Raw genomic sequence first — 57,671 nt, 5'->3', positions numbered from 1 at the left:
TCGGGTATGGGCAGCGGACGCTTCTCGATGGCCGCGGCCATCACCTCGGGGAACAGATCGGGGGTGCAGGCGAACGCCGGCGCGCCCAGCGAGGCCAGCGCCGCCGCGTGCTCCCGGTCGTAGGCGGGCGCCCCCTCGTCGGAGAGGGCGAGCAGCGTCACGAACTGCACGCCGGACGCCTTCATCGCGGCGACCCGCTTCAGCATCTCGTCGCGTATCCCTCCCTCGTAGAGGTCGGAGATGAGGACGACGACGGTCTCGGCGGGGCGGGTGATCTGCGACTGGCAGTAGGCGAGCGCGCGGTTGATGTCGGTGCCGCCGCCGAGCTGCGTACCGAAGAGGACGTCGACCGGGTCGTCGAGCTGGTCGGTGAGGTCCACGACGGCCGTGTCGAAGACGACGAGCCGGGTCTGGATCGACCGCATGGACGCCAGCACGGCGCCGAAGACGGAGGCGTACACGACGGACGCGGCCATCGAGCCCGACTGGTCGATGCAGAGGACGACCTCCTTCTTCACGGACTGCGAGGCCCGTCCGTACCCGATGAGCCGCTCGGGCACGATCGTGCGGTACTCCGGCAGGTAGTGCTTGAGGTTGGCCGCGATCGTGCGGTTCCAGTCGATGTCGTGGTGGCGGGGCCGGCTGATGCGGGCGCTGCGGTCGAGGGCGCCGGTGAGGGTGGCGCGGGTGCGCGTCGCGAGCTTCTTCTCCAGCTCCTCTACGACCTTGCGGACCACCGCGCGGGCCGTCTCCTTCGTCGTCTCCGGCATCGCCTTGTTCAGCGAGAGCAGCGTGCCGACGAGGTGCACGTCCGCCTCGACCGCCTCCAGCATCTCCGGTTCGAGGAGCAGCGTGGACAGGCCGAGGCGGTCGATGGCGTCGCGCTGCATGACCTGGACGACGGAGGACGGGAAGTACGTGCGGATGTCGCCGAGCCAGCGGGCGACGGACGGGGCGGACGCGCCGAGTCCCGCGCTCCGGTTGCCGCCGTTGTTCTGTGGCCGGGCTCCTGCGCCGCCGCCCGAGCCGTACAGGGCGGTGAGGGCGCCGTCCATCGCGGCATCCCGGCCCGTCAGCTGGCACCCTGTGCCCTCGGCCGCGTCGCCGCCGAGGACGAGCCGCCAGCGCCGCAGGCGTTCGTCACCAGTGGTCGTGTCCGTACCGATCGTCATGTCGCCACCTTCACTGTGAACCGGGGCTCTGTACCGGGGCTGTGTACCGGGGCTGTGTACCGGGGCTCTGTACTGGGGCTCTGTACCGGCCCGCCTTCTCGTCTGCCTTGTGCGGTGTGCACGCGACCGCGGGTGCGTCGTGGCTCGTCGCGCAGTTCCCCGCGCCCCTGAAGGCGCACTCCGTGCGCTCCAGGCAGCGAGGCCGGGACGCGGCCTGATGAGAGGCGCGGCCCTTGGCCCGTGCGCCGGCACAGGGACGCGACCCCCGCCACCCGCACGGAGATGGCGCACGAAGTGCGCGTCTCAGGGGCGCGGGGAACGGCGCGAGGCAGGGCCACGTCCCGCACCCGGCGACGCACCCCGAACACCCCGGACACCCCGAACACCCCGGACACCCCGAACACCCCACCCGAAAGCCGCGACCGGCACTCGGCCGAACAATTCCGCCGCCCCCCGGTCATCCGCCCGCCCCCAACAACATCCGCACCACCGGCACCACCGCATCGGCCCGTTCCAGATCCAGCTCATCCGCGAACCCGGGCGGCAAGCCCCCCGTGGCCGGGGCCGAAGTCGCCGGACCACGCCGGACCAGCTCCCCGAGCGTGCGCCGGACCCCGGACTCGTACGCCGAGAAGGTGCGCCGCAGCAGAGGCAGCACGTCGGTGAACGCGTCCGGCTCCACCCCCACCAGCCACGCGTCGACGAGGCCGAGCAGTCGCTCGTCGTGGACCAGGAGGAGGCCACCGCCGGAGCCGCCGCCGACGAACCCCTCGATCCAGGCGGCCGCCTCCCCCGGCGGGGTGCCGGGGGAGAGGGCGAGGCCCATGAGCCGGGCCGCGCCCTCGTCCTCCAGGGCGCCTTCGTCGAGCAGGATGCGAGCGCAGCGCCCGCGCACCACGCCGGCCACGCTGTCCCGCGCGGCAAGCGTGTTGAGCACGGAGCGCCAGCGGACGCGCAGTTCGGCGTCGTCGAGGAGGCCGATGGCGGAGTGCACCGCGTCGACATGGCCGCGCATCTCCTCGGCGGCGTCGGTGTCGAGGTTGGCGCAGGCCGGGGGCAGCCCGACGAAGATCCGCCGGGCGAGCCCGGTGGCGACCCCGGCGAGGGCCCCGGTGCCGGTGCCGCGCACGTCGCCGTAGCGCAGGGCGCGGACCAGTGCGGGCAGGGCCTGGGCGAGATGGCCGACGTCGGCGTCCAGGGCGGCGCGGTCGGCGAGGACCCGCATGACGACCGGCAGCGCGTCCGGCAGCTCGGCCAGCAGACACCGCTCGGCGAGCGCCGTCACATCGGCGAGGGCGGTGGCGGAAACGGCGTCCGCGGCGGCCTTGGCATCGGCGGCAGCGATGACGGTCGTCCCCCAGATCCCGGCCTCGGCGACCCGCACGGACAGCTCGGGCTCCCACCGAAGGCGCCAGGTCTCGCGGAAAGTTCCGGTGGAGCCGCGGGCCGATCTGGCGGGTTCGCCCCAGGGGACTCCGAGAAGCCGAAGCCGGTGCAGCAGACGGCTCCGCGCGACATCCGTGTCCCCACGAAGGTCGAGGTCCAACTCCCGCTCCGCGGCAGCGGGTTTGAGCCGCAGGCCGCGCTGGAGGCGGCTGAGGTCCCGCTGCAACGGCACGGCGGGCGCGGCGTCGGGCACCTCTCCGAGCACGTCACCGACGACGAGCTTGTCGTGGATGAGCGCGAGCGGGACGTCGGACCCCTCGCACAGCACGGCCCGCACCGCGTCGGTGGTCTCCGTGAGCCCGGCCAGCGGCCGCCCGCGCATCGCCGCGAGGCTCTCCGCGAGCCGTACCGCCTCGATGACGTGGGCGGACGACACGATGCGGTCCTCGTCGCGCAGCAGCCCGGCGACCTTGGTCAGCCACCGCTCCACGGGCCGGTCCGGGGCGCTGAACAGATGCCCGTACCAGCCCGGCGATTCGATCCCGGCGCCGTAGCCGCCCGCGCGGGCGAGCCTGCGGTGGGTCCACGGCACCCAGGTCATGTCGACCTTGGCCTTGGGCAGCCCCTTGAGCAAGGCGCGGTCGGAGGCGACGGTGGTCTTCTGCCGCAGTGCGGGCACGTGCCACGCCCCGCACACCACGGCGACGTCCTCCCCGAACTCCTTCACCGCAGCGCGCACTTGCAGCCGCATGTAAGCCTCGCGCACGAGATCGCGTCCGTGCCCGCCGTCCCCGAGCTCCTCCCGCAGCGCCCCCATGGCCTCACCGAGCGCGGCGAAGGCGTCGCCTTCCCGGTGCTCGACGACGTCCTCCCACCACCGCTCCGCGTCGTCGTACCCGGCGGTCTCGGCGAGGACGCGCAACGGATCGACGCGCACGTCCTCCTCCGCACCCTCCTCCGCACCGTCCTCCGCTCCCGCCCCCTTGTCCTTCTCCTCGGCGTCCCGCATCGCCAGGGTGTGCGCGGCGGGCAGGTCGATGAAGCGGACCTGCGCCCCGTGCTCCAGGGCCCAGCGGAGGGCGACCCACTCGGGCGAGAACTCGGCGAACGGCCAGAACGCCGACTTACCCGGCTCGTCGACCACGTGCGCGAGCAGCGCGACGGGCGGCCGCATGTCCTCCTCGGCGGCGAGCGGCGCCAGCGCGTCGGCCTCGGGCGGCCCCTCGATGAGCACGACCCTCGGCCCTGCCGTGTCCAGGGCACGGCGCACGGCGCGCGCGGAGCCGGGCCCGTGGTGCCGGACGCCGAGCAGCAGCGGCCCTGTCATGCGCTCACCTCGCGGCAGGCCCGGTAGAAGTCCTTCCACCCGTCCCGCTCGCGGACCACGGCCTCCAGGTACTCCTGCCAGACCACACGGTCGGCCGCCGGATCGCGGACGACGGCGCCCAGAATCCCGGCGGCGACGTCCGAGGACCGCAGCACACCGTCCCCGAAGTGAGCGGACAGCGCGAGCCCGCTGGTGACGACGGAGATCGCCTCGGCCGTGGACAGAGTCCCGCTCGGCGACTTCACCTTCGTACGCCCGTCCGCGGTGATCCCGTCCCGCAACTCACGGAAAACGGTGACGACCCGCCGGATCTCGTCAATGCCGTCGGGACCGCTGGGCAACCCCAGCCCACGCCCGACCTGCTCGACCCGGCGCGAGACGATGTCGACCTCGTCCTCCACACTCGCCGGCAGCGGCAGCACCACGGTGTTGAACCGCCGCCGCAACGCGCTCGAGAGGTCATTGACGCCCCGGTCCCGGTCATTGGCCGTGGCGATCAGATTGAACCCGCGCACGGCCTGCACCTCCTGCCCCAACTCCGGTATCGGCAGCGTCTTCTCGGACAGGATGGTGATGAGCGTGTCCTGTACATCGGCGGGGATCCGGGTCAGCTCCTCGACCCGCGCCGTCATGCCGTCCGCCATGGCCCGCATGACAGGGCTCGGGACCAGCGCGTCCCGGCTCGGCCCGTTGGCCAGCAGCTGCGCGTAGTTCCACCCGTACCGAATCGACTCTTCCGGTGTGCCGGCCGTGCCCTGCACCAGCAGCGTGGAGTCCCCGCTGACAGCGGCGGCGAGGTGCTCGGACACCCAGGTCTTGGCGGTCCCGGGGACCCCGAGCAGCAGCAGCGCGCGGTCGGTCGCCAGCGTCGTCACGGCGACCTCGACGATGCGCCGGGGCCCCACGTACTTGGGCGTGATCACCGTCCCGTCCGCCAGCGTGCCACCGAGCAGATACGTGGCGACGGCCCAGGGCGAAAGGCGCCAGCGGGCAGGCCGGGGCCGGTCGTCCCGGGCGGCCAGCGCCGCGAGTTCAGCGGCGAACGCGTCCTCGGCGTGCGCCCGCAGCACCTCTCCCCCGGCCTGCTCGCCGGCCCGGTCCTCGACGGAAACGGTCATGGCTTCCCACCCCTCGACTAGCGCAACTCGAACCATTCACGACGAGATCCGATCCCCCTCGCCGAGCAACTGGTCCCACGGTGCACCACGCCACTGACAATCGCCGTGGCGAACACGATCACCGCAGGTCAGCCGGTTCCCCAACGGAATTGTCAGTGGCGGGACCTACCGTCGAAGACATGACTCAGCAGGGGGTGCGCTGGACGACGGACCAGGTGCTGGCACTGGCGCCTGACGCCTCGTCACGCAAAGCGGGAAGCAGGCTCGGAGTGGCCGGACCCTGGTCGGAGACCGGGAGTTCCACCGAGGGGGCGGTGTGGGGACTGTGCAAGGGAAGCGGCAGCAAGCCGTACCAGACGATCGTGGACACGGGTGGGACGGGCCCGGCGTACAAGTGCTCGTGCCCGAGCCGGAAGTTCCCGTGCAAGCACGCACTGGGCCTGCTCCTGCTCTGGGCGGCGGACGACGCGCACGTACCACCGGAGCAGACACCACCGGAGTGGACGGAACAGTGGCTGGAGTCCCGCAAGAAGAGGACGCAGCCCAGACCACCCAATCCCGAAGCAGCCACCACATCCACCACGGCCACCAACCATGAGGCGGCACAGCGCAGAGCGGAGCGCCGAGCCCAGCGGATCACCGCAGGCGCCACAGAGTTGGAACAACGCCTGACCGACCTGCTCCGGGGCGGACTGGCGCAGGCGGAGCAAGCGGGATACGGCCTGTGGGAGGAGACGGCCGCCCGCATGGTGGACGCACAGGCGCCGGGACTGGCGGCCCGCGTACGCGAGTTGGGCACGATCCCCGCCTCGGGCCCCGGCTGGCCGATGCGGCTCCTGGAGGAATGCGCCCTGCTGCACCTCCTGACCCAGGCCTGGCAGAACCGGGCAACACTCCCAGAAGACCTGGCAACAACGGTCCGCACCCGCATAGGCCTACCAGCCACACCCATCACAACGCCCCTACGGGACCACTGGCTGATCCTGTCCCAGTACGACACGGCTGACGGCCACCTCACCACCCGCCGCATCTGGCTGCACGGCGAGAGGACGAACCGCACAGCCCTGCTCCTCTCCTTCGGGGCAGCGGGCCGCGCCCCGTCCCTGGCACTCCCGACGGGCCTGACTCTGGACGCGGACATCGCCCCCCACCCGGGAGCGGGCGTCCTCCGCGCAGACCTGGGCACCCACCACACGCCCCCGGCACCGACCACCACCCGCCCGGAGGGCAAGCGCATAGCCCAGGCCCTCACGGCCTACGGCCAGGCTCTGACGACAGACCCATGGCTGGAGTCGTGGCCGATGACACTGACGAACGTCATACCGATCAGAACAGAGGACGGACATGTCTGGCAGCTGATGGACGCGACCGACAAGACGGCCCTCCCCGTACCCACCCGCACCCCGTCACCCCCCGACCTCTGGCGCCTGATGGCCCTGTCGGGCGGCGCCCCGCTGACGGTGTTCGGGGAGTGCGGCCACAAGGGCTTCACCCCGTTGTCGGCCTGGACACACCAGTCGCCCGAGGTCATATCCCTGCACTGATCGTGCACCGAACGTGAGCAACCGCGTTCCCGCACCCGCCCGCCGACGGGAGGGGACGTGCCGGTGTGCCCCCGCAGGACACCGCAGGAACCCAGCACAGGACGACGCGCCCATGGCGGACAGCGGGCGACGGGACCGATCCGGCCGAGGAGGCACACCGGCACGGCCCCGCCCCACGACACGACGGACGGCGCACGACGAAGCGGAGGAAAACGGCCGATGCCAGAAACAACGACCCCCCACCCGACCTGGGACGACCTGGTGACCACGGCGCTGCTCGGCACGGACCGCCGCCCGTCCACCACCCCGAAAGACCTCCTGGACGAGGCAGCGCTCCAGACCGTACGACGCCGGGCGGGCCTGCGCCCGTCCCCCGCCGCGACCCCGCCCACCCCCGCGGCAGCGGACCCGCGTCCCCCACTGCCACCACTCGCCCGCAACCGCCTCGCCATGCTCCTGACCGACCGCCCGGGCACCGGCACCACCCGCCGAGGCGCCACCCCCGACCTCCTCGAACTCCTCCCCCAGTGGCTGGCCACAGCGAACAGCCACGGTTACGCAGCCCCACCCGAACTGCTCCCGGCCCTCCTCGACGCGGCCCGCGGCCGTACGGACCTCCGCCCCGGCGCCCTCGCCTTCTCGGGCCCCCGCGCCCTGTGGCTGGCCCGCTCCAACCCGGACTGGAAGTTCGCCCTGCGAGCGACCCCGGGTTCGGGCGCGACACTGCCGCCCCCGGACGAGCCCGACCAAGTACAACGCCTCTGGCAGCAGGGCCTGTTCGCAGAGAGAGTGGCCCTGCTCGCCACAGTCCGCGCGCACGACCCCGAAGCGGCCCGCACCCTGCTCGAGAACACCTGGAACACGGAGCGCGCCGAGGACCGCCTCATGTTCCTCGACTCACTGCGCACGGGCCTGGCCGACGCGGACGAGCCGTTCCTGGAGCAGGCCCTGACCGACCGCAGCCGCAACGTGAGGGCGACGGCCGCCGAGCTGCTCTCCGCGCTGCCGCGTTCGGCGCTCGCGGGACGCATGGCGGACCGGGCGCTGTCCTGCGTGGCGCTCGACCGTACGACGGGCACGGTCGTCGTCGAGGCCCCGCACGAGTGCGACGCGGCGATGGAGCGCGACGGCCTGGTGGCCAAACCGCCCGCGGGCCGGGGTGAACGGTCATGGTGGCTCGGCCAGCTGATCGAGGCCGCGCCGTTGGACCGCTGGCCGGCGAGGCTGGGCGGCCGCACCCCGGAAGAGATCGTGGCGCTGCCGGTGGCGGACGACTGGCGGAACGAACTGCACGCGGCATGGTGCAGAGCGGCGGTGCGCCAGCGCGACATCGGCTGGTCGCGGGCGCTGCTCGGCACGCCGACGGCGCCGGACGCGGCGGGCCCCGGCGCGGTGTCCCTTGCCGAGCGCTCGAAGCTGCTCGCGGCGCTGCCGTCGTCGGAGCGGGCGGAGTGGGTCGCCGGGTTCATCGCGGCGCACGGCCTGTCCGAGGCGTTCCAGCTGCTCGGGGTGTGCGCCACGCCCTGGGCGCACCCGCTCGGCGGCGCCGTCGTGGACGCGCTGAACATCGCGCGGGACGCGGGCAGTTACCCCTGGAGCTTCAGCGGCGTGATGGGCCTGGCGGAGCGGTGCCTGGACCCGGAGGAGGCCGTACGCCTGGAGAGCCTGACGGCAACCGTGGAGGAGACGGAGGACGCGGCCCCCGGCGCGGGCAGCTACTGGTCGGAGGCGTTCCAGCGCCTCCTTGGCACGCTGCGCCTGCGCCGGACGATGCGAGAGGAGCTGCAACCGCGCAGAACATGACCGGAACCGCCCCGACCCGAACCGCCCCGACCCCGAAGCGACTCGACCCCGAACTCGACCCGACCAGAACCAACTCGACCCGGCACCGACAACGTCGGGCCTTCTCCCGGCGGGGCTACGCCTCGGCGGGCTGCCTGACGTTGGCCCGGACCCAGTCCACGATGGAGGCGGTGGTGGCACCAGGGGTGAAGATCTCGGCGACGCCCTGTTCCTTCAGCGGCGGGATGTCGGCCTCGGGGATGATGCCGCCGCCGAAGACCTGGATGTCGGCGGCGTCGCGCTCCTTGAGCAGTTCGATGACGCGGGCGAAGAGGGTGTTGTGGGCGCCGGAGAGGATGGAGAGACCGATGGCGTCGGCGTCCTCCTGGATGGCGGTGTCCACGATCTGCTCGGGCGTCTGGTGCAGGCCGGTGTAGATGACCTCCATACCGGCGTCGCGCAGCGCCCGCGCGATCACCTTGGCCCCGCGATCGTGGCCGTCGAGCCCCGGCTTCGCGACGACCACGCGGATCGGACCGGCTGCCACACCCATCACTGCCTCCATGAAGTGACTGACCCCCGGACCTTGGTACCCGGGCCGAGGGGTCCGGATACCCATCCGGGACATCCGAAGTGAACGAACGTTATCCACAGCATCCCGCAAGGGGCAGTTTCACGGTGCACGGGGAGGGGGAAATCACACAAAGGGACATGTTCACTGCGCGCCGCAACCGTTCCGGCCGGCACATCGTCTTTTCCGGAACAGGCGCGAGGGGAGCCGTTTCGGGGCCGCCGCGCCATCGCGCCGCCAGCCGTACGACACGCCCGCGGGACTCACTTCACCCGGCTCCCCATCGAGTGCACACGGGGGACAGAGGCGCCCTCCGCGTGCCGACGGGAGGCTGACCTATGCAGGTCACGAGGAGTTCGCCCTTTCGCCCGCTCTGCCGGGTGCTGCCGGTAAGACTGGCCGGGCTTTCGATCGCCCTGCTGAAGGCGACCGCCCTCGAGCTGGCGATCCTCGCGGGCCATCTGCTCTTCTACCCGTCGGGCATCCTCCCGGAACGAAGGTACCCGGGGCCGCCCGCCCACCCGGAGCTCCAGAACCCGGACACCCCGGACGCCCAAGGCACCCCGGACGCCAAAGGCACCCCGGATGCCCAGGACATTACGGACGCCCGAGCGGACGGCACCCCGGTCCTCCTCCTGCACGGCTTCATCGACAACCGCTCCGTCTTCGTCCTGCTGCGCCGCAGCCTGGCCCAGCACGGCAGGCACCAGGTCGAGTCGCTCAACTACTCGCCGCTGACCTGCGACATACGGACGGCGGCGGCGCTGCTGGCCCGGCACGTGGAGGAGCTCTGCGAGCGGACGGGCCAGGAGCGGATCGACGTGGTGGGCCACAGTCTGGGCGGACTGATAGCGCGTTATTACGTGCAGCGGCTGGGCGGCGACGAGCGGATCCGCACCTTGGTCACGCTCGGCACGCCGCACGCCGGCACCAGGGTCGCACCGCTCGCGGACGCACACCCGATCGTGCGGCAGATGCGCCCCGGTTCGTCGGTGATCGAGGAGTTGAAGCGGCCCGCGCCCGGCTGCCGTACGCGCTTCGTGAGCTTCTGGAGCGACCTCGACCAGTTGATGGTGCCGCTGAAGACGGCGTGCGTGGACCACGAGGACCTGCTCGCGCAGAACGTGCGGGTGACGGGGATCGGACACCTGGCCCTCCCGGTCCACCCGGCGGTCGCGACCGGCATCCGCCAGGCGCTCGACGCCGCCCCGACGCGCAAGGGAGGCGCCGCCGCCGACTCGGTCGGCGGCCTGACGGTGGCCTGACGGTGGCCTGAAGGCGATGCGCTGAAGACACCTGTCCGGGCGGGCAAATGCGACGAATCGTCGAACGGGGCTCGAACTCAGAACCAACACTGCGCCCACAGTTCACCGAAAGGCGGCTGATTGCCCGATTACGCGGGGCATGAAACCTGCCGAAGATTGTCGCGCCCTCGTACCGCCGGGTACAGTCGCCGACACTGCTCTGGCAGCCCCTGTTGTCGAGGCGAAAGAGAAGTTGGTGAACGACCGTCATCCGTCGGGGACCGCGCACTACGCGGCGTTCGACGGGCACTCCACGACCAGCTTCGGCACCGACCCCCTCTTCGGTGACTTCCCGGGCGACACCCCGTACAACGCGGCGTCGTACGACACGGGTTCCCACGAATCGGGCTTCTACCACACGGGCCAGTGGCCGACTTCCTCGTACGACACATCGGCGTACGCCCACGGCACAAGCAGTTACGACACAGCCAGTTACGACACAGGCGGTTACGACACAGGCAGCTTCGAAGCGGGCGGCTTCGAGACGGGCAGTTACGACACGACCGCCATCTGGGCGGTGAGCGAGCAGCAGCACACCGGCCAGTGGCAGGCCCAGCCCTACGACACGCAGGTCTACGGCGGGCAGCCCGACGCCACCCAGACCTTCGAGGCGCCGTTCTTCGGGGCGACGGCCTACGACACGGGCGCGTACGACGCCACGGTGTGGAACTCGGCAGAGTCCACCGGCCTCACCGACACTGACACCGACACCGACACCGGCGCACACGCCTACGTGCCGGACCAGTACAGCCCCGCCGAATACCCGGCCGCACATGACGATCAGCACGACGACGAGCCGGACCTGGAGCCCGCACCGGAGCCCGGCCCAGAGCCCGAGCCCGGGCCCACGCCCCGCGCGGCGAACCGTTCAGCCACCCGTTCGAGGCGCCGTACCCCCGCCAAGCGCTCCGCGCTGCTGACGATCGCGGTGCCGTCGGTGTGCGTGGTCGGGGTCGCGGGGATCGCGGCAGCGTCGGTGGGCGGCGGCGGGGACGAAGGGGGCCAGGCGCAGGCGGCGTCGGCGCCCGACGCGAAACCAGTACAACCGGCCGTCGCCAACAACCAGCTGGACACGCAGCTGAAGGATCTCTCCGCGGACGCGGGTGACTTCGCCGACCGGGCGAGCCGCACGCAGGAGCGGATCGACCTGAAGGCGAAGCAGGAGCAGGACCGCAGAAACGCCGCCGAGGAGGCCGCGCGCAAGGAGGCGGCGCGCCCCAAGTTCGCGCTGCCGGTGAAGCGGCAGGGGCTGAGCGCCTACTTCGGCCAGGCCGGTATCAACTGGATGTCCGTGCACACGGGCATCGACTTCCCCGTCTGGTACGGGACGCCGGTGATGGCGGCGACCGACGGGACCGTGCGCACGCAGATCAACTCCGCGTACGGGAACATGGCGATAGTCACCGCGAAGGACGGTACGGAGACGTGGTACTGCCACCTCTCCTCGTACACCGTGACGAACGGGCCGGTGAAGGCCGGTGACGTGATCGCGCACTCGGGCAAGTCCGGCAACTCGACCGGACCGCACCTGCACTTCGAGGTGCGGCCGAACGGCGGCGCCGCGATCGACCCCCTGCCGTGGCTTCGCAGCCACGGCCTGGACCCGACGTAGCAGGACCAGTAACCGGAACAGAGAGCCTTACAACTTCTCGACCGGCGCGTACCGCAGCAGCAGCCGCTTCGGCTTCGGGTCGCCGAAGTCGATCGTCGCCTCCGCGTTCCCTCCCGAGCCGCCGACGCCGACGACCGTGCCGAGGCCGAACTGGTCGTGGGTGACGCGGTCACCGACGGCCAGGGAGACGACCGGCTTCTCGTTGGCGCGGCGCGTGGCGAACGCCGGTGTCGTACGGGAGCGCGACGAGGACAGCGACGCGGCGATGCCGCCCCCGATCCCCTTCGTGGAGGGCGCGGGCGCGGAGCCGCCCTTGCGCTTCCACTCCAGGTGCGTGTCCGGGATCTCCTCCAGGAAGCGGGAGGGCGGGTTGTACGAGGGCTGGCCCCAGGCGCTGCGCATGGAGGAGCGCGTCAGGTACAGCCGCTCCCGCGCGCGCGTGATGCCGACGTAGGCGAGGCGGCGCTCCTCCTCCAGCTCCTTGGTCTGGCCGAGGGAGCGCATGTGCGGGAAGACGCCGTCCTCCATGCCGGTCAGGAAGACGACGGGGAATTCGAGGCCCTTGGCGGTGTGCAGGGTCATCAGGGTGATGACGCCGCTGCCGTCGTCCTCCTCGTCGGGGATCTGGTCGGAGTCGGCGACGAGCGCGACCCGCTCCAGGAAGGCGGAGAGGTCGGCGCCTCCGGTCTCTCCCTCTCCCTCGCCCGTACCCTCGGCGTCCGTGTCCGCCTGCGCGGACTCCTGCTCGAACTCCAGGGCGACGGCCGCGAGTTCCTGGAGGTTCTCGATGCGGGTCTCGTCCTGCGGGTCGGTGGAGGACTGCAGCTCGGCGAGGTACCCGGTGCGTTCGAGGACGGCCTCGAGGACGGTGGCCGGTCCGGCGCCGGACTCCACGATGGTCCGCAGGTCCTCCATGAGGGTGTTGAACCGCTTCACGGCGTTGGTCGAGCGGGCCGCCATGCCGTACGCCTCGTCGACGCGGCGCAGCGCCTGCGGGAAGGAGATCTTCTCGCGCTGGGAGAGGGCGTCGATCATGGCTTCGGCGCGGTCGCCGATGCCGCGCTTCGGCACGTTCAGGATGCGGCGCAGCGGGACGGAGTCCTCGGGGTTGGCCAGGACGCGCAGGTAGGCGAGGACGTCCCGGACCTCCTTGCGCTCGTAGAAGCGGACGCCGCCGACGACCTTGTAGGGCAGGCCGACGCGGATGAAGATCTCTTCGAAGACACGGGACTGCGCGTTGGTGCGGTAGAAGACGGCGACGTCCCCGGCCTTGGCCTCGCCGGCGTCGGTGAGCCGGTCGATCTCCTCGGCGACGAACTGGGCCTCGTCGTGCTCGGTGTCCGCGACGTAGCCGGTGATCTGGGAGCCGGCGCCCGCGTTGGTCCAGAGGTTCTTGGGGCGGCGCGACTCGTTGCGCTCGATCACCGCGTTGGCCGCGCTGAGGATCGTCTGGGTGGAGCGGTAGTTCTGTTCCAGGAGGATCGTCGTCGCGTCCGTGTAGTCCTCCTCGAACTGGAGGATGTTGCGGATGGTGGCGCCGCGGAAGGCGTAGATCGACTGGTCGGCGTCGCCGACGACGCAGAGCTCGGCGGGGTCGGCGTCCTCCCCCTCCGTGGGCCCGACCAGCTCGCGCACCAGCGCGTACTGCGCGTGGTTGGTGTCCTGGTACTCGTCGACCAGGACGTGGCGGAAGCGGCGCCGGTAGTGCTCGGCGACGTCGGGGAACGCGCGCAGCAGGTTGACCGTGGTCATGATCAGGTCGTCGAAGTCGAGGGCGTTCGCCTCGCGCAGCCGCGACTGGTACATCGCGTACGCCTGGGCGACGGACTTCTCGAAACCGTCGGCCGCGGTCTTGGCGAAGTCCTCCTCGTCGATCAGCTCGTTCTTCAGGTTCGAGATCTTGGCGCTGAAGGACTTCGGCGGGAACTTCTTCGGGTCGAGGTCCAGGTCGCGGCAGACCAGGGCCATGAGCCGCTTGCTGTCGGCGGCGTCGTAGATCGAGAACGACGAGGTGAAGCCGAGCTTCTTCGACTCGCGGCGCAGGATGCGCACGCAGGCGCTGTGGAAGGTGGAGACCCACATCGCGTTGGCCCGGGGGCCCACCAGGGACTCGACGCGCTCCTTCATCTCGCCCGCGGCCTTGTTGGTGAAGGTGATCGCGAGGATCTGGCCGGGGTGCACACCGCGCTCGGCGAGGAGGTAGGCGATGCGGTGGGTGAGGACGCGGGTCTTGCCGGAACCGGCGCCCGCGACGATGAGCAGGGGCGAGCCTCCGTGCACGACGGCCGCCCGCTGGTTCTCGTTCAGCCCGTCGAGCAGCGCCGCCGGGTCGAGGGCAGGGCGGGGCGCGCCGCCGCGGTAGTACTCGTCCCTGGCCGGGGGCGCGTCGAACTTCCCGCCGAACAGATCGTCCGGGATCGGCTCGGGCTCCGGTCCTTCGTGCTCGCTGTCGGGCGGCGGCGGGGGCCCATCGGTCCGGTTCTGGAGGCCCGCCAGGAAGCTGTCGTCAAAGAGGCTGCTCATCGCCGTACGAGTCTAGGCGGACCCACTGACACCCCGCCCCCTCCTTCAGGACTCGGCGCCTCACTGTCGCCAAGGTCACGAAAATGTATCGGGCATATCGAACAACGTCCTTCACAGCAGCAACACGAGTTGGCTACGGTGCTGCGCGGGCAGTCCGTCCCCACGACCGCGAGCGCCGCGGCGAGCGGGCAGCCCCCGCCGAGTCCCGTACGCCGTGAGGCAGGGAACCGGGGACCCACCGACCTTGGGGTGAATCGGCCCGAAGGCCCGTCGTCGACGTCAGCGACAACGACAGCGGGCAGCCGGCCGTAGGGCAGCCTTCCGTACGCCCGAACCCGACAGCTAACCCGGTAGGCGGACCACGGAAGGAGTCGCCAGCCTTGGCGTCGCACCGCAAGCCGCGCACGCGCTCCCGGATGACCGGTGGCCTGCGCACCACCCCCGCGGTCGGGATCACGACCGCCGCCCTCACCTCGGTCGCCCTCCTCTCGCAGACCGCGCAGGCAGCGCCCGCGCCGGCGAAGCCGAGCCTCGAAGAGGTGCGGAAGAAGGTCGACAGCCTGTACCGGCAGGCCGAGACCGCCACGCAGAAGTACAACGCCGCCAAGGAGCAGGCCGACAGCAAGAAACGGCAGGTCGACAAACTCCTCGACGACATCGCGAAGCGCACCGACAAGATGAACACGGCCCGCCAGGAGCTGGGCCGGTTCGCCGCCGAGCAGTACCGGACGGGCGGGATGAGCGACACCGCGACGATGTTCCTCGCGGACGATCCCGAGGACTACTTCGCGCAGGACCGGCTGCTGAGCCGTATGACGGCCGACCAGAAGAAGGCCGTCGACGACTACCAGGAGCAGCAGCGGGCGACCGCGAAGAAGCGCACCGAGGCGCAGGAGAACCTGCGACAGCTCACCTCCTCGCAGACCGATCTGCGGACGTCGAAGCAGAGCGTGCAGTCGAAGCTCTCCGACGCGCGCGTGCTGCTCTCGGAGCTGACGGCGGAGGAGAAGCAGCGGCTCGCCGCGATCGAGAAGAAGAAGGAGCAGGCGGCCCGCGAGAAGGCCGCCGAGCTGGCGGCGAAGCAGAAGGCGGAGGAGGAGCGCAAGCGCAAGGCGGCGGAGGAGGCGGCCCAGGAGCAGGCCGACTCGGGCTCCGGGTCCACAGGGTCCACGGGGTCGGGCTCCACCGGGTCCACGGGGTCGGGCTCCACCGGGTCCACGGGGTCGGACACCTCCGGCAGCACCTCGTCCGGCTACGCGGCCAAGGCGGCGAAGGCGCTGGCGTTCGCCAAGTCCCAGGAGGGCAAGCCGTACGTGTGGGGCGCCACGGGCCCTGACTCGTACGACTGCTCGGGGCTCACCCAGGCGGCGTGGAAGGCCGCCGGGATCTCGTTGCCGCGCACCACCTGGGACCAGGTGGAGTCCGGCACGACGGTCGCGCTGTCCGACATCCAACCCGGTGACCTGGTCTTCTTCTACGACGACATCAGCCACGTCGGCCTGTACCTCGGCGACGGCATGATGATCCACGCGCCGAAGCCGGGCGCGTACGTCCGCGAGGAGTCCATCTACTACGACGGCACGTCCTCGATCCACAGCGTGGTGCGGCCCGCCTGACTGCGGCCGGGCCGGGTTCGGGCGGTGCGGCACCGCCCGAACCTGCCGACCCCGGCTCGGGCAGGCGGCTCAGGTCCAGAGCACGGCGATGAAGATGTTGGCGAGGGTGAGCGCGCCGACGGCCGCGAACAGGCCCTTCTCCGCCTTCTCCTCGTCACGCTTCACATAGACGATCCCGAGGATGACGATCAGGATCGCGAGCTTCACGCCGATCTTGATGTTGTTCACGGTGTTGTCGTCGGCCTGGTTGAGGCCGACGAGGGCGACGCCGGTGACCAGCATGGTCAGGGCGCCGTGCAGCATCGCCTTGTTGAAGCGGGCCTCACCCCGGCCCAGCGCCGACATCTGCGTGAGGAAGCCGCCGAGCAGCGAAGCGATGCCGACGATGTGCAGGCCGACGAAGAGATGGATGAGTACGTCCATGGTTCCGGAGCCTAATGGGGTGCCTGTCGCGGCCTGACAGCGGGCGTCGCCTGACAGCGGGCGTCGCCGGACAGCGGGCTGTCACTCTCCGCCACCGCTCGCAACAAAGGGGACAGTTGCGAACAATGCGCGGCCGACCCGTTACGCGGAGGTTTAGCGTCCTTGCTCAGGTGACCGGCTCCCCACCGCCGCCCGGGCCAGGGGCGGCAGCCGGACACCACCGCCGAGAAGAAGTCCGGTGGCGCCCCGCTCCCCCTGTGCGGGTCGCCGCCGGACGTGCGAGAAGGCGGCAGTACGACCGGAAGGACGTAGCACTTCGTGCCGGCAGCGCATCGCAAGCCCCGCCAGCGTGTTCTCAGTGGCAGTACGGTCCGCACCGCGGCCACCCTCGCCCTCGCCTCCGCGGCGACCGTCACCGCCCTCGACGGCGGCGCGGCGCACGCGGAGCCGGACCCCACCCCCGCTCAGGTGAGGACGAAGGTCGACCAGCTCTACCAGGAGGCGGAGGTCGCCACCGAGAAGTACAACGGCGCGAAGGAGACGGCCGGGCAGGCCCGCGAGCAGGTAACCGCGTTGCAGGACAAGGCGTCGCGCAGGACCGAGTCCCTGAACGCGCATCGCGAGCGCCTCGGTTCGGTCGCGGCCGCCCAGTACCGCGCGGGCGGCGTCGACCCGTCCGTCCAGCTCCTCCTCTCCTCCAGCCCCGACCGCTACCTCGACGAGGCGTCGATGGCGGACCGCGTCGGCACGCGGCAGGCGTCCACGATCGCGCACGTCCGCAAGGAGCTGCGGGAGATCGAGCAGCTGCGGACGCAGGCGGACCAGACGCTGACGCAACTCCGTGTCCAGCAGGCCGAGTTGAAGAAGCAGAAGAAGACGGTGACGGGGAAGCTGGCGGAGGCGCGTGCGCTGCTCGACCGGCTGACACCGGCGGACCGGGCGCAGGCCACGGGCGCCTCCGACCGGGCTTCGCGGTCCACGGCCCGAGGTGATGCGAGTACGGCTGCGGCGCCCGACTCCCGGGCCGCGGCGGCGGTCTCGTTCGCGCGGGGCGCGCTCGGCAGCCCGTACGTCTGGGGCGCCACCGGGCCGAACGCGTTCGACTGCTCGGGGCTGACGCAGGCCGCGTACCGCGCGGCGGGCGTGTCCCTGCCGCGCACGACGTACGCGCAGATCGACGCGGGCCGGCGCGTCCCGCGTTCTCAGCTCCGCCCCGGTGACCTGGTGTTCTTCTACTCGGGGATCAGCCATGTCGGCCTCTACATCGGCAACGGCCAGATGATCCACGCCCCGAACCCGAGCGCGCCGGTGCGGATCGCGCCGATCGACCAGATGCCGTTCGCGGGGGCGACGCGGGTGGCGTAGGAGCGGACACGGCCGTTTCAGCGGCTCACGGGGGTCTCCCGGTCCACCCGCGACAGCTTCTCCGGGTTGCGGACGGCGTAGAGCCCGGTGACCAGGCCGTCGTCGATACGGACCGCGAGGGCGGCGACGAGTTCGCCACCGAGGCGGAGCATGAGGCCCGGGGCACCGTTGAGCCGGACCGGCTCGGCCGACACACCCGAGGCGGTGAACCTGCCGAGGACCTCGGTCACGTCCGCGACGCCGACGATCGGCGCGAGGGCGGCCTGTACGACGCCGCCGCCGTCGCCGAGGAAGACGACGTCCGGGGCGAGGATGTCGAGCAGGCCCTGCAGGTCACCGGTGTCGACGGCCCGTTGGAACGCGGCGAGGGCGCCGCGGGTCTCGGCGGGCGACACGCTGCCGCGCGGCCGTCGTGCGGCGACGTGCGCGCGGGCCCGGTGCGCGATCTGCCGGACGGCGGCCGGGCTCTTGTCGACGGCCTCCGCGATCTCGTCGTAGCCGAGGTCGAACACCTCGCGCAGGACGAACACCGCGCGCTCGGTCGGCGCGAGGGTCTCCAGGACGAGCAGCATCGCCATCGAGACGCTGTCGGCCAGTTCGACGTCCTCGGCGACGTCGGGCGCGGTGAGCAGCGGCTCCGGGAGCCAGGGACCCACGTACGACTCCTTGCGGCGGCCCAGCGTACGGAGGCGGGACAGGGCCTGGCGGGTGGTGATCCGGACGAGGTACGCGCGCTGGTTGACCACGGTCGCGAGGTCCACGCCGCTCCAGCGCAGCCAGGTCTCCTGGAGCACGTCCTCGGCGTCTGCGGCGGAGCCGAGCATCTCGTAGGCGACGGTGAAGAGGAGGTTGCGGTGGGCGACGAACGCCTCGGTGGCGGGGTCGGGGGCGGCGGCCATGGGTGCTCCTGTCCTGTTCCACATCGGGTCGGCTCGCACACGGGACACCGGTCGGCGTCCGCCTGTGACACCCGCGCCCGCGACGGCACGGGTGATTCAGGTCACACGGCAGCGACGTCACAGCGACCCGGCCACCGGCATCCCATGCCCGACAGGACGCCGCGCCACGAGGTCGCGGCGCCGCGGAAACCGTACCGAAGGATGAAGTGACGTCATGGAGACCCGGACGCAGCACCACGCGCACAGCCCCCGCCTCGACCTCTTCGGCGACCCGGTCGTCGCCAAGGCCCTGAAGTACTTCGCCTCGGCGAGCCAGGCCCTCATCACCGGCTCCCGCATCCCGAAGACCACCCAGGACCTGGTCCTCCTCCGGGCCAGCCAGATCAACGGCTGCGGCTACTGCACCGCCCTGCACAGCAAGGACCTCGCCGACGCGGGCGAGAGCGCGTCCCGCGTCCACCTGGTCGCCGCCTGGCGCGAGGCCACCGTCTACACCGACGCGGAGCGCGCCGCTCTCGAACTGGCCGAGCAGGGCACGCGCATCGCCGACGCGGCGGGCGGCGTCCCGGACGACGTCTGGGAGCGCGCCGCCAAGCACTACGACGAGTCCCAGCTCGCCGCACTCATCGCTTTCATCAGCCTCATCAACGCGTCCAACCGCATGGGGGTGATGAACCGGATGGCGGGCGGGGCGGCCTGAACGGTGCGTTCCGGCCGGGACCGGGGCGGACCGGGCAGGGGTCAGATGCGCCAGGAGCGCAGGCGGTCGGCGACGTCGTACACCTGTTGATCCGGGTCCGCTCCGCGTTTCACGGTCCGTCGCAAGCCGATCGCCGAAAGTCATCTGTCCGTGTCGAACGCGGAGTTGAGCGGGGGGGGTGGGCGGGCGGGAGAAGGTCCCATCCACCCATTCCTTGCAAACACAACTCGGACCCCGCGGCTCGGAGCACGGGCGGTTCCGCCCCGCACCCGGCCCGCCCTCCCCGGCTACGCCGTCACAGCGTCTTCAGGCCCGCCGCCGTAGCCGCCGCCAGCCGTCGCAGATAACCCTTCGGCAGCCCCGGGTTCCGTACCACCACCGACCGCCAGTAGAGCGGGCCCGAGATCAGGTCGAGGGCGAGGTCCTCGTCGAGGCCGGTGCGTAGTTCGCCGCGGGCGACGGCCGCCTGCACGATGCCGTTGGCCACCCCGTGCTGCCCCTCGCGGAGCGCCTTCTGCAGGGCGTCCGCGATCTCCGGGTTGCGGGCCGCCTCCGCCTGGAGGTCGGGGAGGATCTGGCCGGCGACCGGGTGCTTGAGGGCGCGGGACGTGACCTTGTAGAGGAGCAGCAGGTCCTCGTCGAGCGAGCCCGTGTCCGGCGCGGGCAGGCCCTGGACCGCTATCGCGGAGACCAGGTCGAGGACGAGGTGGAGCTTCGAGCGCCAGCGGCGGTAGACCGCCGTCTTTCCGACGCCCGCGCGGCGCGCGATGCCCTCGATGGACATGCGGGCGTAGCCGACGGCGGCGAGTTCCTCGAAGACGGCGGCCCGGATGGCGTCGGTGACGTCCTCACGGAGGACGGCGGCCCCGGCCGGGGCCCGGCGCCGTGGCGGCGGCCCGGGGGCGTCGGCGTTGGTCGTCATACGGCCAGCATAGTTCCGTGACGACGAAACGGTTGCGTTCCGACGTCCGGACGGCCTACGCTCCCGTTGCGACGATACGGGCCCGTCCCGACGTAAACGGCAGGCGAACAGCTGGTGTCCACGAGCCCGGCAAGCCCGGCAGGCCGACGGGCCGACAGGCACAGCAAGCCCAGCAGGCCAAGCCCCGACCGAAAGCAGCGCATGTGAGTCAGGTCCTGGAGACACCCCCCACCCCGGCGACCCCCTCCCCCGGCACCACGGCGGAGCCGGGCGCCACAGCGGAACCGGGCACCACGGCGGAGCCCGACGCCGCCGCGCTCGCCGCCCGCTACGGGCTCACCGTCAGCGGCGCCCGCCCGTCACTGCCCGCATACGTGCGCCTGCTCTGGCAGCGGCGCCACTTCATCACCGCGTTCTCGACCGCGAAGCTGACCGCGCAGTACAGCCAGGCCAAGCTCGGCCAGGTCTGGCAGGTGGCGACGCCACTGCTGAACGCGGCGGTCTACTACTTCATCTTCGGCGTGCTCATGGGCACCAGCCACGGCGTGCCGGACTTCGTCCCGTTCCTGGTCACGGGCGTGTTCGTATGGACGTTCACGCAGTCGTCGGTGATGGCGGGCACCCGCGCGATCTCCGGCAGCCTCGGCCTCGTACGGGCGCTGCACTTCCCGCGCGCGTCGCTGCCGATCTCGTACTGCCTGCAACAGCTCCAGCAGCTGCTGTTCTCGATGTGCGCGCTCGTCGTGATCCTGCTCTGTTTCGGCGTCCCGCCGACCGCGTCGTGGCTGCTCGTCGTCCCGGCGCTGGTCCTGCAGTTCACGTTCAACACCGGGCTCGCCATGATCATGGCCAGGATCGGCGCGAACACCCCGGACATCGCCCAGCTCATGCCGTTCCTGCTGCGTACGTGGATGTACCTGTCCGGCGTCATGTGGAGCCTGGAGCACCTGCTGAGCAAGACGGACCTGCCGCACATCGTGACCGTGCTGCTCAAGGCCAATCCGGCCGCCGTCTACATCGACCTCATGCGGTTCGCGCTGATCGACAGCTTCACCGGCGACCAGCTGCCGCAGCACGTGTGGGCGTGGGCCCTGGGCTGGGCGCTGCTCGTCGGCGTCGGCGGATTCATCTTTTTCTGGAAGGCAGAGGAGACGTACGGCCGTGGCTGACCGCACACAGGAACCTGTCCCCACCGTCATCGTCGACCACGTCGACATCGTCTACCGCGTCAACGGCACGGGCGCGGGCCGCGGCACCGCCACCGCCGCCCTCAACCGCATCGTCGGCGGCCGGAAGAAAGCCGAGAAGCGGTCCGGCGTACGGACCGTGCACGCGGTCCGCGACGTCTCCTTCACCGCCTGCCGCGGCGAGGCCATCGGCCTCATCGGCACCAACGGGTCCGGCAAGTCCACCCTGCTCAAGGCCGTGGCCGGACTGCTTCCCGCCGAGCGCGGCCGGATCTTCACCGACGGCCAGCCCTCCCTCCTCGGCGTCAACGCGGCCCTGATGAACGACCTCACCGGCGAGCGCAACGTACGGCTCGGCGGGCTCGCCATGGGCATGAGCCGCGAGCAGGTCCGCGACCGCTACGACGACATCGTCGGCTTCTCCGGGATCAACGAGAAGGGTGACTTCATCACCCTGCCCATGCGCACGTACTCCTCCGGCATGGCGGCCCGGCTCCGGTTCTCCATCGCCGCCGCCAAGGACCACGACGTGCTCCTGATCGACGAGGCGCTCGCCACCGGCGACCGCTCCTTCCAGAAGCGCTCCGAGGAACGCATCCGCGAGCTGCGCAAGCACGCGGGCACCGTCTTCCTGGTCAGCCACAGCAACAAGTCGATCCGCGACACCTGCGACCGGGTGCTGTGGCTGGAGCGCGGCGAGCTGCGGATGGACGGGCCGACGGACGAGGTTCTCAAGGAGTACGAAAAGTTCGCTAGGTGAATTTTGTCCGCTTAGTGTGCGGGTATGCGTCGTGCCCGGCTGAGTGTGATCGTCCCCGTCTGCAACGTCGAGCTGTACCTCGAAGAATGTCCCCGCTCCCTCGCCGACCGGACCTTCACCGACTCCGAGGCGGTGATGGTCGACGACGGCTCGACCGACGCGAGCGCGGAGATCGCCGAGGCATGGGCCGCGCGTGATTCCCGCTCCCGGCTCATATCCCGGGCCGGCCAAGGCCTCGGCGCCGCCTGCGACGCCGGGGTGCGCGCCCTCGGCCCGGACACCGAGTACCCCGCCTTCGTCGACAGCGACGACACCCTCCCGCCGGGCGCCTACGAGCTGATGGCCGAGACGCTCGACGAGACCGGCTCCGACCTCTGCGCGGGCAACGTGACCCGCTTCCGCTCCGCCGGGCACGTCCAGTCCCCCGTGCACCGAGCGCCCTTCGCCGCGACGCGCCCTCGCACGCACATCTCCCGGTTCCGGCCACTGCTCACCGACCGCACCGACCCGCGCGGGCTGCCCGTGCCGCACAAGCTGAAGATCTGTCCGACTGTGCACCGGCGCATGGACGAACTGGCCGGGTTCACCGCCGTCGTCGACCCGGGCAGGTTCAAGCGCGGCGGCCGGTGGGTGGACGGCGTCGTCCGGCACGTCCGGATCGCCGTGGCCGGGGCCCGGGCGACCCCGCGCCGCGTCGTGGACCGGATACCGCAGAGGAACGGGGGCGAGGCATGAGCACACAGCTGAGCGTCATCGTGTACGGCCGCGACACACAGGGCCTGCTCGGCGGCTGCCTGGACGGCATCACGGGGCAGCTCCCGCCCGGCGCCGAACTGGTCACCGCCACCGTCGGCGAGGCCGCGCGGGGCGTCGCCGAACGGTACGGCGGCGCCGTCGTACCGCTGCCGCAGGGCGCCTCCGACTCGGCCGCGCGCGCGGCGGGCGCCGAGCGGGCGAACGGCGACTGGCTCTGGTTCGTGCATGCCAAGGACCGGGTGCCGACGGGGGCGCTGCGGGCCGTACTCGACCGGCTGGCGGAAGTGCCCGAGCACGCGCCCGAGCTAGCGGCAGGCCGCAACTGTGTCGATGTGCTCGTCGCCGACCACATCCGCTCGACCTGGCGGGGCACCCTCGGCGCCGGCGGCGACGCCTGGCGCCTGGCCCGCGTCGGCCGCCGCGACCTGCCCCCGGCCCACGCCCCCGACCTGCTCCGGGTGGCCCCCCTGCTCGGCAACCGGGTCGTGCGCGCCGCGTTCTGGCACGAGCACCACGCCGGCCTGACCAGGGCCGAAGAGGCGTCCGCCGAGATGTTCGCCGCCCGCGCCTGCCTGGTCCTCGCCGAGCGGATCGCCTGCCTGGAGCATGTGATCGTCGACGTACGTGAGCTGCGGCCCGAGAGTCTGCCCCCGGTGACGGCCGACGAGCGGTACGGGTTCGTCGAGGCCTACGAGGAGCTGCAGCGGCTCATGGCGCGGCTCGGGACCCCGGCCCGGCCACGCGCCGTCCTGTACGACCTGATGGCCACGGAGTCGATGCGGGTGGTGGCGCGCGCGCCGATGCCGTCCGCGGTGGCCAGGGAGTTCTTCCACCGGGCGTCGGCCGCTGCCGTGCGCTGGCGGCCCGAAGGGTACCGCCGCCCCGCCGGTCTCGAGGGCATCCGACGCCGCCTGCTCGAAGAGGACGCGTACACGAAGTACCGGGCGTTCCAGAGCGCCAACCACAAGCGGCGCGACGTGAAGGCGGCGGTGCGCGCCCGCAAGACGCGGCTCGGCGCGAAGGTGCGCGACCTGCACTACCAACGCGCCCTGCGCGAGCCGGTCGACCCCGGCCTGGCCGTCTTCTCCGCGTACTGGGACCGTGGCGTCGCCTGTAACCCGGGCGCCGTCGCGGCGAAGCTCACCGAGCTCGCGCCGCACGTCCGCCAGGTGTGGGTCGTCTCGAAGCGGACGGAGCCGCTGCTGCCGCCCGGCACGGAGCACGTCGTGCCCGGCACCCGCCGCTACTGGGAGGTCATGGCCCGCGCCAAGTACCTCGTCAACAACGTCAACTTCCCCAACGCGGTGGTCAAACGGCCCGGCGCGATCCACCTCCAGACCCATCACGGCACTCCGCTGAAGAAGATGGGGCTCGACCAGCTCGACTACCCGACCGCCTCCAAGGGGCTCGACTTCGACGCGCTGCTCGCCCGGGTCGACAAGTGGGACTTCAGCATCAGCTCCAACAGCCACTCCACCCGCATGTGGGAACACGCGTACCCCTCGCGCTACACCTCCCTCGACCACGGCTACCCGCGCAACGACGCCTACTACGGCGCCCGCGCCGCCGACATCCGCTCCATCCGCGACCGGCTCGGCATCGCGCCCGGCCGCCGCGCCGTCCTCTACGCGCCGACGCACCGCGACTACGAGGCGCGCTGGACCCCGCGCCTCGACCTCGCCGCGCTCACCGAACGCCTTGGCGACGGCACGGTCCTCCTCGTACGGGGCCACTATTTCTACGGCGGCGCCGCGTCCCCGCTCGCCACGCTCCGCCGCAGCGGCCGCGTCATCGACGTATCGGCGTACGACCCGGTCGAGGAGGTGGCGCTCGCGTCGGACGCGCTGATCACCGACTACTCGTCGATCATGTTCGACTACGCCAATCTGGACCGGCCGGTCATCGCCTACGCCGACGACTGGGAGACGTACGCGAGCACGCGCGGCGTCTACTTCGACCTGATGGCGGAGCCGCCGGGCCATGTCGCGCGTACACAGGCCGAGTTGACGGAGATCCTCGCCACCGAAGCGTGGCGTGACGAGGTGTCCGCGAAGGCCCGCGCGCACTTCCGGCGCCGGTTCTGCGAGTACGACGACGGGCGCGCCGCCGAGCGGGTCGTGCGCCGCGTCTTCCTCGGCGAACCGGAGGAGGCGCTGCCGCCGGTGGTGCCCGTCGAGGAGCGCACGCCCGCGCCGACGCCCGAGGAGGCGAGTTCCTGATGGCTGCCCCTCCCGATGTGACGGTCACGGTGATCGTCTTCAACGACGCGGAGCGCCTCCCGCGCGCGGTCGCCTCGCTCCAGGCGCAGACGCACGCGAACATCGAGATCGTCATCAGCGACGACCACTCCACGGACCACACCCCGCGGGTGGCGCGGGAGCTGGCGGCGTCCGACCCCCGCATCACATACCTGCGCCTGCCCGAGAACTCGGGTGGGTGCAGCGCGCCGCGCAACCGGGCCCTGGACATCGCCCGCGCCCCGTACGCGATGTTCCTGGACAGCGACGACGAGCTGCCGCCCCGCGCGGTGGAGCTGCTCCTCGCAGCGCACCGCGAGGACCCGTCCATCGACTTCGCGATGGGCGCGGTCGAGCGGATCCGCGTCGACACCGGCCGCGCCTCGGTCTGGATGCCGCATCTCGTCGCCGAGCGCCGCACCGTCGACGGCATCGAGGCCGAGCCCGGCTTCTTCTTCGAGCACCTGTCGACCAGCAAGATGTACGCCCGCGCCTTCCTCGACCGGCACGGCCTGCGCTTCCCCGAGGGCATCCACTACGAGGACCAGCTCTTCTCCGCCCGGGCGTACTGCCTGGCGAAGTCGTTCACGGTCGTCCCCGAGCCGGTGTACCGCTGGTACATCGCGCCGTACGCGGAGGAGTCCGCCGCCTCCATCTCCAACCAGCGGCACAAGCTGAGCAACGTCCGCGACCGCGTCCACGTCCAGGAGCTCATCGACGCCTTCCTCGACGAGGGCGATCACAGCCCGGCGCTCCGCGAGGCCAAGGACTACAAGTTCCTCAAGCACGACTTCCGCATGTACGCGAACGATCTGCCGTACCGCGACGAGGAGTGGCTGCGGGGCTTCGCGGAGATCGTGAACCCTTATCTGGCCCGGCTCGCGCCCGGCGCGTACGCCCGGCTCCCGCGCGCCGAACGCGTCGTCCTGCAACTGGTGCGCGACCACCGCCTCGCCGACGCGCGGCTCGCGGCCCGCGGGCTCGGCCAGGGGGTCGCCCCGCGCACGGCGGTCGCGGACCCGGCCACCGGAACCCTCTACTGGGGCGCGGAGATCCCGGCGACGGAGACCGCCCGCCGCGAACTGTCGCTGGCCGACCTGGCGCTGGACGCCCGTCCCTTCCCCCGCGCCTTGTTCCGCCACGAGATCGTGCGCCTGGAGAGGGGCCCAGGACCGGCGTCGGTACTGCTGCGGGTGCGCACCTACGACCCCGGCCTCCGCCTGCCCGTCGGCCCGCAGATCGCGTCGCTCGTCGTCTCCCCCGCCCGCAGACGCCTGACCGTCCGCTTCCGGCTCGACCCGGTGCGGCCCGGCGTCTTCGAGGGCAGGGTCCTCCTCGACCTGGCCGCGGCGTCCCTCCCCCACCAGGGCTTCGACGGCATCCGCCACCCGGTGCTGCAACTCCAGGCCCCTGGAGGCACACGCAACACGGGCCTGCTCCTCGCCCCGCTGGGCTTCCCCGCCTTCACGGGAGAGGTGCCCCACCACCGGGTGACCGTCGAGCCCGAGGGGCGCGGGGCGGGCCGGATGCAGGTCAGGTGGGAGACGACGGGGCTGACGGCGAAGGTCGTGCGCCCGGTGGCACGCCGGGTGTCGGGCACGCCGCTGGCCCGGAAGGTGCGGCAGGCGGTGCGGCTGGTCCGGGTGTAGTCCGGGTCCTGCGCGGGTCGGACGAAGCACGTTGCCGTTCGGCAGCGCCCCGAAGTGGCGCGGGGAACCACGCGACCAGCCTTGACGGCGCCGCAGTCGGCCGCACCCCTGTCGCGGCGCTTCCCGCGGAGCGCTCAGCGCCGGGAGACTCGGTACAGGAGCTGGCCGCGCGGGCCCACCGCCACCTTCTCCAGCGCCGGTCCGCCCTCCGGGGCCTCCCCGGGGTACGCCACCACCCACCCCACGCCGTACCGCCGCAGCACGTCCGCCCGCCGCCGGTCCGACGTGTCCGGCGCGAAATACGTACGCACCGCCGCCGCCCGCTCCTCCTCGTCGTCCAGGAAGAAGTCCGGGTAGCCGGGGGCCACCGTGTACGGCCCGTACGCCGGGATCTGGCGGGCCGGCCACTTCTTGGCCAGAACCACGTCCCCGTACTTCACCCACGGCGTGATCCAGTGGTACCCGGGCCACGGCTCCCGGTACCTGTCGGCGACGACGGCAGGCAGGGCCGAGCGCGGCAGGACGTGACCGAGCACCCCGCACTGCGCCCACGCCCCGACGAGCAGCGCCCCGGCGACGACCCAGCCGAGCGTCACCCGTACCGCGCGGCGCGGCGCGCAGAAGACCTCCAGGCCCGCCGCGACCTGCGCGGGGATGAGCACCGCGGGCAGCACCCGGCCCCACGACCAGTGCCCGCTCAGGCCGCCCGCCGCGAACACCACGGCCCCGAACACGCAGCACAGCACGAGCGGATCACGCCGGTCGCGCCGCCAGCGGAGCGCGAGCGCCGCGCCGCCGACCGGCGCCACCAGCCAGAAGCGGCCCGGCAGGCTCCGGTACAGGGAGCGGTGGATCTCCTCCAGGCCGCCGATGCCGAACAGGCCGAAGAAGGAGTAGTACGGCCAGAGCGCGAGCAGCGCCAGGCCCAGTGCGAGTCCGGCGGCGAGGCGTACCCATGCCGCCCGGCCGGGCCACGGGCGCGCCCCGAGCACCATCGCCAGCGCCCCGAGCGAGGCGACGACCCCGGTGAACTGGTGGCTCAGCAGGATCACCGCCCACAGGACACCGGCCCACAGGAAGTGCGGCCAGGCCGTCGCCCGGCGCAGCAGAGCCCACAGCCAGAAGGCGGCGCCCAGCGCGAACGTACTGGGGTAGGAGACGGTCAGCGCGAGGGAGTTCAGGCCGAGGAAGCCGCTCCAGTCGAGCAGGGTCGTGCCCCACAGCAGCACCAGGGAGAGCAGGACGAGGGCGACCGCGGCGGACCGCCGCCACCGCCCGGCCGCGCCCGCCTCCAGGAACGTACCGACGAAGGCCCACACCCCCGTCACCAGCACCGCGAGCGATACGAGCGCCGCGCCGCGCAGCACCACGAAGACCCCGAGCCCGGTCACCTTCGCGGCGCAGCCGAGCAGCAGCGTCCAGGGCGTGTAGTACGGGCTCGGCGCGTCGGCCGCGACCAGCGGGTCGCCGGGGTCGAGCAGGTCGTGCCGCAGGCGTTCGACGGTGGCGGCGTGGACGCCCAGGTCACCGGCCCACGGCAGCCGGACGACGACCGCCACCAGGAGCACGAGGAGCAGCAGCGCCGCGCCCCGCGCCGTCCGGCTACCGGCGACGCGCACTCGCGCGGAGCTTCCACGGCATGGCGACGGACTCCAGCTGGACCATCAGGTTCATCTTGGACTCGCCGACCGTACGGTCCTCGAAGTGGATCGGCACCTCCATGATCCCGAAGCCACGGCGCACCGCCCGGTACTTCATCTCGACCTGGAAGCTGTAGCCCGCGCTGTCCACGGAGGCCAGGTCGATGGCGCGCAGCGCGTCCTCGCGCCACAGGTTGAAGCCGCCGGTGATGTCGCGGACGCGGGTGCCGAGGATGGTGCCCGCGTAGGCGTTGGCCCAGCGCGAGAGCAGGCGGCGGTGGGCGCCCCAGGCGTCGGAGAGGGTGCCGCCCTGGACGTAGCGGCTGCCGAGGGTGACTGCGGCGCCCGTGGCGAGGGCGACGCCGAGGAGCTGGGGGACCTTGGCGACGGGGTGGCTGCCGTCGGCGTCCATCTGGAGCACGTACCGCGCGCCGTCCGCGACGGCCTGCCCCATGCCCGCGGCGTACGCGCGCCCGAGGCCCTCCTTGCCCGCCCGGTGCAGGACGCCGACGCGCTCGGGGCCGAACCGGCGGGCGTACTCGTCGGCGATCTCGCCCGTGCCGTCGGGGCTGGAGTCGTCGACGACGAGCAGCCGCAGGCCGGGCAGCGGAAGCTCCATCAGCGCGTCGGCCATCCGGGGCAGGTTCCCGGCCTCGTTGTAGGTCGGCATGACGACGGTCAGCGGTGTCGCGGCCCAGTCGGCGGGCAGCGCGGCGGCCCGGCTCTCCGGCTGCGTGTCGGACCCGGACGGCTTGGACGGGATCAACGGCATCGGCTCTCCCTGTGACTGCACATCTGCACATCAGCACATCAGCCGTGTGCACATCTGCACATTTCCGCATCAGCGCATCTGCTTACCTGTCGGACAATCATCTTCACCTTAGATGGATTGCCCTATTTTGTGGCGTAACGCGAAGAGGGCGCCCCGGGCCGGAACTCGTCCGGCCCGGGGCGCCCACCGTCACGTGACCCCTACGAGTGCACCCGCAGCAGCGTACGCATCGTCCGCATGGCCACCGACAGGTTCGCCAGGTCGAAGGCGTCCGAACCCTGGATCTCCTCCAGGGTCGAGCGCGCGCGGCCCAGGATCGGCGCGTTCTTCTCCTCCCACGCCTTGAACCGCTCCTCCGGCGTCGACGCCCCGTTCCCGACGGCCAGGACGTCGGCGGTCAGGGCGGCGTGCGCCGCGTAGAGGTCCTCGCGGATGGAGGCGCGGGCCATCGACTGCCAGCGGTCGGCCCGCGGGAGTTCGATGATGCGGTCCATGAGCTGGGTGATGGAGAGCCGGTCGGCGAGATCGTAGTAGACCTCGGCGACGGCCGTCGCCTCCTTGCCGGTCCGGTCGGCGATCTGCACGATGTCGAGCGTCGGGAACGCGGACGAGAACCCGGCGACCTGGGCGGCCAGCGCCTCCGGCACGCCGCTGCCGGTCAGCTCGTCGCAGATCGACTGGTACCACTCGGCGTCCGCGCCCCTGAGCATCTTCGGCATGGCGGCCCACACCTCGGCGACACGGTCCTTGAAGAAGGAGATCGTCTCGGCGAGCTGGAGCGGCTGCGGCCGGTTGTTGAGCAGCCAGCGCGTGCCCCGCTCGACGAGACGGCGCGAGTGCAGCCGGATCCGGGTCTGGACGTCGGCGGCGACGACATTGTCGAGCGCCTCCACCGCGTCCCACACCTCGCCGAGCCCGAAGATCTCCCGCGCGGCGAGCTGCGCCCGCACGATCTCCTCCAGGGACGCCCCGGTCTCCTCTCGGAGGCGGTGCAGGAACGTCGAGCCGCCCGTGTTCACCGTGTCGTTGACCAGCACCGTCGTGATGATCTCGCGGCGCAGCGCGTGCGCGTCGATCGCGTCGGCGTACTTGTCCCGCAGCGGCTTGGGGAAGTAGGCGTGCAGCAGACGGCGCAGGTAGTCGTCGTCGGGCAGCGTCGTGTGGATGAGCTCCTCGGCGGCCGTGATCTTCGTGTAGGCGAGGAGGACGGCCAGCTCGGGCTGGCTGAGCCCGCGCCCGGAGTTGAGGAGCTCCTTGATCTGCCGGTCGTTGGGCAGGAACTCCAGGGACCGGTCGAGGTGGCCCTGCTTGCCGAGGCGGCGCATGAACCGCTGGTGGGCGTGGAGCAGGGACGGCGACTGGGCGACGGCGTTGGAGAGCGCCACGTTCTGCGCGTAGTTGTTGCGCAGGACGAGGTGCCCGACCTCGTCGGTCATGGCGGCGAGCAGCTTGTTGCGCTGCTTCACCGTCAGGTCGCCGTCCGACACCAGGCCATTGAGCAGGACCTTGATGTTGACCTCGACGTCGGAGGTGTTGACGCCCGCGCTGTTGTCGATGGCGTCGGTGTTGACCTTGCCGCCGGTACGGGCGAACTCGATGCGGCCCAGCTGGGTCGCGCCGAGGTTGCCGCCCTCGCCGATGACCTGGGCGCGCACGTCCTGGCCGTCGACGCGGATGGCGTCGTTCGCCTTGTCGCCGACGTCCGCGTTGGACTCCGCCGAGGACTTCACGTACGTACCGATGCCGCCGTTCCACAGCAGGTCCACCGGGGCCTTGAGGATCGCCTTCATCAGCTCGGCCGGCGTCATCTTCGCCTGGCGGGACTCGATGCCGAGCGCCTCGCGGATGTGGTTGTTGAGCTGGATCGCCTTGGCGGAGCGCGGGAAGACGCCGCCGCCCTGCGAGATCAGCTCCTTGTCGTAGTCGGCCCACGACGAGCGCGGCAGCTCGAACATGCGGCGCCGCTCGGCGTACGAGGTCTCCGCGACCGGCTTCGGGTCGATGAAGATGTGCCGGTGGTCGAAGGCGGCGATCAGGCGGATGTGCTCGCTGAGCAGCATGCCGTTGCCGAACACGTCGCCGGACATGTCGCCGACGCCGACGACGGTGAAGTCCTGCGACTGGGTGTCGACGCCCAGCTCACGGAAGTGCCGCTCGACGGACTCCCAGGCGCCGCGCGCGGTGATGCCCATGGCCTTGTGGTCGTATCCGGCGGAGCCGCCGGAGGCGAACGCGTCGCCGAGCCAGAAGTTGTAGCTGCCCGCGACCTCGTTGGCGATGTCGGAGAAGGTCGCCGTGCCCTTGTCGGCCGCGACCACGAGGTACGTGTCGTCCTCGTCGTGGCGCACCACGTCGTTGGGCGGCACGACCTCGCCGCCGACCAGGTTGTCGGTGATGTCGAGCAGCGCCGAGATGAACGTCTTGTAGCTGCGGACGCCCTCGGCCATCCACGCGTCCCGGTCCACGCTCGGGTCGGGCAGCTGCTTGGCGACGAAGCCGCCCTTCGCGCCGACCGGCACGATGACGGTGTTCTTCACCATCTGCGCCTTGACCAGGCCGAGGATCTCGGTGCGGAAGTCCTCACGCCGGTCGGACCAGCGCAGGCCGCCGCGCGCGACCTTCCCGAAGCGCAGGTGCACGCCCTCGACGCGCGGCGAGTACACCCAGATCTCGTACGCGGGCCGCGGCGCGGGCAGGTCCGGGATGGCCTGCGGGTCGAACTTCATGGAGACGTACGCGTGCGGCTGGCCGCCGCCCGCCTCCTGGAAGAAGTTGGTGCGCAGCGTCGCCTTGATGACGGTGAGGAAGGAGCGCAGGATGCGGTCCTCGTCGAGCGAGGCGACCTGGTCGAGGGCGCCGTCGAGCTCTTCGAGCAGGCCGTCGGTCAGCTCGGTCCCGGCGCGCTGGCGCTCCGGCGACATCCGCGCCTCGAAGAGGGAGACGAGCAGCCGTGTCGTGTGGACGTTGGTACGGAGGGTGTCCTCCATGTAGTCCTGGCTGAACGTGGAACCCGCCTGGCGCAGGTACTTGGCGTACGCGCGAAGGACCATCGCCTGCCGCCAGTTCAGCCCGGCGCGCAGCACAAGGCTGTTGAACCCGTCGTTCTCGGCGAGCCCGGTCCAGGTCGCGGCGAACGCCTCCTGGAACCGCTCGCGGCCGTCGGCGCCGAGATCGTCGGCGCCGCCGTTGGCCGGCTTCGGCATCCGAAGCCCGAAGTCGTAGATCCACGCGGTCGTCCTGTCACTGCACCGCAGCTCGTACGGGCGCTCGTCGGTGACCTCGACGCCCAGGCGCTGGAGCACCGGCAGGACCTCGGAGAGCGAGACCGGCGCCCCGGTCCGGAAGATCTTGAAGCGGCGCTCGCAGGGCGCTGCGCCGACCGGCTCGTACAGCGAGAGCGCGAAGTCCTTGCCGCCCTCCTTCAGCTGCTCCAGGTGGACGAGGTCGGCGACGGCCGCGCGCGGCGAGTGGTCGGCCTTGTAGCCCTCGGGGAACGAGCCCGCGTAGCGGCGCAGCAGCTCGGCGGCGCGCTCCTCCCCGCACTCGGCGTTCAGCGCCTCGGCGAAACCGTCCGCCCAGGAGCGGGCGGCGTCGACGAGCCGCGCCTCGATACGGTCCTTGTCCGAGTCGGAGAGCTGGGGCAGCTCGGTGCCCGGCGCGACACGGACGACGAAGTGCAGCCGGGAGAGGATCGACTCGGTGTTCCAGGCGGTGAAGTCGACGCTGGTACCGGCCAGCTCCTCCTTGAGGATGTCGATGATCCGCAGGCGGACGCCGGTGGTGTAGCGGTCGCGCGGCAGGTAGACGAGCGCCGAGTAGTAGCGCCCGTACTCGTCCTGGCGCAGGTAGAGCCGCAGCCGGCGGCGCTCCTGGAGGTAGAGGACCGAGGTGACGATGGAGCGCAGCTCGTCGGCCGGGGTCTGGAACAGCTCGTCGCGCGGGTACGTCTCCAGGATCTGGAGCAGGTCGCGGCCGTCGTGGCTGTTGGGCGAGAAGCCCGCGCCCCTGAGGACCTCGGCGACCTTGCGGCGGATCACGGGCACGCGGCGCACCGACTCGGTGTACGCGGCGGAGGAGAAGAGACCGAGGAAACGGCGCTCGCCGACGACATTGCCGTCGGCGTCGAACTTCTTCACGCCGACGTAGTCGAGGTAGGACGGCCGGTGCACGGTGGCGCGGCTGTTGGCCTTGGTGAGGACCAGGATGCGGTGTTCGCGGGCCTTGGCGCGGGCGTCGGCCGGCAGCCGGTTGAAGGACGGCGAGACCGGGTGGTGGTCCTCGCTCTCGTGGTGCGGGTCGGCGCGCAGGATGCCGAGGCCGGTACCGGGCACGGCGGCCAGGGAGTCCTCGTCGGTGAGGGTGTACTCGCGGAACCCGAGGAAGGTGAAGTGGTCGGCGGCCAGCCAGCGCAGCAGCTCGCGGGCCTCCTCGATCTCCTGCTCGGCCAGGTCGCCCGCGGTGGGCTCGGCGGGCAGCTCCTCGGCGATGCGCAGCGCGGCGTCGCGCATCTTCTCCCAGTCCTCGACGCACTCGCGGACGTCGGACAGGACGCGCAGCAGGTCGGCGGTGATCTGCTTGAGGTCCTCGCGGTCGCTCTCGCGGTCCGTCTCGACGTGGATCCACGACTCGGTGAGCACGTCGTGGCCCTCGGCGGTGGAGCCGACGGGCAGCACTTCGAGGAGTTTGCCGGTGACGTCGCGGCGGACGACGACCTGCGGGTGGATGACGACGTGGATGCCGCGGCCCTGCCGGGACAGCTCGTTGGTCACCGAGTCCACGAGGAACGGCATGTCGTCGGTGACGACCTCGACGACGGAGTGGCTGCACGTCCAGCCGTTCTCCTCGACGGTCGGGGTGTGCACCTTGACGTTGGCCGTGCCCTGCGGTCGCGTCTCCGCGAGCCGGTAGTGCGCGTACGCGGCACCGAAGACGTCGACCGGGTCGCGGTCGGCCAGGTCCTCGGGCGCCGTGTGCAGGTAGTAGCGCTGGAGGAACGCGAGCACGGTCTCGTGGTCCAGGGGACCGTCCGCGCCCTCGCCCGCCGCCCCAGTCGGTAGGTGCCCCCCTACCGGGCTGTTCTCAGCTACCCGGGCGGCCCGTGCGAGCAGCTCGGCCTTGGCTTCGTCCAGCTTGGTCTGCATTGTCCTCTGGCTCCTGTCGCGCGCCATTGCGTGACGTAGACGTTCCGGTGATGAAGCGATCGACGCAACGCCGTGACGCGGGGTGTCCGGTCAGCCTCGACGTTATGCCGGTTTGGAAGAAGAGCGGACGGTAATGCGCCATTTTCAACGAACTGGCCATCCGCCCGAAACGATCAGTGGCTGCGCGCCGGGCACGGTCGCGGTGGCGACCCGTGTCTTCCCGGCGCGGGCAGGGGGCGACGATGCCCCCGCGAGATATCGCGCTGATCACGGCACCAGGCTATCGCTCTCCGCGGGGGACCCGTCATGAGCTGTATGTGTACAAAACCTACGGTCGAACTTTGACACTCTGCACAGATGCGCGCCCCGACCCGTGCCAGGGCCCGCCCTCTTGCCAGGACCACGGGGCGGCGGGCACGTTGGGCACAACGGCGGATACCCGACCGCCGGGGGGAGGGTGTGACCAATGGCACCACCAACGTCATCACCAATGGCACCGAAGGTCCTGATCGTGACCGGCGACGCGGCGGAGTCCCTCGAGGTCCTCTACCCGTACCAGCGGCTGCGCGAAGAGGGCTACGACGTCCGCATCGCGGCCCCCGCCCGCAAACGGCTGCGGTTCGTGGTGCACGACTTCGAGCCCGGGTTCGACACGTACACGGAGAAGCCCGGTTACACCTGGGAGGCCGACCTGTCCTTCGCGGACGTCGAGCCGGGCGAGTACGCGGCCCTCGTGATCCCGGGCGGCCGGGCCCCGGAGTACCTGCGCGGCGACGGCGAACTGCGCAAGATAGTCAAAGCCTTCTTCGACTCCGACAAGCCCATCGCCCAGATCTGCCACGGCCCGCTCCTGACCGCCGCGGTCGACGGCCTGCGGGGCCGCCGCGTGACGGCGTACCCGGCGCTCGAACCCGACATGCAGGCGGCGGGCGCCACGTTCCAGGACGCGGAGGCGGTCGTCGACGGCACGCTCGTCTCCTCCCGCGCCTGGCCGGACCACGCCGCGTGGATGCGGGAGTTCCTCACGGTGCTGCGGGCGAAGGCGCCGCTGGGCTGACGCCCGCGGGGTCACGGCGGGCCGGCTGCCCCGCCGACAGGGCAGCCGACCCCAGCATCGCCCGGTATCCGTGCTCCCTGCATCGGTATGCGGGCGGGACAGGGCTACGCAGGGCGGGGCAGGTATACGCACGGCGGGGCGGACCCGGGACGTCCGTATACCTAGAGCCCCGCGCCCCCTCCGAGGGGGCGCGGCAACGGCACTGGTCAGGCCGCGGCGGCGATCCGTTCCGCCTCGCGCACCGCCTCGGCCAGCGTGTCCACGACGGGCGCCCCCACCCCTTCGAGACCGGCCCGGCTGTGCGAGCCGCCGGTCCAGAGCACCGCGTGCGCGCCCGCGGCGAGCGCGGCGACCGCGTCGTCGGCCGCGTCCCCGATCACCACGGTCCGCTCCGGCGCCACGCCTCGCAGTGCGCGCAGGTGGCGCACCATGTGCTCGGCCTTGCTGCCGCCGGACGGGCCGGTCCGCCCGTCGACCCGCACGAACCGCTCGGCGATGCCCAACTGGCTCACCAGCGGCACCAGTTGCTCGTGCCCGTACAAGCTGAGGATGGACTGACTGCGGCCCGCGTCCTGCCATCCGGCGAGCAGCGGCTCCACCCCTTCCGCGAGCCCGCACGCCACGGAGTGCAGCGCGTAGTGCCGCTGGAACGCGCCGTCCATGAGGACCCACTCGTCGTGGGTGGGCAGCCGCCCCATCAGCCGCTCGTAGAACTTGGGCACCGGCACGGTGTACAGGGCGCGGTACTTCTCCAGCGTGATCGGGGGCAGCCCGATCTCCGCGAAGGCGGCGTTGGTGGCGCGGATGATCGCCTCGTTGTCGTGGAACAGGGTGCCGTTCCAGTCCCAGACGATGTGCGCGGCAGGTATGTGTCTCCCCATCCCTAGAACCTACCCGCCGCGTACGGCGGGGCCCCGGGGCTCAGTCGTCGCGGGCTCAGTCGTCGCGGGTTCAGTCGTCGCGGGCTCAGTCGTCGCGGCCCACGAGGTTCGGGATCTCCTGGGTGGCGAACCACAGCAGCTCGTGGTCCTCGGCCCCGTCGACGGTGAACTGCGCGTCGTCGTCCCCGTGGTCGGCGGCGCCGAGCGCGGCCGCGGCGGCGGTGACGTCCGCCTCGGCGTCGTCGGCGTCCACGTGGACGGCGGCGGCCTTGGCGAGCCGCACGGTCTCGCGGACGGTGACCTCGCCGAGCGAGGCGGGGTCGAGCCCGGTGTCGGGGTCGGTGACGGCGGCCTTGTCCGCCACGTCCACGGCGACGACGACCCGCCGCCGCGCCGCGTCCGGCTCCCCGGCGAGCAGCCGCAGCGAGGCGAGCGCGGCACGGCTCAGGGCCGCGTACTCCAGCTCCTCGATGTCGTCGGAGAGATACCACTCGCGCAGCGCGGGCGTCACGGCATAGGCGGTGAGCGGCGCGGGCCCCAGCTCGCCCGTCCTGTACGCCTCTGCGAGTCGGGGCAGGGACAGAGGTACGTACACGCGCATGGCCGGCCGCTTTCGTCGTCTTGGGGAGGCGTAAGGGCTTCAGGATACGTAAGGGAGTACCCCTTCGGGCTGCGGCCGCCGTCCCCCGCCCACGTCAAGGGCGGTGGACCGGTGTTCCGGACCACCGCAGGCCCGACCGCGCCCACCTGCCGCCGGGTCACCCGGATAGGTGAACTCACCGGCGCCCCCGAGGCCGGCCCCACGCCTCTTGCACGCGTCTCCCCGGGCCCCGTACAAGGTCCCACACGCAGTGTTACCGACCGGTATTGAGCACGCGGAGGCGAAGTGCAGAAAGTGATGTCCAGGCAGGGGCCACGAGGAACGACCCGGCCGCCGTCCCGCCGGGATTCCCGCCGCCCGGCCGTACGCCGCGTCCCGCCGGCGGCCCCGCCGCACCCGACCGAGCTGTTCACGCAGCGCCTGCTGCTGGTCCTGTGCGGGACCAGGCCCCCGCACTGGTTCGCCCGGTACACCGCCGACCGGGCGTACGACGACCTCCTGTGGCTGGTGGCCCGCCGCCCGCTCGGCACCGGCGGCCGGCGCCCGACGATCCACGAGATCGGCTACTTCGAAGCCGCCGCCGACACCTTCGAGGTCTTCGCCCGCATCACCGCTGGCCCCCGGCTGCACGCGCTCGCCTTCCGCATGTACCTGTCGGAGGACCGGCGCTGGCGCGTTACCGCGGTGGAGCTGGGCGGCCGCCCGCCCCGGCAGAGCCGGTGAACGGCGGAGGGGCCGGACACACCGTGCCCGGCCCCTCTTCGCGTCGTCGCCAGACGCTACTTCTTGCGACGGCGGCCCTTCGACTGCTTGCGGCGCTCGGCCCGCGTCAGACCGTCCGCCTCGGAGCGCGTCGGCCCGTCCTCGGTGACGAAGTCACCCTCGTCGACACCGCCCTCGGCGTTCGGCGCCTGGAAGTGCAGGCGGTCCGGCCGCTGCGGGGCGTCGAGGCCCTTGGCGCGGATCTCGGGACGCGAACCGGCCTGCGCCGGGACCGCGTCCTCCTTGTCGAGGGACGTGGCGGCCGCGGCGTCCTCGACGGGGACCTCCTCGACCTGCTGCTCGACCTGGACCTCCAGGTTGAACAGGTAGCCGACGGACTCCTCCTTGATGCCCTCCATCATGGCGGTGAACATGTCGAAGCCCTCGCGCTGGTACTCGACCAGCGGGTCCTTCTGCGCCATGGCGCGCAGGCCGATGCCCTCCTGGAGATAGTCCATCTCGTAGAGGTGCTCGCGCCACTTGCGGTCGAGGACGGAGAGCACGACGCGGCGCTCCAGTTCACGCATGATCTCGGAGCCGAGCTGCTCCTCGCGCTGCTCGTACTGCGCGTGGATGTCGTCCTTGACGGCCTCGGCGATGAACTCGGCGGTCAGACCGGCGCGGTCACCGGCCTCCTCCTCCAGCTCCTCCACCGTGACCTTGATCGGGTAGAGCTGCTTGAAGGCACCCCACAGCCGGTCGAGGTCCCACTCCTCGGCGAAGCCCTCGGCGGTCTCGGCGCCGATGTACTCGTCGATGGTGTCGTCCATGAAGTGGACGACCTGCTCCTGCAGGTCCTCGCCCTCCAGGACACGGCGGCGCTCGCCGTAGATGACCTCGCGCTGACGGTTGAGCACCTCGTCGTACTTGAGCACGTTCTTACGCGTCTCGAAGTTCTGCTGCTCGACCTGCGACTGCGCGGAGGCGATCGCGCGCGTGACCATCTTGTTCTCGATCGGCACGTCGTCCGGCACGTTCGCCATCGACATGACGCGCTCGACCATCTGCGCCTTGAACAGGCGCATCAGGTCGTCACCGAGGGAGAGGTAGAAGCGGGACTCGCCGGGGTCACCCTGACGGCCGGAGCGACCGCGCAGCTGGTTGTCGATACGCCGCGACTCGTGGCGCTCGGTGCCCAGGACGTAGAGCCCGCCGAGCTCCTTGACCTCCTCGAACTCCGCCTTGACGGCCTGCTCGGCCTTCTCCAGGGCGGCGGGCAGGGCCGCGGCCCACTCCTCGACGTGCTCGACGGGGTCGAGGCCCGCCTGGCGCAGCTCGGCCTCGGCGAGGTCGTCCGGGTTGCCGCCGAGCTTGATGTCGGTACCACGGCCGGCCATGTTCGTCGCGACGGTGACGGCGCCCTTGCGGCCCGCCTGGGCAACGATCGTCGCCTCCCGGTCGTGCTGCTTGGCGTTGAGCACCTCGTGCTGCACACCGCGCTTGGAGAGCTGCTGCGAGAGGTACTCGGACTTCTCGACCGACGTCGTACCGACGAGGATCGGCTGGCCCTTCTCGTGCTTCTCCGCGATGTCGTCGACGACCGCGTCGAACTTGGCGACCTCGGTGCGGTAGATCAGGTCGGCCTGATCCTTGCGGACCATCGGCTTGTTCGTCGGGATCGGGACGACGCCGAGCTTGTAGATCTGGTGGAACTCGGCGGCCTCGGTCATCGCCGTACCGGTCATGCCGGAGAGCTTGTCGTAGAGGCGGAAGAAGTTCTGCAGGGTGATCGTGGCGAGCGTCTGGTTCTCGTCCTTGATGTCCACCCCTTCCTTCGCCTCGATCGCCTGGTGCATGCCCTCGTTGTAGCGGCGGCCGGCGAGGATACGGCCGGTGTGCTCGTCGACGATCATGACTTCGCCGTCGATGACGACGTAGTCCTTGTCCTTCTTGAACAGTTCCTTCGCCTTGATGGCGTTGTTCAGGTAACCCACGAGCGGGGTGTTCACCGACTCGTAGAGGTTGTCGATGCCCAGCCAGTCCTCGACCTTGGCGACGCCGGGCTCGTGGATGGCGACGGTGCGCTTCTTCTCGTCGACCTCGTAGTCGCCGGTCTCCTCGATGCCCTTCAGCTGGTTGCCCGGCTCGCCCCTCTTGAGGCGGGTGACGAGCTTGGCGAAGTCGCCGTACCACTTGGTGGCCTGGTCGGCGGGGCCGGAGATGATCAGCGGTGTACGGGCCTCGTCGACGAGGATGGAGTCGACCTCGTCGACCACCGCGAAGTTGTGGCCGCGCTGGACCAGCTCGTCCTGCGACCACGCCATGTTGTCGCGCAGGTAGTCGAAGCCGAACTCATTGTTCGTGCCGTACGTGATGTCGCAGTTGTACTGCTCGCGGCGCTGCGCCGGCGTCATGTTCGCCAGGATGCAGCCGACGCTCAGCCCCAGGAACTTGTGGACGCGGCCCATCATCTCGGAGTCGCGCTCGGCCAGGTAGTCGTTCACCGTGATCAGGTGGACGCCCTTGCCGGACAGCGCGTTCAAGTACGTCGGCAGCGTGCCGACCAGGGTCTTGCCCTCACCGGTCTTCATCTCGGCCACATAGCCGAGGTGGAGCGCGGCGCCGCCCATCAACTGGACGTCGTAGGGGCGCTGGCCGAGGACGCGCCGGGCGGCCTCGCGCACGGTCGCGAACGCCTCGGGCAGCAGGTCGTCGAGGGTCTCGCCGTCCGCGAGCCGCTGCTTGTACTCGTCCGTGAGCGCGCGCAGCTCGGCGTCGGAGAGGCTCTCGAAGTCCTCTTCGATGGAGTTGACCTGGTCCGCGATGCGGTGCAGCTTGCGCAGGATCTTGCCTTCGCCTGCACGCATGATCTTCTGGAGGACGGACACGCGGTTGGTCTCCTTGCCGGTCGGGCCTGGCACGGTCGGTTACTCAAGCGACAGCCTGAGCAACGGCCATCGTATGCGAGGACCCCACCGCGCCGGGAGGTCTGCCATGAGGTCCAACGGACAGGGGCCTCAGAAGGTGCCGCCGCAGCAACCGAAAAGTCATGGCGTCCGCCCTCGGCCCCGAGCAGAATCGGGCGATGGACCCCGTGAGACTGACCACCGCCCGCCTGCATCTGCGTACCTTCGAGCCCGCCGACATCGACGCGGTGTGCGCGGCGGTCCAGGACCCGGAGATCCAGCGCTGGGTGCCGGTTCCCTCGCCCTACGCGCGCGTGGACGCGGAACACTTCGTCCAGCGCGTGGTCGCCGACGGCTGGCGCACCGACACCGAGTACACCTTCGCCGTCCGCGCCGAGGAGGACGGGCCGGTCCTCGGCGCGGTCTCGGTGCACCACCCGCGCGCGGGCACCTGGGAGATCGGCTTCTGGGCGGTCAAGGAGCACCGCGGCCGCGGCTACATGACGGAGGCCACCCTCGCCCTGGCCCGCTGGGCCTTCACCGACCTCGGCTGTACGCGCCTGGAGTGGCGGGCCGAGGTCGGCAACGCGGGCTCGCGCAAGGTCGCCGAGAAAGCCGGCTTCGTCATGGAGGGCACCCTGCGCTCGGGCCTGCTCAACAGGGACGTCGTCCGCGACTGCTGGATAGCCGCGCTGCTCCCCTCCGACCTGGGCCTGCCGTGCCCGGTGCCGTACCTGCCGGCCCCCGCGTGAGGGCCGGCGCGGCCACCTGACTGTCAGTGGCCGGGCCTATCGTTTCCGGCATGACGACCCTGCCGCGTCCGGCCGCCGATCTGTCCGCCGACGAAGCCCGCCGCATCGCGCTGCGCGCCCAGGGCTTCCTCGGCGCCCCGGACCGCAAGGGCGGGGTCCGCGGGGTCCTGCGTCACCTGGGCGCGGTGCAGCTCGACACGATCTCGGTCCTCGCCCGCTCCCACGAGCTGATCCCGTACGCGCGCCTGGGCGCGGTCGGCCGGTCCACGGTCGAGACGGCGTACTGGAGCGACCGGCACGCCTTCGAGTACTGGTCGCACGCGGCCTGCGTCCTGCCGATCGAGGAGTGGCCGCACTTCGCGTTCCGCCGCCGCGCCTACCGCGCCCGTCCGCACTGGCACCACGACCTGCCCGACGGCGCGTACGAGCAGGTCGTCAAGCAGCTGCGCACCGAAGGCCCGCTGACCGCCACGGAGCTGGGCGGCGCGAAGAACAAGGGCGAGTGGTGGGACTGGTCCGAGTCGAAGATCGCCGTCGAGCGCGCGCTGATGTACGGCGAGGTGGTGTGCGTGGAGCGCCGCTCCTGGAAGCGGGTCTACGACCTGGCGGAGCGCGTCGTCCCCGCCGATCTGCTCCATGACGAGCTGGACGACCAGGAGTGCGTGCGCCGTCTGGTCCGGCAGGCGTGCGAGGCGCTCGGCGTCGGCACGCGCGCGGACATCGCCGACTACCACCGCCTCAGGAGCGAGCAGTTCGACGCGGTGATCGCGGACACCGGCCTGGTCCCGGTGACGGTCCAGGGCTGGCCGAAGCCCGCCTGGGCCGATCCGGCGGCCCTGGCGTCGACGCCGCGCGGCCGCCACCGTACGACGCTCCTGTCGCCCTTCGACTCCCTGGTCTGGGAGCGGGCCCGCACGGAGCGGATCTTCGGCTTCACGCACCGCCTGGAGGCGTACGTCCCCAAGCCGAAGCGGGTGCACGGCTACTTCGCGATGCCGGTCCTCGCCGGAGGCCGTCTGGTGGGCCGTGTCGACCCCGCGCGCGAGGGCACCACCCTGGTCGCCAGACAGGTCTCCCTGGACGGCCCGAAGGCGGTCACCGGGGTCGCCGAGGCGCTGCGCGAGGCGGCGAGCTGGGTCGGCTGCGACAGCGTACGGGTGGAGCGCATGGACCACCCCGAGCTGAAGAACGCTCTGGTGGCAGCGCTCGGCTAGCGGATCTCGAGGATCTTCTCGCGCATCGCGTAGACCACGGCCTCCATCCTGGAGTGCAGCTGCAGCTTCTCCAGGATGTTGCGCACATGGTTCTTCACGGTGTTCTCGGAGATGAACAGCTCCTTGGCGATGTCCCGGTTGTTCATGCCGGTCGCGACGAGCTTGAGCACTTCAAGCTCCCGGTCGGTCAGCCGGGGCGCGGGCACGAGCCTGCGCTCGTCGGTGCGCTGGATCATCGATTTGAACTCGGTGAGCAGCTTCGACGCCATCGACGGGCTGATCTGCGACTGCCCGTCCGCGACCGCGCGAATGGCCGTGGCCACCTCGTCGGTGGAGATCTCCTTCAGCAGATAGCCGGTCGCGCCCGCCTTGATCGCGTCATAGAGATCGGCTTCCTCGTCGCTGATCGTCAGCATGATGATCTTCGCGCTCGGCGCCACCTCCTTGATGGAGGTGCACGCCTCGATCCCGCCCCGCTTGGGCATCCGTACGTCCATCAGAACGATGTCCGGCAGCAGGTCGGCCGCCTTGTCCACCGCCTCCGCGCCGTCCCCGGCCTCGCCGACGACCTGGATGTCCTCCTCGGCCGCGAGGACGATCTCGAGGCCGCGCCGGAACAGCGCATGGTCGTCGACCACAAGGACCCGGATGGGCTCCTTGCGCGGGGAGCCCTCGTCCGGTCCCATGCCGGCGCCGTCGTCGGCCGCGCCGGCGTCCTCGCCCCGCATCGGTCCGAAGCTGTCCGCCATCGTTCCTCCCCCTGAAGGCCGTGGCCTGTCTTCTTGTGCCGCGCCAACCCGAGGCGCCGACAAGCCGGTTGACCCGGCCCGGCCATGATTTCATGCTCCGGCGTCCGCGCGACGACGGTGCGCCGCACTGGGGGGTCGCACAAAGGTGCCCCCGGGGGGCGCACGCGCGCTCCAGGGGCACCCGATGAGCGGGTTTTCGGACGACCGTTCCCGGGCGAGCCGTCTGCCCGGGCGGGCTCAGCCGCCGATGGCGTCACCCGCGTCGGCGCTGCTCGTCTCCGCGGCGGTCACCATGGGATCGGTGCTGAGGTGGATGACGCCGTAGTCGTAGGCGTGGCGGCGGTAGACGACGCTCGGTTCCTTGGTCTCGGAGTCGACGAACAGATAGAAGTCGTGCCCGACCAGCTCCATCTCATAGAGCGCCTGGTCGAGCGTCATGGGGGCCGCCACGTGCGTCTTCTCGCGCACGACGAGCGGGCCTTCGCCCTGGACCTCGAGCGACCCCATCTTGGTGGTCGGTACGCCGTCGCCCTCGGTCTCGTCCCGGACGACCGAACCGTCCCCGTTCAGCGTCGCCGCGCCCGGGACGACCTCGGCCACCTCGGCCGCCGAGATCCGCTTGGTGCCACGGCGCGTCGAACGCTTGCCGTGCTCCTTGCGCAGCCGCGCGTCCAGCTTGTCCGTGGCGAGGTCGAGCGCCGCGTACGGGTCGCTCGCCGCGGCTTCGGCCCGGATCACCGGGCCGCGCGTGCGCAGCGTGATCTCCACGCGGTCGCACCGGTCGGCCTGTCGGGGGTTGGGCTCCTTGGACACCTCTACGTCGAGGCTGATCACCTTGCCGTCGAGCTTCTGGATCTTGTCCAGCTTCAGCTTCTCGGCCACGTGCTTGCGGAACCGCTCCGGTACCTCGGTCTTGCGGCCCTTGACGACGATGTCCACGCAGAACTCCGTTCCCGGATCGCTCCGCCTCTGTCGGCGGAACTACTCCCTCTTGCACCAGGCTCCGGCCATATCCGGAGCCTCGGACTCGGTGACTTCCACCTCCTCCTCCCCCGCGGACAAGATCTCCACCCCACCGTTCCGGGTGATTGCGGAATCCTTGTGCAAACCCACGGGACGGCAATCCGATATGCGAGGCACGGAGGCTGTCTTTCTCGCCAAGTTCCTCACATCCGAACATATCTCGCCCGGACGGATGTCGTCACCCTCTACTGACGCGTACCTCCATTCAGTGGAAATAACCCTGTCACGACCTGCAATGACGCAGATTCTCGGTCACTTCCGGTTTATTTCGAAGGAATCCGGAGAGGCGGCGATCACCGCCCCCAGGACCTCGTCCGGCCCCGCCATTCGAGAACCTGTCGCGCGGCGTTCCCGTGCGTCTCCGACCTCCTCGTTACCCGATACCGGATGCGACAACGCACGTAAGGCACGGCTCGCCTCGGACAAGGACGCGCCGGTCGTCATGAGGTCGTCGACCACCACGATCCGGCCAACTTCGCGCACGAGCCCGCCGGCCCCGGCCGCCACTTCCAGCGCACCGGTCACGTTCACGAGCCGCTCCCGGGCGTCGAGCCCCGCCTGGTCGGCCATCGCACGCCGCTGCCGCAGCACGGCAAGGACCCTGGCCGAGACTCCGGCCCGCCGCAGCTCGGCCGCCGCGGCATACGCGATGCGCCGCATGGGGTCGTGCCCACGGGCCCGTACGGCGCGCGCGGCGGAGGGCACGGGGACGAGCCCGACGGTGCCCGGGCAAGGCTGCGGGACAACCGCCGTCAGCCTCTGCGGGGCCGGACCGGACAACCCCCGCCGGACCGCGCCCGCGAGAGCCAGCCCGAGCGGCCCGGCGAGCCCCAGCGCCCCGCGCTCCTTGTGGGCGAGCAGCACGGCCCGCACGGCGTCCTGGTACGGCGCGGCCGCGTACACCACAGGCAGACCGGGCGGCTCAGCGCGCGGCCGCACCCGCCCGGGCACAGCACCGCACAACGCCGCCGAGCACCGCGCGCACAGCGACGTACGAGACCTGCCGCAGCCCGCGCACAGAGCCGGCAGCACCAGATCGGAGAGGTCCTGCCACCACCCCCGCATACCCCCACTCTGCCAACCGGCCCAGCCCACCACCAGCCCTGTGGACAACGGCCTGTGGACAACCGGCCCGGTCCGACAGGGAGCCCCCGCGGGCCCCACCGGCTACCCGGGGTAGACCGGCGCCGTCCCGTCCTTGAGCACCGACTGCCATGCCGCCCCCGGCGGCAGCCGGACGATCCCGTCGTCCGAGTGGGCGAGCAGCGGCAGGCGGTCGTCCTCGGAGGCCGCGATCTCGCTGACGCGGGTCAGGCCGGGCAGCGCCTGGCCCGTCGGGGTCGAGCCGTCGCACTGCACGTACCGCATCTGCTGCAGCTCACCGGCCTCCCGGCCGACGACCAGGAGCCGGCTGCTGCCCGCCCATGACACGGCGGTGACGTCCTCCATCTCCGGCGCGGCGATGCGCAGATCGGCGACGGAGAACTCGACGCCCCCGTCCCCGTCGGACCGCCGTTCGACGCGCCCGATCCGCAAGGAGGTCGCGCCCTTCTGCTTCACGACGAGCGCGATCCGCGCACCGTCGGCGGACGCCTTCACCGCCTCGATCCGGGCGCCGTCGGCGAGCCCCTCCGTCGAGACCTCCTGCATCTTGTCGCCGAGGCCCTGCCCGAACACGAGCAGTCGCGCGTTGTCCGGGTCCCGGTCGGCCACCCACAGGTCGCCGCGCCCGTCCCAACTGGGCTTCGACAGGCCGTCCTTCACCGAAGCGGCATGGCTGCGCACCAGCGCGTCCCCGAGCGAGGCGCTGGAGACGAACGAGGCCACGTACAGCGACCGCCCGTCGCCCGACACGCCCGCGCCGCGCTCCTGGTCCCGGGAGACCGCCACGGACTGCAGCGGCTGCACACCCTCGCCCAGCGGGCCCGGCACCCGCGCGGGCTCCCGGTCGGAGCTGCTGCTGCCCGCCATGCGGACGAGCCGCCCCTTGCCGTCCAGGAAGTACTGGTTGTCCATGACGGGGGAGCGCCGGGGCGCCACGAAGGCGTCCGCCTCCGACTCGTTCAGCGCGCACATGAACCGGCCGTCCGCGCGCTTCAGCTCGACCTCGCCCACGCTCGACGACGACAAGTCCCGCAGGGAGTAGAGGAGTTGCGCCGCCATCTCCTTGCACTTGGTCGGCGTGACCGCCTCGGCCTGCGTGTTCAGCGGCACGGTCAGCTTGTTCGCGTCGTCCGCCGTCAGCGACTCGACGCCCTTCTTGAGGCCCGCCCCCGTCGGGAACGCCGTCCGCACCGCGGGGTTCAGCCACCGCGTCGGCCCGGCGAGGACCTCCTTGACCGTCTCGGTCAGCGGATCCGTCCACTGCCGTACGAACACGGGATCGGCGACGAGCTGCTTCCGCGGCGCCGCGTCATCGGAGACCGAATCCACGGCGTAGTAGTACTTGTTGACGGACTGGTAGACGCGCTGGAAGTCGGACTCCCCGAGCACGACCCCGGTCGGCAGGTCGTCGATCCGCCACTGCTTGCCCTTGGCGGTCTTGACCAGGGACAGGTGCAGACTCTGCCCGTACTCGCCGGAGTCCGGCTGGTAGGCCTGCTGCTTGTCGACCGTCGCGACCCGCTGGCCGGTCAGCCGGAACGTCTGCCCCTCGTCGCCCCCGTCCTGCTGACTGGCGGGCCGCGCGCTCGGTCCGTCCGCGAGCACGACGGTCTCCTGCCCCGGCCGCCAGTCCTTCGCCGCTTTCGGCGTCAGATACTTGCGCGCCATCGCGTACGAGGGATCATCACTGGTCAGCGCCTCAAGAAAGCCGTCGACGACGCTGTTCGGGCTGGCCCCGTCCCGCGGCGGCAACGCGAACACGCGCACCTGCGAGTCCGGCCGCTGCGACGCCTCCACGGACTCGAGCCCGCCCTTGTCCGGCATGGACGCGCACCCGGCGAGCACCATCCCGCACCCGACGAGCGCGCCCGCCCGCATGCCACGCCTCCGGCCCGGCCCCCGCACCTCACGCACGCCCACCGTCGCCCCCTTCGCCACGCTCGCCCGGCCTCGCCGCACCGTCCCGCCGCCCGCTAACCGACACGTCGTCCGGCGGCGCACCGAGACGCGAAGGCGCCGCAGGCCGGGTCGGCCCGGGTCCCACACGATCATCCGGCTGCCGCGGCACGCCCGGCGCGCCGTCACCGTTGTTCACGCCCCCGCGGGGCACCACCCGCGCACCGCTCCCCGGCAGCGCCGTCGGGTCGGCGGGCACCGCGGCCTGCGGGAAACGCGACGCCATCTGCGTCTGCATCTGCCCCGCCGCCGGTGCGGCCGACGAGGTCTGCGCCGGCACCGTCGCCAGCTTGCGGCCCGCGTCCGACGACTCCGCGTCGCCCGGCGCACGGCCGCGCCGCGAGTCCTCCGGCTCCAGCGGAATCGGCGACCCGCGCAGCGGCTCGTCCGCCGTCCGCGGCAGGGTCAGCCGGAACTGCGACCCGCCGCCCGGCTCGCCCCACGCCTGCAGCCAGCCACCGTGCAGCCGCGCGTCCTCCAGGGCGATCGACAGGCCGAGGCCCGTACCGCCCGTCGTACGCGCGCGTGCCGGGTCGGCCCGCCAGAACCGGCTGAACACACGTGTCGCCTCGCCCGGCTTGAGCCCGACCCCGTAATCGCGCACCGCCACGGCGACCGCGCCGCCCGCGGCGGCGAGCCGCACCACGACGTCCTTGCCCTCACCGTGCTCCACGGCGTTGACGACCAGGTTGCGCAGGACGCGCTCCACCCGGCGCGCGTCCGCCTCGGCCACCACCGGCAGCTCGTCGCCGACGACGCGTATGTGCGTGCCCTTGCGCTCGGCCAGCGGCTCGGCGCCGCCGACGACCCGGCGCACGACCTCCCGCAGATCTATCGGCTCCGCCTCGAGCGCCGCCGCCCCGGCGTCGAACCGGCTGATCTCCAGCAGATCCGCGAGGAGCGACTCGAACCGGTCCAGCTGGTCGGCGAGCAGCTCCGCGGAGCGCGCGGTCACCGGATCGAAGTCGACCCGCGCCTCATGGATGACATCGGCGGCCATCCGTACGGTCGTCAGCGGCGTGCGCAGCTCATGGCTCACGTCGGAGACGAACCGCCGCTGCATCCGCGACAGGTCCTCGAGCTGCTGGATCTTCAGATGGAGGTTCTGCGCCATCTTGTTGAAGGCTTCGCCGAGGCGCGCGATGTCGTCCTCACCGGTCACCTTCATACGTTCCTGGAGGCGGCCCGCGGAGAGCCGCTCGGCCACTCCGGCCGCCATCCGCACGGGCGTGACGACCTGGCGCACGACGAGCCAGGCGATGGCCCCGAGCAGCACGACCACGAACAGCCCCGCCGTCGCGAGGGTGCCCTTCACGAGGCCGAGGGACTTCTCCTCCTGGGTCAGCGGGAAGAGGTAGTACAGCTGGTAGGCGTTCCCCTGCGGATCGGCCAGCCGCTTGCCGATGACGAGGGCGGGCTGCGAGTCGCCGTCCCGGTAGATGATGCGGGTGTACTCCTGCGACGCGCCGGTCATGCGGTCGACCCGCGCGCGCAGGTCGTCGGGCACGCTGCGGTCCGGCTCCACGTCACCGGAGGCGCGCGGCCCACGACCGCTTCCGCTGCCGCTGCCCGCGTCGTCGGGACTGAGCGTCACCACGTCGTAGGCGCCCTTGCCGCCACTGGAGAGCTGGGTGACAAGGTCGCTCAGCCAGACGTTCGGGTTGAGCGTGGTGCGGCTGTCGGTGGCCGCACCGTCCCGGACCCCGGTGGCCGCCGTGTCCGCCCGGTCCTTGGCCGCGCGGAAGCCGCCCTCGGCCTGGCTCTGCGACGCCTTGACCTTGGCGTCCAGGAGACCGTTGCGCACCGAGCCGATGACGACGATGCCGAGCAGCAGCACGACACCGAGCGACATCAGCAGCGTCGTGACGACCACCTTCAGCTGGATGTTGCGCCGCCACAGCCGCATCGCGGGCAGCAGCGGCCGCCGCACCCAGCGGGTGAACAGACGCAGCACCGGGCTGCCGTTCATCCCGCCCTGGAGCAGCAGCCCGCCGTCCATGACGCGGCGCAGCCGGGAGCCGCGCCCGGCCGCGGGTCCCACAGGCCGCTCCGGACGGTTCCCCGGCTTGCCGGGCGCCGAAGCGGCACTGTTCCGGGACATGTCAGCTCGGTCCGGCCTTGTAACCGACGCCACGGACGGTCACCACGATCTCCGGCCGCTCGGGATCCTTCTCGACCTTCGAACGCAGCCGCTGAACATGCACGTTGACCAGGCGGGTGTCCGCCGCGTGCCGGTAGCCCCAGACCTGCTCGAGGAGCACCTCACGCGTGAAGACCTGCCAGGGCTTGCGCGCGAGAGCGACCAGCAGGTCGAACTCCAGCGGCGTCAGCGCGATCGACTGCCCGTCCCGCTTGACCGAGTGCCCGGCCACATCGATGACCAGGTCACCTATGGCCAGCTGCTCGGGCGCGGGCTCCTCAGACCTCCGCAGCCGTGCCCGGATACGGGCCACGAGCTCCTTCGGCTTGAACGGCTTCACGATGTAGTCGTCCGCGCCCGACTCCAGACCCACGACGACATCGACGGTGTCGCTCTTGGCCGTGAGCATCACGATCGGAACCCCGGACTCCGCCCTGATCAGGCGGCAGACCTCGATGCCGTCCCGACCGGGCAGCATCAGGTCCAGGAGGACCAGATCGGGCTTGGTCTCACGGAAAGCGGCCAGCGCCTTGTCGCCGTCGGCTACGAACGACGGCTCAAAACCTTCACCACGCAGCACAATGCCGAGCATCTCGGCCAGTGCGGTGTCGTCGTCGACGACAAGGACTCGTCCCTTCATGGACCACATCATCCCATTAGCTCATCGTTACCTGGCGTGACCTGGAACACAGGTCCTCCAGACTCCCACCCGTCACAGGGGAAACAACGCCCCACTCTGTGACGATCGCCGTCACCAGCTCCGGCGGCGTCACGTCGAACGCAGGGTTGTACGCCTGCGTTCCCAGCGGTGCCACCGGAATTCCGCCACCGGCCTCCATCCCGGCCACCGGCGCCTGCGGCGCCGTGACCTCTGTCACTTCATGCCCGGCCCGCTGCTCCACCTCGATGGACGCACCGTCCGGAGTCCGTAGATCCACCGTCGTCACCGGCGCCACCACGATGAACGGCACGTGGTGATATCGAGCCAGTACGGCGAGCGGATAGCTCCCCACCTTGTTGGCCACCGAACCGTCCGCGGCGATCCGGTCCGCCCCGATCAGCACAGCGTCCACCTCGCCCGCGGCGAACAGCGACCCCGCCGCATTGTCCGTGAGCAATGTGTACGCCATGCCGTTGCGAGCCGCCTCGTACGCCGTGAGCCGCGCGCCCTGCAGCAGCGGACGCGTCTCGTCCACCCAGAGCCGGCGCAGCCGCCCCGCCCGGTGCGCGGCGAGCGCCACGGCGAACGCGGTGCCCTCCCCGCCGGACACCAGCGCCCCCGTGTTGCAATGCGTCAGCACCCGGTGGTTGCCGCCGGGCAGCAGCTCGTCGAGCAGCCGCAGCCCGTGCTCGGCCATCTTTCCGCTGGCCTCGGCGTCCTCCTGGTGCAGTGCCCGCGCGGCGGCGAGCGCGGCCGCGGCGGCCCGCTCATGTACGGCGCCGCCTCCGCCCGAGCCGTTCCCCACGGCGGCGCGGTACGCCTCCTGGGCCCGGCGCACGCCGTACGCCAGGTTGACCGCGGTGGGCCGCGCCCCCGCCAGCGCGTCCGCCGCGTCCTGCACGTCGAACCCGCGGGCCGCCGCGAGCGCCACCCCGTACGCCCCGGCGATGCCGAGCAGCGGAGCACCGCGCACGGACAGGGAGCGGATCGCCTGCACCAGACCCTGTGGGTCGGTGCACACCAGCTCGATCTCCTCGGCCGGCAACCGGGTCTGGTCGAGCAGGACCAGAACAGGCCCCTCGGCCGGTTCCTCCCACCGGATCGCCGGTATGTCGATGGTCTTGGGCTGTATGTCCTCGCTGGGCCGTATGTCCCCGCCGGATTGCGCGTACTGATCAGCCATCTGCCCAGTCTGCCCCGGACAGGGCCGACAATTGAAGGTGTCCAGCCCCTACGGGCCCAGGTCACCTGGCGCCCGCCCCATGGCACGATGGCAGCCAACCTGCCGCCGCGAACGCGGACGGGCACCGTGAAGGAGCGACGATGAACGACACTCCGGGCTGGGCATCGCCCGGGTCCGCCCCCTCCGACGGCCCTGGCGACCACCGCCAGGACGGTCCGAGCGGCGACGAGCAGGGCGCCGGTCCGCAGGACTCCGCGGGCCAGGGCCCGCAGTGGTCCAAGGAGCAGCCGCCGCCCGCCCAGTGGTCCGCCCCCTCCGGCCCGCCCGCATCCGGTCCGGGCCAGCCACCGCCACCTCCGGCCCCCGGCCAGGGACAGGGCTGGGGCGGTCAGAACTGGGGCGGCGGCCAAGGCTGGGGTGGCGGCCAGGGCGGCTACGGCGGCCCCGGCCCATGGGGGCACGGCGGCTACGGCGGCCCGCCCCCCGCCGCCAAGCCCGGCGTCATCCCGCTGCGCCCGCTCGGCGTCGGTGAGATCCTCGACGGCGCGGTGTCGACCATGCGTGCGCACTGGCGCACCGTCCTCGGTATCGCGCTCACCGTCGCCGTGGTCACCGAGGTCCTCGTCGTCCTCCTCCAGGGCTTCGCCCTCAACGGCGCGACCACCGACGTCCTCGACGATCCGAACGCCAGCGCCGGCGAGCTCACGCGCGCGCTGGGCGAGCTCCTGGGCGGCCTGGGCGTGGTCCTCGTGATCACGCTCCTCGGCACGATCGTCGCGACGGCCCTGCTCACCACGGTCACCAGCCGCGCCGTACTCGGTACGTCGGTCACCATCAAAGAGGCCTGGCGCGATGCCCGCCCGCAGGTCTTCCGGCTCCTCGGCCTGACCCTGCTGCTGCCGCTGATCTGCGCCGCGGTCGTGTTCGTCGGCACGCTCCCCGGCATCCTCGTCGCCGTGCTCGGCTCGACCGACGGCGGAATCGCCCTCGCCGTCATCGGCGGCATCGCCGGGTTCGTCGTCGCGTTCTGGCTGATGGTCCGCTTCTCCCTCGCCTCGCCCGCGCTGATGCTGGAGAAGCAGACCGTCCGCAAGGCCATGAGCCGCTCCGCCAAGCTCGTCCGGGGCTCGTGGTGGCGGGTCTTCGGCATCCAGCTCCTGGCCACGATCATCACCCAGGTCGTCGCGTCGATCATCCTGGTGCCCTTCAGCATCGTCGCCGGCATCGTCGGCGGCGACGGCGTGGCCGGCTTCCTCGAGACCAGCGGCGACGTCGGCTGGGCCTTCCTGATCATCAGCGGCATCGGCTCGGTCGTCGGCTCCACCATCACCTTCCCGATCACCGCGGGCGTCACCGTGCTGCTCTACATAGACCAGCGCATCCGCCGCGAGGCCCTCGACCTCGAACTCGGCCGCGCCGCCGGTCTGCACGGCTACGGGGAGACCCCTGGCGCCACCCCGGGGAGCTGATGGGGTGAGCGTGCACGGGGGGATGCTCACGGCCGCGGCCCGGCTCACACGCGCCGGCGGCGACGAGCCACCGGTGACGATCTCGCGCGATCCCGCGCGGGAGGCGGCCGAGCGGGAGCTGTCCAAGCCCGCGTACCACGAGAACGACCCGAGCTGGTTCATGCGCGCCCTGAACAAGTTCTGGGACTGGGTCGACGAACTCTTCTCCGCCGCGTCCGGCGCCGCCCCGGGCGGCACGCTCGGCCTGATCGTCATCATCCTGGCCGTCCTCGCCCTGGGCCTGCTCCTGTGGTGGCGCCTAGGCACCCCGCGCCGCTCCCCCGCCTCCTCGCAGGCGCCGCTCTTCGACGACCGCCCGCGCAGCGCCGCCGAACACCGCGCGGCCGCCGACGCCCATGCCGCCCAGGGCCACTGGAACCAGGCCGTCCAAGAACGCATGCGCGCCCTCGTCCGCTCCCTGGAGGAACGCGCCCTCCTGGACCCCCGCCCCGGCCGCACCGCCGACGAGGCGGCCACCGAAGCCGCACGCCCGTTCCCCGCCCACGCGGACGCCCTCCACCAGGCGGCCCGCACCTTCGACGACATCGCGTACGGCGGCCGCACGGCGACCCAAGCCACGTACAACACCCTCACCACCCTGGACACCGAGCTCCACCACACCACCCCGTCCCTGCCGTCCCCCGCAGGAGCCCTCCGGTGACAAACACCCCGCACTCCAACACCGGGGACGACAACGAAGGCGCTCACCCCGCCGCCAACACGGGCCCGGGTGCCGGCACGGGTCCGGATACTGACACGGGTCCGGGTGCCGGCACGGGTCCGGATACTGACACGGGTCCGGGTGCCGGCTCGGGCCCTGACACGGGCACGGGTCCGAGCACGGGTACCGGCACGGGCACGGGTCCGAGCACGGGTACCGGCACGGGCACGGGCTCGGGCCCTGACACGAGCACCAGCACGAGCACGGATACCAGCACGGGTCCAGACCCCAGCACCGAACACAACCCGGGCGCTGTCCGAAGCACCAGCCACCGGAGCGGCCAAAACCCCGCCCCCACCGCCCGCATCACTCACACCGCCCGCACCGCTGACACCGCTGACACCGCTGACACCGCGACGACGCTCACGGCGCCCCCGCCACCCGCGCCGAACACCCCCTCCGACGGCATTTCCGACGGCATTTCCGACGGGACCTCCGACGGCACCTCCGACGGCACTCACAAAGGCACCTCCACAACGCCCACCCCCCGCCAAATCTGGACCCGCACGCGCGGCATCGCCCTCGCCCTCGCCCTCCTCCTGGTCGCCGGCGTGGCCATCGCGGCGGTCCGGTCCAACGAGAAGCACGGCACGCTCGACCCCCGCTCCGCCGACCAGTACGGCAGCCGGGCCGTCGCCGAACTCCTCGCCGCCCGGGGCGTCGACACCCGCGTGGTCACCACGACCGCCGAGGCCCGCGCCGCGACCGACCGCGACACCACCCTCCTCGTGGCCGCCCCCGACCTGCTCACCCGGCACCAGCAGGACCAACTGCAGGCTGCGACCGCGGACTCCGGCGGCCGCACCCTCCTCGTGGCCCCCGGCCCCGCCTCCGCCGAGCACCTCGCCCCCGGCGTCGCCGTCGACTCCACGCCCAGCATCGACACGACCCTCGCCCCGGACTGCCTGCTGCCCGCGGCCCGCCGCGCCGGCACCGCGGACACCGGCGGCTACCGCTACGACACCACGCTCACCGGCGCGGACGCCTGTTACCCCAGCGACGGCGCCCCCACGCTCCTGCGCACCCCCGCGACCACCGGCGACGGCGACACCGTCGTCCTCGGCTCCCCCGACATCCTGTTCAACGACCGCCTCGACGAACACGGCAACGCCTCGCTCGCCCTGCAACTCCTCGGTACCCGCCCCCATGTGGTCTGGTACCTCCCCTCCCTCTCCGACGAAGCCGCGTCAGCGAACGACGCGAACGACCGCGGCTTCTTCGACCTGATCCCCTCGGGCTGGCTCTGGGGCACCCTGCAACTCTTCGTCGCGGCAGCCCTCGCCGCCCTGTGGCGCGCACGCCGCCTCGGCCCCCTGGTCCCCGAACGACTCCCCGTCGCGATCCGCGCCTCCGAGACCGTCGAAGGCCGCGCCCGCCTCTACCGCAAGGCGAACGCCCGCGACCGCGCCGCCACAGCCCTGCGTATCTCCACCCGCACCACGCTGGCCCCCCTCATCGGCGTCCCCCCGTCCCAGGCCCACACGCCCGAGACCTTCCTTCCCGCCCTGGCGCGTCAACTCCCGACGCCGAACCAGGACTTGCACACCCTCCTCTTCGGCCCCCCGCCGGCCACCGACGCAGCGCTCATCGCACTCGCCGACCACCTCGACGCCCTCAAAAGAGAGGTACGCCATTCATGATGGACCCGACCACTGACAACGCCGGGCCCACGACCGATCCCCGCAGCTCAAGGGCGTCCCTGGAAGCCCTGCGCACGGAGATCGCGAAGGCCGTGGTCGGCCAGGACCCCACCGTCACGGGCCTGGTCGTGGCCCTGCTCTGCCGCGGCCACGTCCTCCTCGAAGGCGTCCCCGGCGTGGCGAAGACCCTCCTCGTACGAGCCCTCGCCGCATCCCTCGAACTCGACACCAAACGCGTCCAGTTCACCCCGGACCTGATGCCCAGCGACATCACGGGCTCCCTCGTCTACGACACCCACACCTCCCGCTTCTCCTTCCAGCCAGGCCCGGCTTTCACCAACCTCCTCCTCGCGGACGAGATCAACCGGACCCCGCCCAAGACCCAGTCCTCCCTCCTGGAGGCCATGGAGGAGCGCCAGATCACGGTCGACGGCACCCCGCGCCCCCTCCCCGACCCGTTCATGGTCATCGCGACCCAGAACCCGGTCGAGTACGAGGGCACGTACCCCCTTCCCGAGGCCCAACTGGACCGCTTCCTCCTCAAGCTGAACGTTCCTCTTCCCACTCGCCAGGACGAGATCGACGTCCTGAACCGCCACGCCGCCGGCTTCAACCCCCGCGACCTCCAGGCGGCGGGCATCCGCCCGGTGGCCACGGCGGCCGACCTGGATACGGCCCGCGCCGCCGTCGCGAAGACCACGGTCTCCCCCGAGATCACGGCCTACGTCGTCGACATCTGCCGCGCCACCCGCGAGTCCCCGTCGCTTACCCTCGGCGTCTCCCCGCGAGGCGCCACGGCCCTGCTCGCGACGGCCCGCGCCTGGGCCTGGCTGACCGGCCGCGACTACGTCACCCCTGACGACGTCAAGGCCCTCGCCCTCCCCACCCTCCGCCACCGCGTGCAACTGCGCCCGGAGGCGGAGATGGAAGGCGTGACCACGGACTCGGTCATCAACGCCCTCCTCACCCACGTCCCCGTCCCCCGCTGACCGAGGCCGGAGACGACCACGACATGGCCCTCACCGGACGCACGGCCCTGCTCGCCGCCCTGGGCTCCCTTCCCGTCGGTATCTGGGAGCCCAGCTGGACGGGCATCCTCGCCGTCAACGCCCCCCTGGTCCTCGCCTGCGCCTGCGACTTCGCCCTGGCGGCCCCCGTACGCCGCCTGCGCCTCACCCGCTCCGGCGACACCTCCGTACGCCTCGGGGACCCGGCCGACGTCACCCTGACGATCACCAACCCCTCGCGTCGCCCTCTGCGCGCCCGACTCCGCGACGCCTGGCCGCCCAGCACCTGGCGTCAGGGCACGGAACACGACGCGTCCCGCCACCACGTGACGATCCCCGCGGGCGAACGCCGCCGCGTCACCACCCGCCTCCTCCCCACCCGACGAGGCGACCGCCAAGCGGACCGCGTGACCGTGCGCTCCTACGGCCCTCTCGGCCTGTTCACCCGCCAGGGCACCCACGTCGTCCCGTGGACGGTCCGCGTCCTTCCCCCGTTCCACAGCCGCAAGCACCTGCCGTCCAAACTGGCCCGCCTGCGCGAGCTCGACGGTCGCACCAGCGTCCTGACCAGGGGCGAGGGCACAGAGTTCGACAGCCTGCGCGAGTACGTTCCCGGGGACGACACCCGCTCGATCGACTGGCGCGCCACAGCCCGCCAGTCCGCGGTGGCCGTCCGCACCTGGCGCCCCGAACGCGACCGACACATCCTGCTGGTCCTCGACACGGGCCGCACCTCGGCAGGCCGCGTCGGTGACGCACCGCGCCTCGACGCCTCCATGGACGCGGCTCTCCTGCTCGGCGCCCTGGCCTCCCGCGCCGGCGACCGTGTCGACCTCCTCGCCTACGACCGCCGCACCCGCGCCCTGGTCCAGGGCCGCACAGCCGGCGAAGTCCTCCCCGCACTGGTCAACGCCATGGCCCCCCTGGAGCCCGAGCTCGTCGAGACGGACGCCCGCGGCCTGACCGCCACGGCCGTGCACACAGCGCCCCGCCGCTCCCTCATCGTCCTTCTTACGTCCCTGGAGGCGGCCCCCGTCGAGGAAGGCCTGCTCCCGGTCCTCGCCCGCCTGACGAAGCGCCACACGGTGATCGTGGCATCCGTCGCCGACCCGGCGATCGAGACGATGGCCGCGTCCCGTGGCACCACGGAGGCCGTCTACAACGCGGCCTCGGCGGCACAGGCCAAGGCCGAACGCCTCCGCACCGCGGAAAAGCTCACGCGTCACGGCGTCACAGTCGTGGACGCGACCCCGTCGGAACTGGCCCCCGCTCTCGCGGACGCCTATCTGTCGTTGAAGGCGGCCGGCCGCCTCTGAGAAAAGGGGCGGCGGGCCTGGTGGGGCGGGGCGTCACCATAAACGCAAGTGAACGCAGAAAAGCCCCGTGCCATATGGCACGGGGCTTTTCTCTACAATGAGTTCGGCGGCGTCCTACTCTCCCACAGGGTCCCCCCTGCAGTA

Annotated in this window: 42 protein-coding genes and 1 riboswitch (1 of these 43 running past the window's edge); of the genes, 21 read left to right on the top strand and 21 right to left on the bottom strand. The window is 71.6% G+C overall.

What is annotated here, in order from left to right; all coding sequences use genetic code 11:
• From ACH4RC_RS10575 to ACH4RC_RS10565, 3 genes are all read right to left on the bottom strand, one after another.
• A protein-coding gene (locus tag ACH4RC_RS10575; RefSeq protein WP_398197995.1) for a vWA domain-containing protein crosses the window boundary here: on the bottom strand, positions 1-1,172 show its 5' portion. Its footprint begins 43 nt before the window's first position; the window shows 1,172 of its 1,215 coding nt (coding positions 1-1,172); it begins with the start codon at positions 1,170-1,172; its stop codon lies off the left edge, out of view.
• Between the two features lie 457 nt (positions 1,173-1,629).
• The gene (locus tag ACH4RC_RS10570; RefSeq protein WP_398197993.1) at positions 1,630-3,885 is read right to left on the bottom strand and encodes a DUF5682 family protein; all 2,256 of its coding nucleotides are present in this window, start codon (positions 3,883-3,885) and stop codon (positions 1,630-1,632) included.
• Positions 3,882-5,003, bottom strand: a complete 1,122-nt coding sequence (locus ACH4RC_RS10565) for an AAA family ATPase (RefSeq protein ID WP_398197990.1) — start codon at positions 5,001-5,003, stop codon at positions 3,882-3,884. Before ACH4RC_RS10565 ends, ACH4RC_RS10570 begins: the two co-directional genes overlap by 4 nt.
• Positions 5,004-5,182: 179 nt before the next feature.
• Here ACH4RC_RS10565 and ACH4RC_RS10560 point away from each other — a divergent pair, with 179 nt between their 5' ends.
• Complete coding sequence (locus tag ACH4RC_RS10560) at positions 5,183-6,547, top strand: SWIM zinc finger family protein (RefSeq protein WP_398197987.1); 1,365 nt, start codon at positions 5,183-5,185, stop codon at positions 6,545-6,547.
• A gap of 219 nt (positions 6,548-6,766) precedes the next feature.
• Positions 6,767-8,350, top strand: coding sequence for a DUF5691 domain-containing protein (locus ACH4RC_RS10555; protein WP_398197985.1), 1,584 nt, complete (start codon positions 6,767-6,769; stop codon positions 8,348-8,350).
• Positions 8,351-8,465: 115 nt separating this feature from the next.
• On the opposite strand, the gene ACH4RC_RS10550 is transcribed toward ACH4RC_RS10555, so the two are convergent.
• The gene (locus tag ACH4RC_RS10550) at positions 8,466-8,882 is read right to left on the bottom strand and encodes a cobalamin B12-binding domain-containing protein (protein WP_398197983.1); all 417 of its coding nucleotides are present in this window, start codon (positions 8,880-8,882) and stop codon (positions 8,466-8,468) included.
• 356 nt (positions 8,883-9,238) lie between these two features.
• On the opposite strand from ACH4RC_RS10550, the gene ACH4RC_RS10545 reads away from it, so the two are divergent.
• On the top strand, positions 9,239-10,165 hold the full coding sequence (locus ACH4RC_RS10545) for a lipase family alpha/beta hydrolase (protein WP_398197980.1): 927 nt from the start codon (positions 9,239-9,241) through the stop codon (positions 10,163-10,165).
• A gap of 235 nt (positions 10,166-10,400) precedes the next feature.
• Complete coding sequence (locus tag ACH4RC_RS10540; protein WP_398197977.1) at positions 10,401-11,816, top strand: peptidoglycan DD-metalloendopeptidase family protein; 1,416 nt, start codon at positions 10,401-10,403, stop codon at positions 11,814-11,816.
• 27 nt (positions 11,817-11,843) lie between these two features.
• On the opposite strand, the gene pcrA is transcribed toward ACH4RC_RS10540, so the two are convergent.
• Entirely contained in the window at positions 11,844-14,339 is a 2,496-nt protein-coding gene (gene pcrA / locus ACH4RC_RS10535) for a DNA helicase PcrA (RefSeq protein WP_398197976.1), read from the bottom strand.
• Between the two features lie 186 nt (positions 14,340-14,525).
• A riboswitch (cyclic di-AMP (ydaO/yuaA leader) is annotated at positions 14,526-14,712 on the top strand.
• Positions 14,713-14,719: 7 nt separating this feature from the next.
• Here pcrA and ACH4RC_RS10530 point away from each other — a divergent pair.
• Positions 14,720-15,955, top strand: a complete 1,236-nt coding sequence (locus tag ACH4RC_RS10530) for an NlpC/P60 family protein (protein WP_398197973.1) — start codon at positions 14,720-14,722, stop codon at positions 15,953-15,955.
• A gap of 69 nt (positions 15,956-16,024) precedes the next feature.
• On the opposite strand, the gene ACH4RC_RS10525 is transcribed toward ACH4RC_RS10530, so the two are convergent.
• Positions 16,025-16,378, bottom strand: coding sequence for a hypothetical protein (locus ACH4RC_RS10525; RefSeq protein ID WP_398197972.1), 354 nt, complete (start codon positions 16,376-16,378; stop codon positions 16,025-16,027).
• A gap of 318 nt (positions 16,379-16,696) precedes the next feature.
• On the opposite strand from ACH4RC_RS10525, the gene ACH4RC_RS10520 reads away from it, so the two are divergent.
• Positions 16,697-17,743, top strand: coding sequence for an NlpC/P60 family protein (locus ACH4RC_RS10520; protein ID WP_398197970.1), 1,047 nt, complete (start codon positions 16,697-16,699; stop codon positions 17,741-17,743).
• Positions 17,744-17,760: 17 nt separating this feature from the next.
• On the opposite strand, the gene ACH4RC_RS10515 is transcribed toward ACH4RC_RS10520, so the two are convergent.
• Positions 17,761-18,642 (bottom strand): RNA polymerase sigma-70 factor, encoded by an 882-nt coding sequence (locus ACH4RC_RS10515; protein ID WP_398197967.1) that lies wholly within the window; start codon positions 18,640-18,642, stop codon positions 17,761-17,763.
• Between the two features lie 214 nt (positions 18,643-18,856).
• Between ACH4RC_RS10515 and ACH4RC_RS10510 the strand changes: the two genes are divergently transcribed.
• Positions 18,857-19,342 carry a carboxymuconolactone decarboxylase family protein gene (locus ACH4RC_RS10510; RefSeq protein ID WP_398197965.1) on the top strand — a complete coding sequence of 162 codons (486 nt, stop codon included), beginning with the start codon at positions 18,857-18,859 and terminating at the stop codon, positions 19,340-19,342.
• Positions 19,343-19,637: 295 nt separating this feature from the next.
• Here the strand turns inward: ACH4RC_RS10510 and ACH4RC_RS10505 are convergent, their stop codons facing one another.
• On the bottom strand, positions 19,638-20,264 hold the full coding sequence (locus tag ACH4RC_RS10505) for a TetR/AcrR family transcriptional regulator (protein ID WP_398197964.1): 627 nt from the start codon (positions 20,262-20,264) through the stop codon (positions 19,638-19,640).
• Between the two features lie 203 nt (positions 20,265-20,467).
• Between ACH4RC_RS10505 and ACH4RC_RS10500 the strand changes: the two genes are divergently transcribed.
• Genes ACH4RC_RS10500 through ACH4RC_RS10480 form a run of 5 tightly spaced genes read left to right on the top strand, consistent with a single transcriptional unit; the run spans position 20,468 to position 26,853 of the window.
• Complete coding sequence (locus ACH4RC_RS10500; protein ID WP_398197961.1) at positions 20,468-21,433, top strand: ABC transporter permease; 966 nt, start codon at positions 20,468-20,470, stop codon at positions 21,431-21,433.
• The gene (locus ACH4RC_RS10495) at positions 21,426-22,211 is read left to right on the top strand and encodes an ABC transporter ATP-binding protein (protein WP_398197959.1); all 786 of its coding nucleotides are present in this window, start codon (positions 21,426-21,428) and stop codon (positions 22,209-22,211) included. Before ACH4RC_RS10500 ends, ACH4RC_RS10495 begins: the two co-directional genes overlap by 8 nt.
• Before the next feature lie 24 nt (positions 22,212-22,235).
• Entirely contained in the window at positions 22,236-22,946 is a 711-nt protein-coding gene (locus ACH4RC_RS10490) for a glycosyltransferase family 2 protein (RefSeq protein WP_398197958.1), read from the top strand.
• The gene (locus ACH4RC_RS10485; protein ID WP_398197956.1) at positions 22,943-25,186 is read left to right on the top strand and encodes a CDP-glycerol glycerophosphotransferase family protein; all 2,244 of its coding nucleotides are present in this window, start codon (positions 22,943-22,945) and stop codon (positions 25,184-25,186) included. Before ACH4RC_RS10490 ends, ACH4RC_RS10485 begins: the two co-directional genes overlap by 4 nt.
• On the top strand, positions 25,186-26,853 hold the full coding sequence (locus ACH4RC_RS10480; RefSeq protein ID WP_398197955.1) for a glycosyltransferase family 2 protein: 1,668 nt from the start codon (positions 25,186-25,188) through the stop codon (positions 26,851-26,853). Before ACH4RC_RS10485 ends, ACH4RC_RS10480 begins: the two co-directional genes overlap by 1 nt.
• A 134-nt stretch (positions 26,854-26,987) precedes the next feature.
• Here the strand turns inward: ACH4RC_RS10480 and ACH4RC_RS10475 are convergent, their stop codons facing one another.
• The 3 genes from ACH4RC_RS10475 to ACH4RC_RS10465 form a co-directional block, all read right to left on the bottom strand.
• Positions 26,988-28,472, bottom strand: coding sequence for a hypothetical protein (locus tag ACH4RC_RS10475; protein WP_398197953.1), 1,485 nt, complete (start codon positions 28,470-28,472; stop codon positions 26,988-26,990).
• On the bottom strand, positions 28,456-29,256 hold the full coding sequence (locus ACH4RC_RS10470; RefSeq protein ID WP_398199135.1) for a polyprenol monophosphomannose synthase: 801 nt from the start codon (positions 29,254-29,256) through the stop codon (positions 28,456-28,458). The genes ACH4RC_RS10475 and ACH4RC_RS10470 overlap by 17 nt, the downstream gene beginning before the upstream one ends.
• 209 nt (positions 29,257-29,465) lie before the next feature.
• Positions 29,466-34,406, bottom strand: coding sequence for an NAD-glutamate dehydrogenase (locus ACH4RC_RS10465; protein ID WP_398197951.1), 4,941 nt, complete (start codon positions 34,404-34,406; stop codon positions 29,466-29,468).
• Positions 34,407-34,896: 490 nt separating this feature from the next.
• On the opposite strand from ACH4RC_RS10465, the gene ACH4RC_RS10460 reads away from it, so the two are divergent.
• Positions 34,897-35,463, top strand: coding sequence for a DJ-1/PfpI family protein (locus tag ACH4RC_RS10460; protein ID WP_398197950.1), 567 nt, complete (start codon positions 34,897-34,899; stop codon positions 35,461-35,463).
• Between the two features lie 206 nt (positions 35,464-35,669).
• Here ACH4RC_RS10460 and ACH4RC_RS10455 read toward each other — a convergent pair whose 3' ends face one another.
• Both ACH4RC_RS10455 and ACH4RC_RS10450 read right to left on the bottom strand, forming a co-directional pair.
• Complete coding sequence (locus ACH4RC_RS10455; RefSeq protein WP_398197948.1) at positions 35,670-36,344, bottom strand: HAD family hydrolase; 675 nt, start codon at positions 36,342-36,344, stop codon at positions 35,670-35,672.
• Positions 36,345-36,429: 85 nt separating this feature from the next.
• Positions 36,430-36,945, bottom strand: a complete 516-nt coding sequence (locus ACH4RC_RS10450) for a DUF6912 family protein (RefSeq protein ID WP_398197947.1) — start codon at positions 36,943-36,945, stop codon at positions 36,430-36,432.
• A gap of 297 nt (positions 36,946-37,242) precedes the next feature.
• Here ACH4RC_RS10450 and ACH4RC_RS10445 point away from each other — a divergent pair, with 297 nt between their 5' ends.
• Positions 37,243-37,668, top strand: coding sequence for an Rv3235 family protein (locus ACH4RC_RS10445; RefSeq protein WP_398197946.1), 426 nt, complete (start codon positions 37,243-37,245; stop codon positions 37,666-37,668).
• A 56-nt stretch (positions 37,669-37,724) separates the two neighbouring features.
• On the opposite strand, the gene secA is transcribed toward ACH4RC_RS10445, so the two are convergent.
• On the bottom strand, positions 37,725-40,535 hold the full coding sequence (secA, locus tag ACH4RC_RS10440) for a preprotein translocase subunit SecA (RefSeq protein ID WP_398197944.1): 2,811 nt from the start codon (positions 40,533-40,535) through the stop codon (positions 37,725-37,727).
• A gap of 197 nt (positions 40,536-40,732) precedes the next feature.
• On the opposite strand from secA, the gene ACH4RC_RS10435 reads away from it, so the two are divergent.
• Together ACH4RC_RS10435 and ACH4RC_RS10430 are read left to right on the top strand one after the other, a co-directional pair.
• A complete protein-coding gene (locus tag ACH4RC_RS10435; RefSeq protein WP_398197941.1) occupies positions 40,733-41,305 on the top strand; it encodes a GNAT family N-acetyltransferase in 573 nt (190 codons plus the stop codon).
• Positions 41,306-41,355: 50 nt separating this feature from the next.
• The gene (locus ACH4RC_RS10430) at positions 41,356-42,519 is read left to right on the top strand and encodes a winged helix-turn-helix domain-containing protein (RefSeq protein ID WP_398197938.1); all 1,164 of its coding nucleotides are present in this window, start codon (positions 41,356-41,358) and stop codon (positions 42,517-42,519) included.
• Here the strand turns inward: ACH4RC_RS10430 and ACH4RC_RS10425 are convergent.
• The 7 genes from ACH4RC_RS10425 to mtnA form a co-directional block, all read right to left on the bottom strand.
• A complete protein-coding gene (locus ACH4RC_RS10425) occupies positions 42,516-43,268 on the bottom strand; it encodes a response regulator (RefSeq protein ID WP_398197937.1) in 753 nt (250 codons plus the stop codon). The genes ACH4RC_RS10430 and ACH4RC_RS10425 overlap by 4 nt on opposite strands.
• 237 nt (positions 43,269-43,505) lie before the next feature.
• On the bottom strand, positions 43,506-44,207 hold the full coding sequence (gene hpf, locus ACH4RC_RS10420; RefSeq protein WP_398197935.1) for a ribosome hibernation-promoting factor, HPF/YfiA family: 702 nt from the start codon (positions 44,205-44,207) through the stop codon (positions 43,506-43,508).
• 336 nt (positions 44,208-44,543) lie between these two features.
• Positions 44,544-45,356, bottom strand: coding sequence for a ComF family protein (locus tag ACH4RC_RS10415; RefSeq protein WP_398197933.1), 813 nt, complete (start codon positions 45,354-45,356; stop codon positions 44,544-44,546).
• Between the two features lie 102 nt (positions 45,357-45,458).
• On the bottom strand, positions 45,459-47,273 hold the full coding sequence (locus tag ACH4RC_RS10410; RefSeq protein WP_398199133.1) for an LpqB family beta-propeller domain-containing protein: 1,815 nt from the start codon (positions 47,271-47,273) through the stop codon (positions 45,459-45,461).
• 28 nt (positions 47,274-47,301) lie between these two features.
• A complete protein-coding gene (mtrB, locus tag ACH4RC_RS10405) occupies positions 47,302-49,452 on the bottom strand; it encodes an MtrAB system histidine kinase MtrB (RefSeq protein WP_398197931.1) in 2,151 nt (716 codons plus the stop codon).
• Between the two features lies 1 nt (position 49,453).
• Entirely contained in the window at positions 49,454-50,143 is a 690-nt protein-coding gene (mtrA, locus tag ACH4RC_RS10400) for a two-component system response regulator MtrA (protein ID WP_199836122.1), read from the bottom strand.
• A gap of 4 nt (positions 50,144-50,147) precedes the next feature.
• Entirely contained in the window at positions 50,148-51,335 is a 1,188-nt protein-coding gene (gene mtnA / locus ACH4RC_RS10395; RefSeq protein WP_398197928.1) for an S-methyl-5-thioribose-1-phosphate isomerase, read from the bottom strand.
• 140 nt (positions 51,336-51,475) lie between these two features.
• Between mtnA and ACH4RC_RS10390 the strand changes: the two genes are divergently transcribed.
• The 5 genes from ACH4RC_RS10390 (at position 51,476) to ACH4RC_RS10370 (ending at position 57,527) form a co-directional block, all read left to right on the top strand.
• The gene (locus ACH4RC_RS10390) at positions 51,476-52,804 is read left to right on the top strand and encodes a glycerophosphoryl diester phosphodiesterase membrane domain-containing protein (protein WP_398197926.1); all 1,329 of its coding nucleotides are present in this window, start codon (positions 51,476-51,478) and stop codon (positions 52,802-52,804) included.
• Positions 52,805-52,826: 22 nt separating this feature from the next.
• Entirely contained in the window at positions 52,827-53,504 is a 678-nt protein-coding gene (locus ACH4RC_RS10385) for a DUF4129 domain-containing protein (protein WP_398199131.1), read from the top strand.
• A gap of 467 nt (positions 53,505-53,971) precedes the next feature.
• Positions 53,972-55,204: a DUF4350 domain-containing protein gene (locus ACH4RC_RS10380; RefSeq protein ID WP_398199128.1), complete on the top strand. Its 1,233-nt coding sequence runs from the start codon at positions 53,972-53,974 to the stop codon at positions 55,202-55,204.
• The gene (locus ACH4RC_RS10375; protein WP_398199127.1) at positions 55,204-56,193 is read left to right on the top strand and encodes an AAA family ATPase; all 990 of its coding nucleotides are present in this window, start codon (positions 55,204-55,206) and stop codon (positions 56,191-56,193) included. Before ACH4RC_RS10380 ends, ACH4RC_RS10375 begins: the two co-directional genes overlap by 1 nt.
• 23 nt (positions 56,194-56,216) lie before the next feature.
• Positions 56,217-57,527, top strand: coding sequence for a DUF58 domain-containing protein (locus tag ACH4RC_RS10370; RefSeq protein ID WP_398197923.1), 1,311 nt, complete (start codon positions 56,217-56,219; stop codon positions 57,525-57,527).
• Positions 57,528-57,671: the final 144 nt, after the last annotated feature.

Source organism: Streptomyces sp. NPDC016845 (assembly GCF_044332585.1).
In the GTDB taxonomy this organism is placed as follows: Bacteria; Actinomycetota; Actinomycetes; order Streptomycetales; family Streptomycetaceae; genus Streptomyces.
Note: the sequence above shows the minus strand (reverse complement) of the source record. Positions and strands in the feature narration are given on the sequence as shown.

Bases quoted from the DNA above. Each gene is read 5' to 3' on its own strand.
- ACH4RC_RS10570 (WP_398197993.1), bottom strand. From the start codon at position 3,885: ATGACAGGGCCGCTGCTGCTCGGCGTCCGGCACCACGGGCCCGGCTCC.
- ACH4RC_RS10565 (WP_398197990.1), bottom strand. From the start codon at position 5,003: ATGACCGTTTCCGTCGAGGACCGGGCCGGCGAGCAGGCCGGGGGAGAG.
- ACH4RC_RS10560 (WP_398197987.1), top strand. From the start codon at position 5,183: ATGACTCAGCAGGGGGTGCGCTGGACGACGGACCAGGTGCTGGCACTG.
- ACH4RC_RS10555 (WP_398197985.1), top strand. From the start codon at position 6,767: ATGCCAGAAACAACGACCCCCCACCCGACCTGGGACGACCTGGTGACC.
- ACH4RC_RS10550 (WP_398197983.1), bottom strand. From the start codon at position 8,882: ATGGGTGTGGCAGCCGGTCCGATCCGCGTGGTCGTCGCGAAGCCGGGG.
- ACH4RC_RS10545 (WP_398197980.1), top strand. From the start codon at position 9,239: ATGCAGGTCACGAGGAGTTCGCCCTTTCGCCCGCTCTGCCGGGTGCTG.
- pcrA (WP_398197976.1), bottom strand. From the start codon at position 14,339: ATGAGCAGCCTCTTTGACGACAGCTTCCTGGCGGGCCTCCAGAACCGG.
- ACH4RC_RS10525 (WP_398197972.1), bottom strand. From the start codon at position 16,378: ATGGACGTACTCATCCATCTCTTCGTCGGCCTGCACATCGTCGGCATC.
- ACH4RC_RS10515 (WP_398197967.1), bottom strand. From the start codon at position 18,642: ATGGCCGCCGCCCCCGACCCCGCCACCGAGGCGTTCGTCGCCCACCGC.
- ACH4RC_RS10510 (WP_398197965.1), top strand. From the start codon at position 18,857: ATGGAGACCCGGACGCAGCACCACGCGCACAGCCCCCGCCTCGACCTC.
- ACH4RC_RS10505 (WP_398197964.1), bottom strand. From the start codon at position 20,264: ATGACGACCAACGCCGACGCCCCCGGGCCGCCGCCACGGCGCCGGGCC.
- ACH4RC_RS10490 (WP_398197958.1), top strand. From the start codon at position 22,236: ATGCGTCGTGCCCGGCTGAGTGTGATCGTCCCCGTCTGCAACGTCGAG.
- ACH4RC_RS10485 (WP_398197956.1), top strand. From the start codon at position 22,943: ATGAGCACACAGCTGAGCGTCATCGTGTACGGCCGCGACACACAGGGC.
- ACH4RC_RS10480 (WP_398197955.1), top strand. From the start codon at position 25,186: ATGGCTGCCCCTCCCGATGTGACGGTCACGGTGATCGTCTTCAACGAC.
- ACH4RC_RS10465 (WP_398197951.1), bottom strand. From the start codon at position 34,406: ATGCAGACCAAGCTGGACGAAGCCAAGGCCGAGCTGCTCGCACGGGCC.
- ACH4RC_RS10460 (WP_398197950.1), top strand. From the start codon at position 34,897: ATGGCACCGAAGGTCCTGATCGTGACCGGCGACGCGGCGGAGTCCCTC.
- ACH4RC_RS10455 (WP_398197948.1), bottom strand. From the start codon at position 36,344: ATGGGGAGACACATACCTGCCGCGCACATCGTCTGGGACTGGAACGGC.
- ACH4RC_RS10450 (WP_398197947.1), bottom strand. From the start codon at position 36,945: ATGCGCGTGTACGTACCTCTGTCCCTGCCCCGACTCGCAGAGGCGTAC.
- ACH4RC_RS10445 (WP_398197946.1), top strand. From the start codon at position 37,243: ATGTCCAGGCAGGGGCCACGAGGAACGACCCGGCCGCCGTCCCGCCGG.
- ACH4RC_RS10435 (WP_398197941.1), top strand. From the start codon at position 40,733: ATGGACCCCGTGAGACTGACCACCGCCCGCCTGCATCTGCGTACCTTC.
- ACH4RC_RS10430 (WP_398197938.1), top strand. From the start codon at position 41,356: ATGACGACCCTGCCGCGTCCGGCCGCCGATCTGTCCGCCGACGAAGCC.
- ACH4RC_RS10425 (WP_398197937.1), bottom strand. From the start codon at position 43,268: ATGGCGGACAGCTTCGGACCGATGCGGGGCGAGGACGCCGGCGCGGCC.
- ACH4RC_RS10415 (WP_398197933.1), bottom strand. From the start codon at position 45,356: ATGCGGGGGTGGTGGCAGGACCTCTCCGATCTGGTGCTGCCGGCTCTG.
- ACH4RC_RS10410 (WP_398199133.1), bottom strand. From the start codon at position 47,273: ATGCGGGCGGGCGCGCTCGTCGGGTGCGGGATGGTGCTCGCCGGGTGC.
- mtrB (WP_398197931.1), bottom strand. From the start codon at position 49,452: ATGTCCCGGAACAGTGCCGCTTCGGCGCCCGGCAAGCCGGGGAACCGT.
- mtrA (WP_199836122.1), bottom strand. From the start codon at position 50,143: ATGATGTGGTCCATGAAGGGACGAGTCCTTGTCGTCGACGACGACACC.
- mtnA (WP_398197928.1), bottom strand. From the start codon at position 51,335: ATGGCTGATCAGTACGCGCAATCCGGCGGGGACATACGGCCCAGCGAG.
- ACH4RC_RS10390 (WP_398197926.1), top strand. From the start codon at position 51,476: ATGAACGACACTCCGGGCTGGGCATCGCCCGGGTCCGCCCCCTCCGAC.
- ACH4RC_RS10385 (WP_398199131.1), top strand. From the start codon at position 52,827: ATGCTCACGGCCGCGGCCCGGCTCACACGCGCCGGCGGCGACGAGCCA.
- ACH4RC_RS10375 (WP_398199127.1), top strand. From the start codon at position 55,204: ATGGACCCGACCACTGACAACGCCGGGCCCACGACCGATCCCCGCAGC.
- ACH4RC_RS10370 (WP_398197923.1), top strand. From the start codon at position 56,217: ATGGCCCTCACCGGACGCACGGCCCTGCTCGCCGCCCTGGGCTCCCTT.